This window comes from Pseudomonas sp. DCB_AW (assembly GCF_026240895.1).
GTDB classification, from domain to species: Bacteria; Pseudomonadota; Gammaproteobacteria; order Pseudomonadales; family Pseudomonadaceae; genus Aquipseudomonas; species Aquipseudomonas kermanshahensis.
This window is the reverse complement of sequence record NZ_JAPFCE010000004.1, coordinates 1-54,685: the sequence shown is the minus strand read 5'-3', so window position 1 is coordinate 54,685 and position 54,685 is coordinate 1. Positions and strand designations below refer to the sequence as shown.

55 protein-coding genes and 2 tRNA genes (1 of these 57 cut by a window edge) are annotated in these 54,685 nt (G+C 62.8%); 25 read left to right on the top strand and 32 right to left on the bottom strand.

Annotated elements, in window-relative coordinates; genetic code table 11:
* The 8 genes from OO306_RS04655 to OO306_RS04620 all read left to right on the top strand — a co-directional run.
* A protein-coding gene (locus OO306_RS04655) for a cytochrome c (protein WP_186681141.1) crosses the window boundary here: on the top strand, positions 1-548 show its 3' portion. 103 nt of this gene lie to the left of the window's left edge; the window shows 548 of its 651 coding nt (coding positions 104-651); the start codon falls outside the window, past its left edge; its stop codon occupies positions 546-548.
* The gene (locus tag OO306_RS04650) at positions 545-1,459 is read left to right on the top strand and encodes a c-type cytochrome (RefSeq protein ID WP_265967879.1); all 915 of its coding nucleotides are present in this window, start codon (positions 545-547) and stop codon (positions 1,457-1,459) included. The genes OO306_RS04655 and OO306_RS04650 overlap by 4 nt, the downstream gene beginning before the upstream one ends.
* Before the next feature lie 142 nt (positions 1,460-1,601).
* A complete protein-coding gene (locus tag OO306_RS04645; RefSeq protein WP_265967878.1) occupies positions 1,602-2,963 on the top strand; it encodes a UDP-glucose/GDP-mannose dehydrogenase family protein in 1,362 nt (453 codons plus the stop codon).
* A 47-nt stretch (positions 2,964-3,010) separates the two neighbouring features.
* Positions 3,011-3,850, top strand: a complete 840-nt coding sequence (gene galU / locus OO306_RS04640) for a UTP--glucose-1-phosphate uridylyltransferase GalU (protein ID WP_027592671.1) — start codon at positions 3,011-3,013, stop codon at positions 3,848-3,850.
* A gap of 97 nt (positions 3,851-3,947) precedes the next feature.
* The gene (gene gorA / locus OO306_RS04635; protein WP_265967877.1) at positions 3,948-5,303 is read left to right on the top strand and encodes a glutathione-disulfide reductase; all 1,356 of its coding nucleotides are present in this window, start codon (positions 3,948-3,950) and stop codon (positions 5,301-5,303) included.
* A gap of 284 nt (positions 5,304-5,587) precedes the next feature.
* Positions 5,588-6,151 carry an alkyl hydroperoxide reductase subunit C gene (gene ahpC, locus OO306_RS04630; protein WP_027592669.1) on the top strand — a complete coding sequence of 188 codons (564 nt, stop codon included), beginning with the start codon at positions 5,588-5,590 and terminating at the stop codon, positions 6,149-6,151.
* Between the two features lie 124 nt (positions 6,152-6,275).
* A complete protein-coding gene (gene ahpF, locus OO306_RS04625) occupies positions 6,276-7,838 on the top strand; it encodes an alkyl hydroperoxide reductase subunit F (protein ID WP_265967876.1) in 1,563 nt (520 codons plus the stop codon).
* A 59-nt stretch (positions 7,839-7,897) separates the two neighbouring features.
* Positions 7,898-8,086: a hypothetical protein gene (locus OO306_RS04620; RefSeq protein ID WP_027592667.1), complete on the top strand. Its 189-nt coding sequence runs from the start codon at positions 7,898-7,900 to the stop codon at positions 8,084-8,086.
* 5 nt (positions 8,087-8,091) lie between these two features.
* Here the strand turns inward: OO306_RS04620 and OO306_RS04615 are convergent, their stop codons facing one another.
* The 3 genes from OO306_RS04615 to nhaR all read right to left on the bottom strand — a co-directional run bounded on the left by OO306_RS04615 (position 8,092) and on the right by nhaR (position 11,061).
* Entirely contained in the window at positions 8,092-8,739 is a 648-nt protein-coding gene (locus OO306_RS04615; protein ID WP_265967875.1) for a YceH family protein, read from the bottom strand.
* Between the two features lie 134 nt (positions 8,740-8,873).
* On the bottom strand, positions 8,874-10,085 hold the full coding sequence (sstT, locus tag OO306_RS04610; RefSeq protein ID WP_265967874.1) for a serine/threonine transporter SstT: 1,212 nt from the start codon (positions 10,083-10,085) through the stop codon (positions 8,874-8,876).
* Between the two features lie 82 nt (positions 10,086-10,167).
* On the bottom strand, positions 10,168-11,061 hold the full coding sequence (gene nhaR, locus OO306_RS04605) for a transcriptional activator NhaR (RefSeq protein WP_085273080.1): 894 nt from the start codon (positions 11,059-11,061) through the stop codon (positions 10,168-10,170).
* 134 nt (positions 11,062-11,195) lie between these two features.
* Here nhaR and OO306_RS04600 point away from each other — a divergent pair, with 134 nt between their 5' ends.
* Positions 11,196-11,435, top strand: coding sequence for a hypothetical protein (locus OO306_RS04600; RefSeq protein ID WP_027592663.1), 240 nt, complete (start codon positions 11,196-11,198; stop codon positions 11,433-11,435).
* A 28-nt stretch (positions 11,436-11,463) separates the two neighbouring features.
* Positions 11,464-12,216 carry a TerC family protein gene (locus tag OO306_RS04595; protein ID WP_027592662.1) on the top strand — a complete coding sequence of 251 codons (753 nt, stop codon included), beginning with the start codon at positions 11,464-11,466 and terminating at the stop codon, positions 12,214-12,216.
* Between the two features lie 128 nt (positions 12,217-12,344).
* Here OO306_RS04595 and OO306_RS04590 read toward each other — a convergent pair whose 3' ends face one another.
* Complete coding sequence (locus OO306_RS04590) at positions 12,345-12,521, bottom strand: hypothetical protein (protein ID WP_177323871.1); 177 nt, start codon at positions 12,519-12,521, stop codon at positions 12,345-12,347.
* A gap of 166 nt (positions 12,522-12,687) precedes the next feature.
* Here OO306_RS04590 and OO306_RS04585 point away from each other — a divergent pair, with 166 nt between their 5' ends.
* Positions 12,688-13,431, top strand: a complete 744-nt coding sequence (locus OO306_RS04585; RefSeq protein ID WP_265967873.1) for a peptidase C39 family protein — start codon at positions 12,688-12,690, stop codon at positions 13,429-13,431.
* 62 nt (positions 13,432-13,493) lie between these two features.
* Here OO306_RS04585 and OO306_RS04580 read toward each other — a convergent pair whose 3' ends face one another.
* Positions 13,494-14,777, bottom strand: a complete 1,284-nt coding sequence (locus OO306_RS04580; protein ID WP_027592660.1) for an FAD-binding oxidoreductase — start codon at positions 14,775-14,777, stop codon at positions 13,494-13,496.
* A 201-nt stretch (positions 14,778-14,978) separates the two neighbouring features.
* Between OO306_RS04580 and OO306_RS04575 the strand changes: the two genes are divergently transcribed.
* A tRNA-Val gene (locus OO306_RS04575) sits at positions 14,979-15,055 on the top strand.
* A gap of 248 nt (positions 15,056-15,303) precedes the next feature.
* A tRNA-Val gene (locus OO306_RS04570) sits at positions 15,304-15,380 on the top strand.
* Positions 15,381-15,426: 46 nt separating this feature from the next.
* Here OO306_RS04570 and OO306_RS04565 read toward each other — a convergent pair.
* Genes OO306_RS04565 through OO306_RS04550 form a run of 4 tightly spaced genes read right to left on the bottom strand, consistent with a single transcriptional unit; the run spans position 15,427 to position 19,116 of the window.
* Positions 15,427-16,707 carry a TRAP transporter large permease gene (locus tag OO306_RS04565; RefSeq protein WP_265967872.1) on the bottom strand — a complete coding sequence of 427 codons (1,281 nt, stop codon included), beginning with the start codon at positions 16,705-16,707 and terminating at the stop codon, positions 15,427-15,429.
* The gene (locus OO306_RS04560) at positions 16,701-17,336 is read right to left on the bottom strand and encodes a TRAP transporter small permease subunit (RefSeq protein WP_265967871.1); all 636 of its coding nucleotides are present in this window, start codon (positions 17,334-17,336) and stop codon (positions 16,701-16,703) included. Before OO306_RS04560 ends, OO306_RS04565 begins: the two co-directional genes overlap by 7 nt.
* Positions 17,333-18,400: a TRAP transporter substrate-binding protein gene (locus tag OO306_RS04555; RefSeq protein WP_225876695.1), complete on the bottom strand. Its 1,068-nt coding sequence runs from the start codon at positions 18,398-18,400 to the stop codon at positions 17,333-17,335. Before OO306_RS04555 ends, OO306_RS04560 begins: the two co-directional genes overlap by 4 nt.
* Positions 18,401-18,447: 47 nt before the next feature.
* Complete coding sequence (locus tag OO306_RS04550) at positions 18,448-19,116, bottom strand: RraA family protein (RefSeq protein WP_027596100.1); 669 nt, start codon at positions 19,114-19,116, stop codon at positions 18,448-18,450.
* A gap of 112 nt (positions 19,117-19,228) precedes the next feature.
* On the opposite strand from OO306_RS04550, the gene OO306_RS04545 reads away from it, so the two are divergent.
* On the top strand, positions 19,229-20,128 hold the full coding sequence (locus tag OO306_RS04545; RefSeq protein WP_099428862.1) for a LysR family transcriptional regulator: 900 nt from the start codon (positions 19,229-19,231) through the stop codon (positions 20,126-20,128).
* Between the two features lie 248 nt (positions 20,129-20,376).
* Here OO306_RS04545 and OO306_RS04540 read toward each other — a convergent pair whose 3' ends face one another.
* The 5 genes from OO306_RS04540 to OO306_RS04520 are packed head-to-tail and all read right to left on the bottom strand — an operon-like array spanning position 20,377 to position 24,881.
* Positions 20,377-21,177, bottom strand: coding sequence for an HpcH/HpaI aldolase/citrate lyase family protein (locus OO306_RS04540; RefSeq protein WP_265967870.1), 801 nt, complete (start codon positions 21,175-21,177; stop codon positions 20,377-20,379).
* A 25-nt stretch (positions 21,178-21,202) separates the two neighbouring features.
* On the bottom strand, positions 21,203-22,006 hold the full coding sequence (locus OO306_RS04535) for a carbon-nitrogen hydrolase family protein (protein WP_238210824.1): 804 nt from the start codon (positions 22,004-22,006) through the stop codon (positions 21,203-21,205).
* A gap of 50 nt (positions 22,007-22,056) precedes the next feature.
* Positions 22,057-23,052, bottom strand: coding sequence for a TRAP transporter substrate-binding protein (locus OO306_RS04530; protein WP_085273087.1), 996 nt, complete (start codon positions 23,050-23,052; stop codon positions 22,057-22,059).
* A gap of 27 nt (positions 23,053-23,079) precedes the next feature.
* Entirely contained in the window at positions 23,080-24,363 is a 1,284-nt protein-coding gene (locus OO306_RS04525; RefSeq protein ID WP_238210826.1) for a TRAP transporter large permease subunit, read from the bottom strand.
* Positions 24,363-24,881 (bottom strand): TRAP transporter small permease, encoded by a 519-nt coding sequence (locus OO306_RS04520; protein ID WP_027596106.1) that lies wholly within the window; start codon positions 24,879-24,881, stop codon positions 24,363-24,365. The genes OO306_RS04525 and OO306_RS04520 overlap by 1 nt, the downstream gene beginning before the upstream one ends.
* Positions 24,882-25,222: 341 nt before the next feature.
* Between OO306_RS04520 and OO306_RS04515 the strand changes: the two genes are divergently transcribed.
* The gene (locus tag OO306_RS04515; protein ID WP_027596107.1) at positions 25,223-25,792 is read left to right on the top strand and encodes an SPOR domain-containing protein; all 570 of its coding nucleotides are present in this window, start codon (positions 25,223-25,225) and stop codon (positions 25,790-25,792) included.
* A gap of 177 nt (positions 25,793-25,969) precedes the next feature.
* Positions 25,970-26,395 (top strand): GTP pyrophosphokinase, encoded by a 426-nt coding sequence (locus OO306_RS04510; RefSeq protein ID WP_027596108.1) that lies wholly within the window; start codon positions 25,970-25,972, stop codon positions 26,393-26,395.
* 3 nt (positions 26,396-26,398) lie between these two features.
* On the opposite strand, the gene OO306_RS04505 is transcribed toward OO306_RS04510, so the two are convergent.
* Both OO306_RS04505 and OO306_RS04500 read right to left on the bottom strand, forming a co-directional pair.
* Positions 26,399-27,091, bottom strand: coding sequence for an endonuclease (locus tag OO306_RS04505; RefSeq protein ID WP_238210828.1), 693 nt, complete (start codon positions 27,089-27,091; stop codon positions 26,399-26,401).
* 6 nt (positions 27,092-27,097) lie between these two features.
* Positions 27,098-27,340: a DUF1654 domain-containing protein gene (locus OO306_RS04500; RefSeq protein ID WP_027596110.1), complete on the bottom strand. Its 243-nt coding sequence runs from the start codon at positions 27,338-27,340 to the stop codon at positions 27,098-27,100.
* A 219-nt stretch (positions 27,341-27,559) separates the two neighbouring features.
* Between OO306_RS04500 and OO306_RS04495 the strand changes: the two genes are divergently transcribed.
* On the top strand, positions 27,560-29,683 hold the full coding sequence (locus OO306_RS04495; protein ID WP_265967869.1) for a TonB-dependent receptor: 2,124 nt from the start codon (positions 27,560-27,562) through the stop codon (positions 29,681-29,683).
* Positions 29,684-29,690: 7 nt separating this feature from the next.
* Here OO306_RS04495 and OO306_RS04490 read toward each other — a convergent pair whose 3' ends face one another.
* The 5 genes from OO306_RS04490 to OO306_RS04470 all read right to left on the bottom strand — a co-directional run bounded on the left by OO306_RS04490 (position 29,691) and on the right by OO306_RS04470 (position 35,879).
* Positions 29,691-30,986, bottom strand: coding sequence for an FAD-binding oxidoreductase (locus tag OO306_RS04490; protein WP_265967868.1), 1,296 nt, complete (start codon positions 30,984-30,986; stop codon positions 29,691-29,693).
* A 55-nt stretch (positions 30,987-31,041) separates the two neighbouring features.
* Complete coding sequence (locus tag OO306_RS04485; RefSeq protein ID WP_027596113.1) at positions 31,042-31,464, bottom strand: RidA family protein; 423 nt, start codon at positions 31,462-31,464, stop codon at positions 31,042-31,044.
* A 29-nt stretch (positions 31,465-31,493) separates the two neighbouring features.
* Positions 31,494-32,633, bottom strand: a complete 1,140-nt coding sequence (locus tag OO306_RS04480; protein ID WP_099454650.1) for a tyramine oxidase subunit B — start codon at positions 32,631-32,633, stop codon at positions 31,494-31,496.
* A gap of 259 nt (positions 32,634-32,892) precedes the next feature.
* Positions 32,893-34,203, bottom strand: coding sequence for a hypothetical protein (locus tag OO306_RS04475; protein WP_265967867.1), 1,311 nt, complete (start codon positions 34,201-34,203; stop codon positions 32,893-32,895).
* 188 nt (positions 34,204-34,391) lie between these two features.
* Positions 34,392-35,879, bottom strand: a complete 1,488-nt coding sequence (locus OO306_RS04470; RefSeq protein ID WP_265967866.1) for an aldehyde dehydrogenase family protein — start codon at positions 35,877-35,879, stop codon at positions 34,392-34,394.
* Between the two features lie 277 nt (positions 35,880-36,156).
* On the opposite strand from OO306_RS04470, the gene OO306_RS04465 reads away from it, so the two are divergent.
* The 3 genes from OO306_RS04465 to feaR all read left to right on the top strand — a co-directional run bounded on the left by OO306_RS04465 (position 36,157) and on the right by feaR (position 39,274).
* Positions 36,157-37,653, top strand: coding sequence for an APC family permease (locus OO306_RS04465; protein ID WP_027596117.1), 1,497 nt, complete (start codon positions 36,157-36,159; stop codon positions 37,651-37,653).
* Complete coding sequence (locus OO306_RS04460) at positions 37,634-38,218, top strand: DUF3156 family protein (protein ID WP_265967865.1); 585 nt, start codon at positions 37,634-37,636, stop codon at positions 38,216-38,218. The genes OO306_RS04465 and OO306_RS04460 overlap by 20 nt, the downstream gene beginning before the upstream one ends.
* A gap of 114 nt (positions 38,219-38,332) precedes the next feature.
* Positions 38,333-39,274: a transcriptional regulator FeaR gene (feaR, locus tag OO306_RS04455; RefSeq protein ID WP_027596119.1), complete on the top strand. Its 942-nt coding sequence runs from the start codon at positions 38,333-38,335 to the stop codon at positions 39,272-39,274.
* 142 nt (positions 39,275-39,416) lie between these two features.
* Here feaR and OO306_RS04450 read toward each other — a convergent pair whose 3' ends face one another.
* Both OO306_RS04450 and OO306_RS04445 read right to left on the bottom strand, forming a co-directional pair.
* Positions 39,417-39,782 (bottom strand): cupin domain-containing protein, encoded by a 366-nt coding sequence (locus OO306_RS04450; RefSeq protein ID WP_027596120.1) that lies wholly within the window; start codon positions 39,780-39,782, stop codon positions 39,417-39,419.
* Between the two features lie 30 nt (positions 39,783-39,812).
* Entirely contained in the window at positions 39,813-41,111 is a 1,299-nt protein-coding gene (locus tag OO306_RS04445) for an FAD-binding oxidoreductase (RefSeq protein ID WP_265967864.1), read from the bottom strand.
* Between the two features lie 240 nt (positions 41,112-41,351).
* On the opposite strand from OO306_RS04445, the gene hpaR (OO306_RS04440) reads away from it, so the two are divergent.
* From hpaR (OO306_RS04440) to OO306_RS04430, 3 genes are all read left to right on the top strand, one after another.
* Positions 41,352-41,774, top strand: a complete 423-nt coding sequence (gene hpaR, locus OO306_RS04440) for a homoprotocatechuate degradation operon regulator HpaR (protein ID WP_085273095.1) — start codon at positions 41,352-41,354, stop codon at positions 41,772-41,774.
* 203 nt (positions 41,775-41,977) lie between these two features.
* The gene (locus OO306_RS04435) at positions 41,978-43,147 is read left to right on the top strand and encodes a p-hydroxyphenylacetate 3-hydroxylase oxygenase component (protein WP_027596123.1); all 1,170 of its coding nucleotides are present in this window, start codon (positions 41,978-41,980) and stop codon (positions 43,145-43,147) included.
* A 75-nt stretch (positions 43,148-43,222) separates the two neighbouring features.
* Entirely contained in the window at positions 43,223-44,161 is a 939-nt protein-coding gene (locus OO306_RS04430; protein WP_027596124.1) for a p-hydroxyphenylacetate 3-hydroxylase reductase component, read from the top strand.
* A 117-nt stretch (positions 44,162-44,278) separates the two neighbouring features.
* Here the strand turns inward: OO306_RS04430 and hpaI are convergent, their stop codons facing one another.
* The 8 genes from hpaI to OO306_RS04390 all read right to left on the bottom strand — a co-directional run bounded on the left by hpaI (position 44,279) and on the right by OO306_RS04390 (position 51,698).
* A complete protein-coding gene (hpaI, locus tag OO306_RS04425; RefSeq protein WP_027596125.1) occupies positions 44,279-45,082 on the bottom strand; it encodes a 4-hydroxy-2-oxoheptanedioate aldolase in 804 nt (267 codons plus the stop codon).
* A 10-nt stretch (positions 45,083-45,092) separates the two neighbouring features.
* A complete protein-coding gene (gene hpaH, locus OO306_RS04420; protein WP_027596126.1) occupies positions 45,093-45,896 on the bottom strand; it encodes a 2-oxo-hept-4-ene-1,7-dioate hydratase in 804 nt (267 codons plus the stop codon).
* 17 nt (positions 45,897-45,913) lie between these two features.
* Positions 45,914-47,221, bottom strand: a complete 1,308-nt coding sequence (locus OO306_RS04415; RefSeq protein WP_027596127.1) for an MFS transporter — start codon at positions 47,219-47,221, stop codon at positions 45,914-45,916.
* Between the two features lie 51 nt (positions 47,222-47,272).
* On the bottom strand, positions 47,273-47,683 hold the full coding sequence (locus OO306_RS04410; RefSeq protein ID WP_265967863.1) for a 5-carboxymethyl-2-hydroxymuconate isomerase: 411 nt from the start codon (positions 47,681-47,683) through the stop codon (positions 47,273-47,275).
* Positions 47,684-47,742: 59 nt separating this feature from the next.
* Complete coding sequence (gene hpaD / locus OO306_RS04405; protein ID WP_265967862.1) at positions 47,743-48,666, bottom strand: 3,4-dihydroxyphenylacetate 2,3-dioxygenase; 924 nt, start codon at positions 48,664-48,666, stop codon at positions 47,743-47,745.
* A gap of 130 nt (positions 48,667-48,796) precedes the next feature.
* Positions 48,797-50,257 (bottom strand): 5-carboxymethyl-2-hydroxymuconate semialdehyde dehydrogenase, encoded by a 1,461-nt coding sequence (gene hpaE, locus OO306_RS04400; RefSeq protein ID WP_265967926.1) that lies wholly within the window; start codon positions 50,255-50,257, stop codon positions 48,797-48,799.
* Positions 50,258-50,262: 5 nt separating this feature from the next.
* Entirely contained in the window at positions 50,263-51,027 is a 765-nt protein-coding gene (locus OO306_RS04395; protein WP_027596131.1) for a fumarylacetoacetate hydrolase family protein, read from the bottom strand.
* A gap of 11 nt (positions 51,028-51,038) precedes the next feature.
* A complete protein-coding gene (locus OO306_RS04390; RefSeq protein ID WP_265967861.1) occupies positions 51,039-51,698 on the bottom strand; it encodes a fumarylacetoacetate hydrolase family protein in 660 nt (219 codons plus the stop codon).
* A 172-nt stretch (positions 51,699-51,870) separates the two neighbouring features.
* Here OO306_RS04390 and hpaA point away from each other — a divergent pair, with 172 nt between their 5' ends.
* Together hpaA and hpaR (OO306_RS04380) are read left to right on the top strand one after the other, a co-directional pair.
* Positions 51,871-52,776, top strand: a complete 906-nt coding sequence (gene hpaA / locus OO306_RS04385) for a 4-hydroxyphenylacetate catabolism regulatory protein HpaA (RefSeq protein WP_027596133.1) — start codon at positions 51,871-51,873, stop codon at positions 52,774-52,776.
* 175 nt (positions 52,777-52,951) lie between these two features.
* Entirely contained in the window at positions 52,952-53,374 is a 423-nt protein-coding gene (hpaR, locus tag OO306_RS04380; RefSeq protein ID WP_265967860.1) for a homoprotocatechuate degradation operon regulator HpaR, read from the top strand.
* 57 nt (positions 53,375-53,431) lie between these two features.
* On the opposite strand, the gene OO306_RS04375 is transcribed toward hpaR (OO306_RS04380), so the two are convergent.
* Positions 53,432-54,520 (bottom strand): asparaginase, encoded by a 1,089-nt coding sequence (locus tag OO306_RS04375; RefSeq protein WP_027596135.1) that lies wholly within the window; start codon positions 54,518-54,520, stop codon positions 53,432-53,434.
* Positions 54,521-54,685: the final 165 nt, after the last annotated feature.

The following is a 54,685-nucleotide window of genomic DNA, read 5'->3' as shown; positions in this document are numbered from 1 at the left end:
ACCCCGCCGCCATGGCCTGTATAGGTTGCCATGGCCCAGACGGCAAGGGCATTGCCGCTGCCGGGTTCCCTCGCTTGGCCGGCCTGCCGGCCGGTTACCTCAGCAAGCAATTGCAGGATTGGCGCAATGGCACCCGCAAGCAGCCGGTCATGGAACCGCTTGCCAAGGCCCTGAGCGACGACGAAATCAAAGCCGTCAGTGCCTACCTGGCCAGCCTCCCGGCTGAGCCAGCAGCCGATCTGCGCCGCCAGCAGATAGCCGATGACCCCACCACGCGCCTGGCACTGTATGGCGACTGGGGGCGGCAGATTCCGGGGTGTGTGCAATGCCACGGCCCAGGCGGCAGCGGCGTGGGTGAGCATTTCCCACCGCTGGCAGGCCAGCCTGCGGCTTACCTGGTAGCCCAACTGAATGCCTGGCGCGACGGCAGCCGCAGCAATGACCCCAACCAACTGATGGTCGGCGTGGCCAAGGCCATGACCGATGACGAGGTCAAGGCGATTGCCGCGTTCTTCGCCCGTCCCGCCCACCCGGAGGTCACGCCATGAAGCCGATGATTCCAGCCGTGCTGCTGCTGGCCATGGGCAGTGCCCAGGCAGCCCCGATCGCCATGGAAGACCAGTCGCAGTTGAAAGTGCCGGGCGTGCAGGCCGCGCCCCAGTTCGTGCCGCCAGCCGAGAGCGAGTTGCCGGACAATGCCTTTGGCAAGATGGTCCGCCAGGGCCATGCGCTGTTTGTCGATACCCGGCGGCTGATGCCCGAAGCCGTGGGCAACGGCATGAACTGCAGCAACTGCCACCTTGATCAGGGGCGCCTGGCCCACTCCGCGCCGATGTGGGGTGCGTATCCGATGTACCCGGCGTATCGCAAGAAAAACGACAAGGTCAACACCTATGCCGAGCGCATTCAGGGGTGTTTCCAGTTCAGCATGAATGGCAAACCACCGGCGGCTGACAGCCCGCAGATGACGGCGTTGTCGGTGTATGCCTACTGGTTGTCGACCAAGGCGCCGACAGGCGTGGAGATCGCCGGGCGCGGCTACCCCGACGTACCGCAACCCCAGGGTGGCTACGACTTCAAGCGTGGCCAGCAGGTCTACCGTGACCAGTGTGCGATTTGCCACGGCGACAATGGCGAAGGGCAGCAGGTGGCCGGCGAGTATGTAATGCCGCCGTTGTGGGGCAAGGATTCCTACAACTGGGGGGCCGGGATGCACCGTATCAACACGGCGGCGTCCTTCATCAAATACAACATGCCGCTGGGCAAGCCTGGCAGCCTGAGCGATGAACAGGCCTGGGATGTGGCGGCATGGATCAACCGCCATGAGCGCCCGCAGGACCCGCGGTTGGTGGACGGGTCTGTGGAGAAGACGCGGCTGAAGTTTCATGCCAATGACGGGGTGAACCTGTATGGGCAGAAGGTCGAGGGGGTGCTGATCGGGCAGGGAACCGGTAGCTGATAGGGTTGCTGTGCTGGCCTCTTCGCGGGCTTTCCCACGAGGAGGCCAGCACAGGCAGCAACCGTTTTTGTCATCTACCCGTCACCGCCCTGCAACCACTGCCGGGTTGCAATGGCCGCCATCATCCTCAAGGAGCGCGGCCATGGAACTCTGTGTGATCGGGGCGGGGTATGTTGGTTTGGTGACGGCGGCCTGTTTTGCCGAAATGGGCAATCGCGTGGTCTGCCTGGAACGCGACCCGCAGCGCCTGATGCAACTGCGCCAAGGCCACTGCCCGATCCACGAGCCAGGCCTGCAGGCGCTGTTGCACAGCGCCATGCAGGCGGGCCGGCTGGCCTTCAGCGATGACTGGCAGCAAGCCCTGGCCGCCGCCGAGGTGGTGTTCATCGCAGTGGGCACACCGAGCCAGGAAGACGGCTCAGCCGACCTGCAGCATGTGCTGGCCGTGGCCGACAGCCTGGGGCGGCACCTGACCCACCCGTGCCTGGTGGTGAACAAGTCGACTGTTCCCGTAGGCACCGCGGAACGCGTAGCCCGGCACATTGCGCTTGGCCTGCGCGAGCGTGGCGCAGGCTTTGTTGTCGAGGTGGCGAGCAACCCCGAGTTTCTCAAGGAGGGTAGCGCCCTCGAAGACTTCATGCGCCCGGACCGCATCCTCATCGGCACCGACAGCGCAGCCGCCAGCCAGTGCCTGCAGCGGCTGTATGCGCCGTTTGTGCGTAACCGTGAACGCATCCTGTTGATGGCGCCGCGCGCCGCCGAATTCAGCAAATACGCCGCCAATGCCTTTCTGGCCACCAAGATCTCCTTCATCAACGAGCTGGCCGGGCTTTGCGCGCAGCTGGACGTGGATATCGAGCAGGTGCGACGAGGCATTGGCAGCGACCGGCGCATCGGCAGCCATTTCATCTATGCCGGGTGTGGCTATGGCGGCTCATGCTTCCCCAAGGATGTCCGGGCGCTGATCCGCACCGCCGAGCAGCTTGGCTACCCGGCGGGTATCCTGCAGGCAGTGCAAGCCCGTAACGAAGCGCAGAAGACCTTGCTGTTCAAGGCGCTGCACCAGCATTTTGGCGGCTTCATGCGTGGGCGTAGCGTGGCGCTGTGGGGGTTGGCCTTCAAACCCGGTACCGACGACCTGCGCGAGGCGCCCAGCCTGGTACTGATCGACGCCTTGCTGGCGGCCGGTGCGCGGGTACAGGCCTGCGACCCGGTGGCGCTGGGCGGCATGGCAGGGCGCTACCCGCACGCCTTGGCCACTGGCCAACTGCGCCTGAGCGAAGACCCTTACGCCTGCGTCGAAGGCGCGGACGCCCTGGTACTGGTGACCGAATGGAAGCAATTCAGGCAGCCGGATTTCCTACGGGTGCGGGGGCTTATGCGCATGCCAGTGGTATTCGATGGTCGCAATATTTACGATGCTCAGGAACTATCTACACTGGGTTATCTCTATCATGGCATCGGTCGGCCTCAGGTGGGGCATTGTAAGGTGACTGCCGCCTGATTAGACTGCGCCGAATTCCACAGGCCTAGCCTTCGTTAAGGACGTATATGATCAAAAAATGCTTGTTCCCGGCCGCCGGCTACGGCACCCGCTTCCTGCCCGCTACCAAAGCCATGCCCAAGGAAATGCTGCCGGTGGTCAACAAGCCGCTGATCCAGTATGGCGTTGAAGAAGCGCTGGATGCCGGGCTGAACGAGATCTCCATCGTGACTGGCCGTGGCAAGCGTGCCTTGGAAGACCACTTCGACATCAGCTACGAGCTGGAAAACCAGATCAAGGGCACCGACAAGGAAAAATACCTGGTCGGCATCCGTCGTCTGCTCAACGAGTGTTCTTTCTCCTACACCCGTCAGACCGAAATGAAGGGCCTGGGCCACGCGATCCTCACCGGCCGCCCGCTGATCGGCGACGAACCGTTCGCCGTCGTCCTGGCCGACGACCTGTGCGTCAACCCGGAAGGTGACGGTGTTCTGACCCAGATGGTCAAACTGTACAAGCAGTACCGCTGCTCGATCGTTGCCATCCAGGAAGTCGACCCGCAGGAAACCAACAAGTACGGTGTGATCGCCGGCGAGATGATCCGCGACGACATCTTCCGCGTCACCGACATGGTCGAAAAACCGGCCCCTGAAGACGCGCCATCGAACCTGGCGATCATTGGTCGCTACATCCTGACCCCGGATATCTTCGATATCATCGCCAACACCAAGCCGGGCAAAGGCGGTGAAATCCAGATCACCGACGCCCTGCTGCAGCAGGCCAAAGATGGCTGCGTGATCGCCTACAAGTTCAAGGGCAAGCGTTTCGACTGCGGTGGCGCCGAAGGCTACATCGACGCGACCAACTTCTGCTTCGAGAACTACTACAAGACGGGCAAGGCTTACTGATAAGCCTGGCAGGTCTGAGAGCCACCCTTCGGGGTGGCTTTTTTGTTTGCGGCGGCCAACGGCGGTATGCTGGGCGCCAGCCTAGGAGACTGAATAAATGGCCTACGATTTTGATCTGTTCGTGATTGGTGCCGGGTCCGGCGGTGTGCGCGCCGCGCGCTTTGCCGCGGGCTTTGGCGCGAAAGTGGCAGTGGCCGAGAGCCGCTACCTGGGCGGTACCTGCGTAAACGTCGGCTGCGTGCCGAAAAAACTGCTGGTGTATGGCGCGCACGTCGCTGACGAGCTGGAACAAGCCGCAGGCTTCGGCTGGACCCTGGAAGAAGGGCATTTCGACTGGGGCACCTTGATTGCCAACAAGAACCGGGAAATCGAGCGCCTCAACGGCATCTACCGTAACCTGCTGGTCAACAGCGGGGTGACCTTGTTGCAAGGCCATGCACGGCTGACCGGCGCCAACGAAGTGGACGTCGACGGCCAGCGCTACACGGCCGAGCACATCCTCATCGCCACTGGTGGCTGGCCGCAGGTGCCAGACATCCCAGGCAAGGAACTGGCCATCACCTCCAACGAGGCGTTCTACCTCAAGGCACTGCCACGCCGTGTGCTGGTGGTGGGCGGTGGCTACATTGCCGTCGAATTTGCCGGCATCTTCCAGGGTCTGGGTGCCGCCACCACCTTGCTGTACCGCGGCGACCTGTTCCTGCGTGGCTTCGACGGCTCGGTGCGCACGCACCTGAAAGAAGAGCTGGAAAAACGCGGCCTCGATCTGCAGTTCAACGCGGACATCCAGCGTATCGACAAGCTGGATGACGGCAGCCTCAAGGCCACCCTCAAGGACGGCCGCGAGCTGGTTGCCGACTGCGTGTTCTACGCCACCGGTCGCCGGCCGATGCTGGACAACCTGGGCCTGGAAAACACCGGCGTCGAGCTGGATGCCCGCGGCTACATTCGCGTTGACGACCAGTACCAGACCACCGCGCCATCGATCCTCGCCATCGGCGATGTGATCGGCCGGGTGCAGCTTACCCCCGTGGCGCTGGCCGAGGGCATGGCCGTTGCACGGCGGTTGTTCAAGCCCGAGCAGTACCGCCCGGTGGACTACCAGAACATCCCCACCGCAGTGTTCAGCCAGCCGCCGATCGGTACCGTCGGCCTGACCGAAGAGCAGGCGCTGGAAGCCGGGCATAAGGTGCAGATCTTCGAGAGCCGTTTCCGGGCCATGAAGCTGACCCTTACCGACATCCAGGAAAAGACCCTGATGAAGCTGGTGGTCGATGCCGAGACCGACAAGGTCCTGGGTTGCCACATGGTCGGGCCGGATGCCGGTGAGATCGTCCAGGGCCTGGGGATTGCGCTGAAGGCCGGGGCGACCAAGCAGCAGTTTGACGAGACCATCGGTGTGCACCCGACGGCGGCCGAAGAGTTCGTGACCATGCGTACCGTTACCCGCTGATAATTGCGTGTGACGACACCACCCTGTGGGAGCGGGTTTACCCGCGAAGAATACAACGCGGTGTATGGCACCGGCTTTGCCGGTGTTCGCGGGTAAACCCGCTCCCACAGGGTTCTGCTACACAAGCAGCAGCTGCGTTGTTCAGCGCAATCTCTTCTATTAATAAACCTTGGTTATAGCCAAAACCAATCAGCAGCATCAGCTTTGCCAATGAGCCTTCAATGGGATGAACGGTTAGGATTCTCTCCATCAACTGATTCCAACCCCATGAAGGAGCGTCTCTCATGCCTATCATCAACAGCCAAGTCAAACCGTTCAACGCCACTGCCTACCACAAAGGCGAGTTCGTCCAGGTCAGCGAAGCCGACCTGAAAGGCAAGTGGTCTGTCGTGTTCTTCTACCCGGCCGACTTCACCTTCGTCTGCCCAACCGAACTGGGTGACCTCGCTGACAACTACGCCGAGTTCCAGAAGCTGGGCGTCGAGATCTACGGCGTGTCCACCGACACCCACTTCACCCACAAAGCCTGGCACGACACTTCGGACACCATCGGCAAGATCGAATACCCGCTGATCGGTGACCCGACTCACATCATCTCGCGCAACTTCGACGTACTGATCGAAGAAGCCGGCCTGGCCGATCGCGGTACCTTCGTGATCAACCCAGAAGGCCAGATCAAGATCGTCGAACTCAACGACGGTGGTGTAGGCCGTGACGCCAGCGAGCTGCTGCGCAAGGTCAAGGCTGCCCAGTACGTTGCCGCTCACCCAGGCGAAGTCTGCCCGGCCAAGTGGAAAGAAGGCGAAGCCACCCTGGCACCGTCGCTGGACCTGGTTGGCAAGATCTAAGGTCGTGCGCCAGTCGCGGGCGGTAAGCAGCCGCCAAAGCTGAAGTACCTACCGCCCCGCCAAACGCCCGGGCGCTGCTGCCTGGGCGTTTTTGTATCTGAAGATTGAAAAAGGAATCGCCCGTATGTTGGACGCCACGCTTAAATCGCAACTGAAAACCTACCTGGAGCGGGTCACCCAGCCGATCGAGATCGTTGCCTCCCTCGACGACGGCGCGAAGTCCCGCGAATTGCACGACCTGCTGGTGGAAATCGCCGGCCTGTCGAACCTGATTACCCTGCGCGCGGACGGAAGCGACGCCCGTCGTCCTTCGTTCTCGCTCAACCGCCCGGGGGCTGACATCAGCCTGCGTTTCGCCGGCATCCCCATGGGCCACGAATTCACCTCCCTGGTGCTGGCGCTGCTGCAAGTCGGCGGCCACCCGTCCAAGGCCAGCGCCGACGTGATCGAGCAGATCCAAGGGCTGCAAGGCGAATTCACCTTCGAAACCTACTTCTCGCTGTCGTGCCAGAACTGCCCGGACGTGGTCCAGGCGCTGAACCTGATGGCGGTGCTCAACCCCAACGTGCGCCATGTGGCCATTGATGGCGCGCTGTTCCAGGACGAAGTCGAAGCGCGCAAGATCATGGCGGTGCCGAGCGTTTACCTGAACGGCGAAGTGTTTGGCCAGGGCCGCATGGGCCTGGAAGAGATTCTGGGCAAGATCGACACCAGCGCCGGCACCCGCCAGGCCGAGAAGATCAATGTCAAGGACGCATTCGACGTATTGGTGGTCGGTGGTGGCCCAGCCGGCGCCGCGGCGGCGATCTATGCCGCGCGTAAAGGCATCCGCACCGGTGTTGCCGCCGAGCGCTTTGGTGGGCAGGTGCTCGACACCCTGGCCATCGAAAACTTCATTTCAGTGCAGGAAACCGAAGGGCCGAAGCTGGCCACCGCGCTGGAAGAACACGTCAAGCAGTACGACGTCGACATCATGAACCTGCAGCGCGGCGAGGCGTTGATCCCTGCCACCGACGGCGGCCTGCACGAAGTACGCCTGGCCGGTGGTGCCTCGCTCAAGGCCAAGACCGTGATCCTGGCCACCGGTGCCCGCTGGCGCGAAATGAACGTGCCGGGTGAACAGGAATACCGCGGTCGCGGCGTGGCCTACTGCCCGCACTGTGACGGCCCGCTGTTCAAGGGCAAGCGCGTGGCGGTGATCGGCGGCGGCAACTCTGGTGTGGAAGCGGCCATCGACCTGGCCGGCATTGTCGCCCAGGTGACGCTGATCGAGTTCGACAGCCAACTGCGTGCTGACGCCGTGCTGCAACGCAAGCTGCACAGCTTGCCGAACGTGAAGGTGATCACCAGTGCGCTGACCACCGAAGTGCTGGGCAATGGTGAGAAAGTGTCCGGTTTGCGCTACAAGGATCGCACCACCGATGAGCTGCATGACCTGGCGCTGGAGGGCATCTTCGTACAGATCGGTCTGCTGCCGAACACTGACTGGCTGAAAGGTACGGTCGAGCTGTCGCCGCGTGGCGAGATCATTGTCGATGCCAAGGGCGCGACCAACATCCCAGGCGTGTTTGCCGCCGGTGACGTGACCACAGTGCCGTACAAGCAGATCGTCATCGCCGTAGGCGAGGGCGCCAAGGCTTCGCTGGCAGCCTTCGATCACCTGATCCGCACCTCGGCGCCGGCGTAAGCCAAGCGCAAGCCTGAGGGTGTCTATGATTACCCCAGACACCCTCAGGAATCTCACCCATGACCCTGATCAGCCGCGAACCCTGGTGGCTAGTGCCACCCAAGCCCGGGCAAAAGGAGCAGGACCTGCACTGGGGCTATCTGGAAATCTACGCCGACGGCCGCACTGTGTTCGTCGACCAGCGCCCCAGCGATAAAGAACTGGCCGAGCGCAAAAGCTGCCGCAACTTCCCCGACCCCGAGCACTGAAGGGCTTAGCCTTCGAGCTCGGCCAGGCGCGCCTCCAGCGCTGCAATCCGGGCTTCCAAGGCCTCCATGCGCTCCTCCGAAACACTGCCGCCACTGCTGCGGGCGCCCCCCTCCTGCTGGCGCGCAGCCAAAATCGCCTCGATTTCTGCCGGGTCACCCAGCGCATGGGTATAGCGGTCTTCGCGTTGGCCTGCCTGGCGCGGCAGGTGCAAAGCCAAATTCCGTGAAATCAGGCGCTCCAGCTGGTGCTGGATTTGTTCAGTGTCGTCGAAGTCGTGCAGGCGGTTGCTGCGGCTGAGCAGCTCGTTGAGGGTTTGCGGCCCCCGCAGGAACATCAGGCCCATCAGCACCAGCTGCGCCGGCACCAGCTCCAGGGCCTTGTCCACGCGTTGCTCCCAGCGGTCGGCGCGGCTGCCCATCTGCAAGCGTGTCATGCCCTGGCCTTCGAGTGCGCGCAAGGCCTGGCCGACCTGGCCTTGGGTGAGGTTCATCACCGGCTCGCGGCTGGTCTTCTGGTTACAGGCCAGGACCAGGGCATTGAGAGTCAGTGGGTAGCTTTCCGGGCTGGTGGCCTGTTTTTCGATCAGCGAGCCGAGAATGCGGATCTCGGTGCTGTTGAAACGGCCTTCACCTGCGGTTTCGTGTTCTGACATGGCCCAGTCTCATTGCGAGGAAAAGGCCACTAGCGTAGGTAAAGCCGCTGCATTAGGCAATTGGCAGCGCTTGTTGAACGGCCTTGCCGGGGCTCCGGGCTGGTCGAAAGGGCCGCAAAGCGGCCCCAACACGCTTAAGCCCCGCGTCGCTCTTCAGCCTGGCACGCCGCTGCCGTGAACAGCACGTCGGTCGAAGAATTCAGCGCAGTCTCGGCCGAGTCCTGCAGTACGCCGATGATGAAGCCCACGGCAACCACCTGCATGGCGATCTCGCTGGGGATGCCAAACAGGCTGCAAGCCAGCGGAATCAACAGCAGCGAACCACCAGCCACGCCCGAAGCGCCGCACGCGCAGACCGCTGCCACCACACTCAGCAACACCGCAGTCGGCAAGTCGACCGGGATACCCAGGGTGTGCACGGCCGCCAGGGTCAGCACGGTGATGGTGATCGCGGCGCCGGCCATATTGATGGTCGCGCCCAGGGGGATCGACACCGAATAGGTGTCTTCATGCAGGCCAAGGCGCTCCGAAAGTGCCAGGTTGACCGGAATGTTGGCGGCCGAGCTGCGGGTGAAGAACGCCGTGATACCGCTTTCGCGCAGGCACAACAACGTCAGTGGGTACGGGTTGCGGCGAATCTTCCAGAACACGATCAGCGGGTTCATCACCAGGGCCACGAACAGCATGCAGCCAATCAGCACGGCCAGCAGGTGCAAGTAGCCGAGCAGGGCGCTCAAGCCCGACTGTGCCAGGGTCGCGCTGACCAGGCCGAAGATGCCCAGCGGGGCGAAGCGGATGACCACGCGCACGATCAGGGTCACGCCGTTGGACAGGTCCTCGACCACAGTGCGGGTGGTTTCGCCGGCATGGCGCAGCGCCACGCCCAGGCCGATCGCCCAGGTCAGCACGCCGATGAAGTTAGCGTTGAGCAAGGCATTGACCGGGTTGTCGACGGCGCTCAGCAGCAGGTTCTGCAGCACTTCCGTGATGCCGCCCGGCGCACTCAGGGCGGCGTCGCCGGCGCTCAGTGCCAGGTGCGACGGGAACAGCATGCTGGCGACCACGGCCACCACGGCTGCGGTAAAGGTACCCAGCAGGTACAGCCACAGGATCGGGCGGATGTGGGTTTCCTGGCCATGGCGGTGGTTGGCGATCGAGGCCATGACCAGGATGAACACCAGGATCGGCGCCACGGCCTTGAGGGCGCTGACGAACACCTTGCCGAGGAAGGCCAGGTTGCGGGCGACGTCGGGCGCCAGCAGTGCCAGGGCGATGCCCGCGAGCAGGCCGATGACGATCTGCGTCACCAGGCTGGTGCGGTTGAGGAGGCGGAAGACAGGGGTCATGTGCAGCGCAGTCTCGGTTTTTGAAAGGGCGGGACTTTACCACAGACCGCTGTAGGGCTTGCCGGCAATGAAGTGGGAAAAATTACCAGTGGAACAGCTCCCGCCGCGCCCCTTCGGTAATGGCCACGATGCCCGGGTGCTTGACCTTGCGCTCCACTGAGATGGCATAGAACGACTCATGCACCGCCTCGGTCTGCCCGATCAACTGCACGCCATACTGGCGGCACACCTCCTCGGCGATGACGCTGGGCGCGACGAAAATGCCGCTGCCCGATTGCCCGAATGCCTGCATCAAGGCGCTGTCGTCGAACTCGCCAACGATGCGCGGCTGCACCTGTTGCTCGCCCAGCCAACGGAGCAAGCGGCTGCGCACCACGGTTTCCTGGCCTGGAATCAACAGCGGCGCATCTTGCAGGCAGGCCGGGAAGGGGCCGGCATGGCGTTGTGCCAAGGCCTGGGTGGCGAAGAAACTCAGGCCGCACTCGCCCAGCTTCTGGCTGTAGCCCTTGATGTCTAGGTGGCTGGGCATCGGGCTGTCGGAGATGACCAGGTCCAGGCGCTGGATCGCCAGGTCTGCCAGCAGCCGCTCGAGCTTGTCTTCGCGGCAGTTGATGCGCAGCACTTCGTCCAGCTCCATGGTCGGCGCCAGCAGGCGGTAGACGATGGATTTGGGGACCACGTCGGCCACGCCCACACGGAACAGGATCTGTTCCTGTGGGCCGGCACGCAGCAGGGCTTCGAGCTCGCCGCCGATCTGGAACATCTGCTCGGCATACACCAGCGTCTGGCGGCCGGTCTCGGTCAACTCCAGTTGCCGCCCGACCCGTTGAAATAGCTCCAGGCCATAGGTCTGCTCGAACAGGCTGATCTGCCCGCTGATGGTCTGGGGGGTCAGGTTCAATTGCTCACTGGCCCGCGCAATGCTGCCGGTCTTGGCCACGGCCCAGAAGTAGTGCAATTGGCGGTAGTTGAGCATCGGGTTTTTCTCGATTCGTAAAAACCGAAGTATAACCGCTGAAAATACGAATTTTCCTGATGTATTGGCCTCTTTAGAATGCGACTCCATCAGGCGCTGCGTGCGCCGCCGGAATATCGACAAGCGAGGAACCCATGTTGCAGCTTAAATCCATTGGCACGCCTTTGGTGTTGGCCCTGGCCCTGTTCACCCTGGCCGGCTGCGATCAGGCCGAGAAATCCGCCCAGCAGATGCTCGACCAGGCGGCCCAGTCGGCCAAGCAGGCCATCGACAAGACCAACGAAGCGGCGCAGCAGGCCCTGAGCGATGCCATCGGCAGCGAAGGCCAGCCGCCAAAAGACGTTGAAAAGCAAGAAAAGACCCAGGACATCTGACCCCAAGACCCGATGCAGGATTGATTAAATGGAATATTTGCTGGAACTCGCCGCAAGCCCGACCGCCTGGGTCGCCCTCGCCACGCTGGTGGCCATGGAGATCGTGCTGGGTATCGACAACCTGATCTTCATCTCCATCCTCACCAACAAACTGCCCCTGGAGTACCGCTCCAAGGCGCGGCGCATTGGTATCAGCATGGCCTTGGTCATGCGCCTGGCGCTGCTCAGCACCGTGGCCTGGATCGTCCAGCTGACCGAACCTGTGGTCGATGTGTTCGGCCATAGCTTCTCGTGGAAGGACATGATCCTGATCGCCGGTGGCCTGTTCCTGCTGTGGAAGGCGACCAAGGAAATTCACGAAAACGTCGACCCGCACGGCGCCAAGGAAGAATCCAAGGCCGGTTCCACCATCACCTTGGGCTTCGCTGCGGCCATCGGCCAGATCCTGTTGCTGGATATCGTCTTCTCGATCGACAGCATCATTACCGCCGTGGGCATGACCGAACACCTGCCGATCATGATCATTGCCGTGATCGCTGCTGTGATCGTGATGTTGGTGGCGGCCGACCCGCTGGCCAAGTTCATCAATGACAACCCGACCGTGGTGATGCTGGCCCTGGGCTTCCTGATCATGATCGGCATGACCCTGATTGCCGAAGGCATGGGCGCTCACGTGCCGAAAGGGTATGTGTATGCGGCGATGGCGTTCTCGACCTTGATCGAGATCCTCAACATCATGGCCCGTCGGGCGCGGATGAAGCGCGAAGCGGCTGAGGGTTGATCTAGAAAAAGAGGGGCCATGTGGGAGCGGGCTTGCCCCGCGAACACCGGCGAAGCCGGTGCCAACCACCGCGTGGCCCCATTCGCGGGTCAAGCCCGCTCCCACAGGTATACATCAAATACGTGCGTTTAATGTGCCTCTACCTGCCGCCGCGCCCCGCGCACAGCCTGAGGTTCGGCCACACCCTGCGGTGGCAGGTGATGATGGGAATGACGCCGTACGATACGCAGTACACCCCACAGCATGGCGGCTGCGACGCTCAGCCACATACCTACCAGCATGAGGATTGCCAGGGTCAGGCTCATGTGTGCCTCCTTCTCTCGGGCCAGCGCGCTGTCAGCCAGGGCTCGCCTTACAGACACTTCATTAGTCTAGCCTGCCCCTTGTGACGTTCCATTGACCTTAGGTCTATTGCTGAGGCCGATTCGCTACAAGCCGGTGTCGGACTATACCCGCGCACCTGTGGGCCCTATGATCGGTGGCCAGAGCCGGGCGCTGCCTGCCTGGCATAGGAACAAGCGAGTGCCCATGGAGCAAGTTTCCTTCAAATCGCTGGCTTCAGCCCCACGCCGGTTGCTGCTGGCTGGCTTGGTGGCAGTCAGCCTGGCCGGTTGCGCCAGCGCACCGCCCGCCAGCCTCAAAGGCCTGCCGCAGCGGGTCGAAATCAGCAGCGTGCCGTTCTACCGGGGTAACGCCAACCACAGCGGGGCCATGGCCCTGGCGGCGCTGCTTTCGCAACAGGGTGCGCCGATCACCCCCGGGCTGCTGGATAAACCTTTGAACCTGCCCCAAGGCGCCGAAACGCTGGATACCAGTATCCCCCGTGTCGCACGGGACTACGGCATGGTGGTGTATACGCTGGACAAACAACTGGACGCCTTGCTCACACAAGTGGCGGCGGGCAACCCGGTGTTGCTGCGTTACGAGGAGGGTTCGGCCTGGTGGAGCGAGCCACGCTACGCCGTGCTAATCGGTTATGACCGCTACAAGCAACGGGTGCTGTTGCGCTCAGGCATGCACCGTCGGCAACTGATGGCCTTTGATGACTTTGCCTCGGCCTGGGCCAAGCAGGGGAGTTGGGCGGTGCTGCTGCAACCGCCGCGGCAACTGCCCGCCCAGGTTGACCGGCAACGTTGGTTGCAGGCTGCCGATGAGCTGGCCCGCGCAGGGCAGGAAGTCGCCGCGAAGCAGGCGGTGAACAGCCTGGGGCGGTAAGCCGCGCACCGGCCGCTTCGCGAGCTTACCCGCAAAGCGGCCGGTGCGATGTTACAGAGGGATCAGAAGCCCAGGCGGTCGCGCAGGCTGTAGTACCAGGCACCAATGGCGCTGAACGGTACACGCAGCATCTGGCCACCCGGGAACGGGTAGTGCGGCAGGCCGGCGAACGCGTCGAAACGTTCGGCCTGACCACGCAGCGCCTCGGCCAGCACCTTGCCTGCCAGGTGCGTGTAGGTCACACCGTGGCCCGAGCAGCCCTGGGAGTAATAGATGTTGTCGCCAATGCGGCCGACCTGAGGCAGGCGCGACAGGGTCAGCAGGAAGTTGCCGGTCCAGGCGTAGTCGATCTTCACGTTCTGCAGCTGCGGGAAGGCCTTGAGCATCTTCGGACGGATGATCGCCTCGATGTTTGCTGGGTCGCGTGCGCCGTAGACCACGCCACCGCCGAAGATCAGGCGCTTGTCGCTGGTCAGGCGGTAGTAGTCGAGCAGGTAGTTGCAGTCTTCGACACAGTAGTCCTGCGGCAGCAGGGTACGTGCCAGGTCTGCGTCCAAGGGCTCGGTGGTGATCACCTGAGTACCGCACGGCATGGACTTGGAGGCCAGTTCTGGCACCAGGTTGCCCAGGTAGGCGTTACCGGCGACGATGATGAACTTGGCGCGCACTTTACCCTGTGGGGTATGAACGACCGGGTTGGCGCCACGCTCGATGCGAACGGCCGGGGTCTGCTCATAAATGATGCCGCCCAGCGATTCGACCGCGGCAGCTTCGCCCAGGGCCAGGTTCAGCGGGTGGATGTGGCCGCCGCTCATGTCCAGCATGCCGCCGATGTAGCTGTCGCAGGCGACGACTTCACGGATGCGCTTCTGGTCCATCAGCTCCAGCTGATTGTGGCCGAAACGTTCCCACAGGCGCTTTTGCGATTCCAGGTGGCCCATCTGCTTGGAGGTGAGGGCAGCGAATACGCCACCGTCTTTAAGGTCGCACTGGATGTTGTACTTGGCGACGCGCTCACGAATGATGCGGCCACCTTCGAACGCCATCTGGCCCAGCAGTTGTGCCTGCTTGGGGCCGACGGTGCGTTCGATCACGTCGATGTCACGGCTATAGCTGTTGACGATCTGGCCACCGTTGCGGCCGGATGCGCCGAAGCCGACCTTGGCCGCTTCGACGATGCTGACCTTGAAGCCGTTTTCCAGCAGGAACAGGGCGCTGGACAGGCCGGTGTAGCCGGCGCCGATGATGCACACATCGGTTTCCACCTCACCCTGCAGCGCCGGACGTGGCGGCACCGGGTTAGCCGAGGCGGCGTAGTAGGACTGGGGGTAGGGGGTGTTGGCCATGCTCGAGGAACCTCGTGTTTTATATTTTTAACGAATGTAGCGATGCTATCAATAATAATAAACACCCGCTAGTCGTCCGTTAAAAATCCTTTACCCGGCTGTCGCCGAAGCCTTTCTATAAAGAGGTTAAGATTCAGTGAGTTAGCGCGAAAAAAAGTGTTGACAGGGTTTTTGGATTGCGTAGAATGCGCACCACACGACAGGCACATAGCTCAGTTGGTTAGAGCACCACCTTGACATGGTGGGGGTCGTTGGTTCGAGTCCAATTGTGCCTACCAAATCGAAAAGGGGTGATCCGCAAGGGTCACCCTTTTTTATTGCGCACGCGTTTTACTGTAGGCGCAGCCTTGTGCTGCGAAGAGGCCAATCCCGCTGACATTGATCTGCGGTGACCACTCGGGCCCTTTCGCAGCACAAGGCTGCTCCTACAAAACCCGGTAGCGCAGCAAAGCTGAAAGTTTTTGATTTTTCTGAAAAAAACGCTTTACAGGTACGCATTCGATGTCTAATATGCGCACCACACGACAGGCACATAGCTCAGTTGGTTAGAGCACCACCTTGACATGGTGGGGGTCGTTGGTTCGAGTCCAATTGTGCCTACCAAATCGAAAAAGGGCGATCTACACAGATCGCCCTTTTTTATTGCTTGCTAGAAAGCCGCCGGCAACCACAGCGCCAGTTGCGGGAAAGCGATCAACAGCGCGATCAGCACCAGCAACGCCAGGCAAAACGGCAGCGCGCCGTACACCACGTCCATGAAGTTGCCCCGCCCACGAATGCTCTGCACCACAAACAGGTTCATGCCGAACGGCGGCGTAATCTGGCCCATCTCGCACAACACGATCAACACCACTCCAAACCATAGCGGATCGAAGCCCAAGGCGACGACAATCGGCACGATCAGTGGCGCGGTGGTGATCAGCATGGCCAGTGTGTCCATGAAACAGCCCAGTACGATGTAGAAGAGGATGATCGCCAGCAGTGTGGCCATCGGCGACAGGTTCAGGTCGGTGACAAAATTGACCAGTGTGGTGGTCAGTCCGATGGACGCCAGCACAAAGTTGAGAAAGAACGCCGACAGGGTGATGAAAATAATCATGCCGGTGGTGCGCAGGGTAGCCTCGAACGCCTGGCCCAGGCTTTGCCAGGTGAATGCCCGGCGCCACAGGCCCAGGCCAAAGGCACTGAGCACCCCCAGCGCGGCTGATTCGCTGGCCGTGGCGAAACCGCTGTAGATCGAACCAATCACCAGGACGAAGATGGCCAGCGGCGGCAGCAGGTCAGGCAGGCAGGCCAGGCGCTCGGCCCAGCGGGTAGTCTCTTTGCGGCCGCCCAACTGTGGGCGAATCAGGCACGCCACCACAATCAGTGCGATGAACAGCATGCTCAGGATGATGCTGGGAAGCGTCGCGGCCAGGTACAGCTTGGGCACTGACACATTGGCGATCAAGGCAAACAGGATCATGTTGATCGAGGGCGGAATCAGGATGCCCAGCGTGCCGCCGGCGGCAATCGAGCCGAGAAACAGCGGCGCGTTGTAGCCTTTGCGTTCCTGTTCAGGGATGGCCAGGGTCGAAATGGTAGCGGCGGTCGCCACGCTGGAGCCGCTGGTGGTGGCGAACAGTGCGCTGGCGCCGATGTTCGAATTCATCAGGCCACCCGGCAACCACGATAGCCACTTCTCGACGGCCTGGTACATGCGCCCGGCGACGCCTGAACACACCAGCAGCTCACCCATCAGGATGTACAAAGGGATCGCCACCAGCAGGAATTCGCTGCTGGTATTCCAGGCGATCTCGCCCATGGCGCTACTCAACGGCAGCGTCGAGAACAGCTGCGACAGCGACATCCCCAGGAGGCCGACACTGACGGCGGCGGCAACGCTCAACGCCAATAGCGCCAGCAGCATGAACAGGGTAAGGCTCAGCATGGCGTGCGCTCCTTGCCCGGGGTGCTGTCTGGATAAAGTTCTGCCTGGATGTCCTGTTCCACCGAGTTGATGCCGATCAGTGTGCTGATAGCGTGCCAGCGGCCCTTCAGCAAGTGGCCCAGGCAGATGATCGCCAGGCTCGCCAGGGTCAGGGCAAAGAACAGGTAGCCGGCGAACCACAGCGATTGGGGTATCCATTGTGGTACCTGCAAGGGCGTGTTCGATACCGAGCGGTATTCGATGGAGTCCCACAGCACGTTCCCTGCGTGGTAGGCCAAGGTGCTGACCAGCAGCGCCATGCAGGTGAGGGCGAACAGGTCGAGTGCCACCCTGGGCCGTAGGCCTAGGCGCGTGTAGAGAATGTCCACGCGTATGTGCGCGCGTTTCAGCAAGGTGACCGGAAACGCCCAGGCGCTGGTGATCGCCAGCACGTACCCGGCCATTTCATCGGCGCCGCCCAGGGATACACCCAGGGCCTTGCGCAAGATCAAGTCGATGCTGATCAGCAACGCACAGGCGAGCAGGGCGAAGCCGCCGACCCAGGTGCTGGCTTTGGCAATGGTGTTGATGACACCCATGCCTGAGCGGGCGGTGTGCATGTCGGTAGTCTCCGGGGCAAGGTAGCTCATGGGGCGAGGCGCATGCCGATGGCATCGCCCACGGTGGCATTCCAGCGCGCCACGCAAGGGCCGCCGCAGCGTTTGCCCCAGTCATTGGCGATGTGCAGCGCAGCCTGGCGCAGCGCCTGTTTTTCGCTGGCGGTCGGGGCCGAGGCGGTCATGTGCGCGGGGTGGTGAATCTGGCAATCAGGGCTGCCGACATTGCAGGCTTCGGCATAGCGGTTTTCATTGGCGGTCTCGCGCCACAAGGCGTCTTCCAGCACCTGCGATTGCGCCTGCAGCAATTGCTGCACCTCGGGCGGCAGTTGCTGCCAGCGCTTCAGGCCGATGCCATAAAAGCCGATCGACCAGTCCACAGGCAGGTTGTAGAGGTAGCCTGCAACGTCGTACCACTTGGCGGCATTGCCAGAGCCAATACCGGTGATGGCGCAGTCGATGACGCCGGTCTGCATGGCGGTCACCACTTCGGCAAAGGGCAGGGTGACCGGCGCGGCGCCGATGGCCTTGACCAGTTCGGCCATGTTGCGCCCGCGTGTGCGGATTTTACGGCCCTGCAGGTCGGCCAGCGCGTGCACGGCGTCGCGGCAGAAGAACACCTGCGCGGTATACGGCACGGTGGCCAGCAGCTTGATGCCGTGGCGCTCGGCCATGCGTTGTTCCAGCACCGGCTTGTAGGCGTCGGCGATGGTGTGGGCGGTGTCGATGGTATCGGCCAGGCCGGGCAGGTCCACGCCCTCGAAGGTGGCATCGTCGCCGGCCACGAAGGCGAACACGCCCATGCCGATATCGACTGCGCCAAAACGCATCAGGCGAATGATCTCCGGGCCCTTCAGGCCGCTCTCCGACAACCCCAGCAACTGCGCGGTGACCTTGCCTTGCGATTGTGCTGGCAACGTCTGGTTCCAGAACGGCTGTTCAACCGCGCGGAACGTGTAGTTGTGGCTGCCACCGCCGACCACGTTGAAGCGGATCACAGGCGGCGCTTGTTGCGGCGCAGGTGCGTCCGCAAACGCAGGCAAGTTACTGAGCAGCGCGCCGAGCGCCAGAGGGATGAGCAGGGGGCTGAACTTCACGGTAGTCCTCTTGTTCTTGTTCGGGAGCTACTTCAGGCGATGTTGAGTCAGCGTGGGCGGGACGCAGCCTCGATGGTCGACCGCGAGCCGACGATATCAGGGAACTTCTCACCCTTGGCCAACCGCGCCAGTGTGTGCTTTTCGTTGCGCTGGAAGTCGATGGCACGCTGAGCCAGTTCGATGACCTGGCCCGGGCGCAGAAACACCATGCCGTTTTCGTCGGCCACCACCGCATCGCCGGGGTGGACAATCACCCCGCCACATTGGATGGCCGTGCAGAACTCGCCCTCCTGGCCGATCACGCGGGTGGTGATCGCGCTGGCGCCGCGGGACCACACAGGCACGCCATGCTCGCGGATTTCGCCCAGGTCGGTGACATAGCCATCGACGATGATCCCGGCCACGCCAGCCTGCTTGGCGGCGTACGCCATGGCGCCGCCCAGTGCGGCGGTTATGCGCTCGCCGCAGCGGTCTACCACCAGGAAGTCGCCTGGGCGCACGCAGCCCATGGCGTAGTGCAAAATCCCGCCATCGTTGCCGGGCATCCTCACGGTGACCGCAGTACCGACGGCCCGCACATTCTGAAAGTGGGCCTTGATGTGGGGGTTGGCAATACCGTGGGTAATGAAGTGGCCGATCGTTGCCGGTTCGGCGTTGATCAGTACTTCAAGTTCGGTGGCGCTGATCGGGGCGGGCAGTGCTTCGATAATATACATAGGAAGTTCTTGTTATGCCGGATGCTTTTTCGAAGGGTTTCGGTCATCCTAACAAGCACGCCGAACGGTCGATAATAAAAATCCGTAAGCAGTTACCGGAGCAGTTTTTATCATGCGTATTACGCTGATGCAGATCGAGGCGTTCTACTGGACCGCCCGCCTTGGGGGTGTTCACGCGGCCTCCCGCCATCTTCACCTGACCCAACCTGCGGTGTCGGCGCGGATCAAGGAAATGGAATCGCTGCTCAGCGTCAAGTTGTTCGACCGCAGCAAGCAGCGCATGAGCCTCACCGCAGACGGCCATACCGCCTTGCGCCATGCCGAACTGGTGCTTAACAACAGCACCCAACTCGAGCAATTTGCCGCGCAGCAAAAAAAGCACCGGCGCTTGCGCCTGGGCGCGGACGAGTGCTCGGCCATGGTCGGGCTGACCGCGGTGATCAGCGATATAAAGGCGCACTTCCCGGAGATCACCCTGGAGATTTCCATCGACGTCGGCGCCGTGCTCAACCGCAAGCTGAACGATCACGAACTCGACATCGCGCTGCTGACCAACCCGGCCACGCGTGAGGATGTGACCGATGTGTTTCTCGGCTGGATGACCTTCCAGTGGGTGGCCGCGCGGCACCTGGACGTGGCCCAGGGGCCTTTTTTGGCGGAGCATGCCCGGCACTATTCGATCGTGACCCACAGTGCGCCCTCGACACTGTATTCAGTGGTGGACCGCTGGCTGAAAGAAAGTGGCTCGGTCAGCCATGCCTTTCATTCAAGCAATTCGCTGGCCTTTATTGCCAAGATGGTCTCGGCGGGGCATGCCATTGGTATTTTGCCGGTGCCATTGATTCGCGACATGTTGGCCGTGGATATGTTGAAGACCTTGCCGTGCGATCCGCCGATTCCGCCAGCCAAGTTCTGCCTGTCGTATTTGACCGAACGCCCGGATATGCAACTCGACACCTTGGTGTCGATTATTCGCGCGACCTTGGTCAAACAGAATTTTCTGGTTGATTAGGCTCTGTACGAAAAGTTTTGTGGGAGCGGGCTTGCCCCGCGATGGAGTGCGAAGCGCTCCCATACCCGATATCGACTAGCGTCAAAGTCGCCGCGAATTCAGGCTTTGCTGCCGCGTTGCGGCAGATCGCGGGGCAAGCCCGCTCCCACAATGATGGATGACCATACTTTTCGTATAAAACCTTGTTAGTCGCTTTTATAAGGCAGCAATAGGGCCGGCCGGGCACATGCACCCTGGCCGGCCGGCATTTAAGCCAATGCGTGTTTCACGGCCGCTATCTGTTGCCCGGCCTGGTTCAGCCAGGACAGGTCACTGCCCATCAACAGCATGTCGCTGCCCATTTCGATCAAGCGTTGCGCCGTGGCCTGGTCTGCGGGGAAGCACGGCACCATCACCTGGATCGAGCGGGCGTGGCATTTCTCGATCAGCAATTGCAAGCGTTGCAGCACTTCCGGGTTGCCCAGGCGATAGTCGACCGGCAGTTGTCGCGACAGGGAGTAGTCGGCAGGGCCGAAGTGAACGGCGTCGATCCCCTCCACATCGAGTATTTCATCGATGTTGTCAAAGAACTCGTAGCTCTCGGCCATCGGCACGATCACGCTGCGGGTGTTCTCTGCCTGGGTATACGTGGCCCAGTCGAAGCCAGGCCCGGCGTAGCCTGCCGAGCGCACCGAGCTGTCACCGCCGCGGCGCCCCAGCGGGGGGAACTTGCTGTAGCGGATGATCTCGCGCATCTGCGCCGCGGTATGCACCTGCGGCACGATCACGCCCGCCGCGCCCATTTCCAGCGCCTTGCGAATGTCCCACTCCAGCGTGCCACGCACCCGCACCAGGCCGGGGATGGCCGCGCTGGAGGCGGCCAGCAAGAGTTTTTCCATATGGCTGTCGACACCCAGCGCAGTGTGCTCGGCGTCGATGAAGACAAAGTCCAGCCCCCAGTTGCCCGCCACTTCGATGGCCATGCAGGCTGTGCTGTAGATGTTCATGCCAAAGGTGGTACCGCGTGCCATGCGGGCCTTCAGCGATGTGTGTGGGGTGTTTGGGTTCATGCTTGAGGTCTGCCTTTGGCGGGTATCAGATGCGGTAGGTTTCGGGCAGCCGGTCGCGGAACGGGTGCACTTCGAACACGCCAGGGTCGCGGATCAGCGATTTGTTGCGGGCCTTGGCCAGGTCGATCTCGACGCTGTACACACCGTCTTCGAGCCCTGCGCGTACCAAGGTCTTGCCGGAGGGTTCGATGATGTGGCTGGTGCCGATGAACTGCATGCCTTCATCCATGTCGTTGCGGTTGGGGGCGACGAAATAGACCATGTTCTCTGCCGCGCGGACGGTGCTGAAAATGTCCGGCAGCATGCGCGCCTGCTCGGGCCATGCGGCGGGCAGCACGACAATGTCGGCGCCTTCGAGCGCCAGCGTGCGCACTACCTCGGGGAAGCGGATTTCATAGCAGATGGCCAAGCCGATACGACCGATCTCGGTGTCGAATACCGGCGGTGTCCACTCGCTGGGGCGGTCGGTGAAGCGGTCGCCGATCATGAATGGCAGATGGCGCTTGCGGTGCAGGCCGATGATGCCCTGTGGGCCGATCAGCGCGGCGGTGTTGTAGACCGAGGCCTCATGCCGTTCGTAAAACCCGACCACGATCAGGATGCCGCTCTGTTCCGATACCTGCAGCAATGGCGCCAGGGCGTCGAGGGTGATGGCGCCGCGTTCGAGGTCTTCGCGGCTGTCGAAGGCGCCACCGGTGATCAGGCATTCTGCGAAGGCGATCAGGCGTGAACCTTCGGCGGCAGTCTGGCGTGCCAGTTCGGCGACTTTTTCAAGGGTGCGCGCCGGGTTGCCGGCCACCGGGTGAATCTGGGCGACGGAGATTTTCATGCTGTTCCTTATTGGCAATAAAGGGCGCCGCGGGGGCGGCGCGGGTAGCGTCACTGCGCCTGGTAGCCCATGGCCTGGTAGACCTTGCTGACCAATTCGGGGTTGATCTGGGCGGCGTACTTGTCGACCACAGGGCGGATCTTGGCCTGGATGCGTGCGAGCTCTTCGGCCGGCAGGTCGTTGACCTGCATGCCATCGCTGCGCAGGTCGGCGATGGCCTTGATATCGGCCTCGCGAGAGATCCGGCGCTGCTCCAGGCGCACTTCCTGGGCGACCTCGGTGAGCAGTTGCTGCTCGTCGCGGTTGAGGGTGTCCCAGAAGGTTTTGCTGATCAGCACGATCTGCGGGTTGTAGTTGTGCCGGGTCAGGCTCAGGTACTTTTGCACCTCGTTGAAGCGTGAGGCGAGGATCAGCGCCGCCGGGTTTTCCTGGCCATCCACGGTGCCGGTTTCCAGCGCCGTGTGCACCTCGGTGAAGGGCAGCGGGGTGGGGTTGGCGCCCAACGCCGCCCACACGTCGAGGAACAATGGCGATTGCTGGGCGCGGATCTTCAGGCCCGCGATGTCTTCAAGGTTTTGCACCGGGCGCACGTTGTTGGTCAGGTTGCGCACGCCCAGCTCCCAGAACGCTAGGCCTACCAGGTTTTTCTCCGGCAGCTGGTCGGTGAGCATCTTGCCCACTTCGCCATCGAGCATGGCATCCACCTTGGCGGTGTCGGTGTACAGGAACGGGAAATCGAGGATGCCGAAGTCGGTGACGTGGTTGATCATCAGCCCGGCGTTCCAGGTCATCATTTCCACCACGCCACCTTGTAGCGACGACAGCACCTGCACGTCGCCACCCAGCACGCCATTGGGGAAGGTGCGCACCTTGATCTTGCCATCGCTGCGCTCTTGCACTTTCTTGGCGAACAGCTCCATGCCGATGGCCGGTGGCGTACCTTTGGGGCTGGTGGCGGCGAATTTGATCACGCGCGCGTTGTAGTCGGCGGCCATGCTCAGGCTGCTGGAAAGCAACAGGGCGGCGATGACGGCGAGCTTCTTCATGCTGTGTACCTTTTATTGTTGTGGGGATCAGTGGCCGAACCACTGGGCAGGGACGGTGACCAGTTCGGGGAAGATGACCAGCAGGGACAGCACGATGACTTCGGCGATCAGGAACGGGATCGTGCCCTTGAGCAGCGCTTCGTAGCGCATCCTGCCGATGCCGCAGACCACGTTGAGTACTGTGCCCACGGGCGGGGTAATCAGGCCGATTGAGCAATTGATCATGAACAGCACGCCGAAGTAGATCGGGTCGATGTTCGCCGCGGTCACCACCGGTACCAGGATGGGGGCGAGCAGCAGCACGGTCGGGGTCAGGTCCATGACCATCGAGATCACCAGGATCAACAGCATCAGCACCACGATCAGCAGGCGCGGGTTGTCCATCACCGGCTGGATCAGGTCGATGATCTGCCCGGGGATATCGGCGATGGTGATCATCCAGGCCGGTATCGAGGCGGCGGCGACCAGGAACATCACGGCGGCGGTGGTCTTGCCGGCGCGCAGCAGCAGGTCATTGAGCGACTTGAGGCTCAGTTCGCGGTAGATGCACGACGACACCAGCAGTGCATAGACGCTGGCCACAGCACCGGCCTCGGTGGGGGTGACCACGCCAAAGCGCAGGCCGACCACGATGATCACCGGCAGCATCAGTGCCCAGAAGCTGTCGACCAAAGCCTTGAGGCGCTCTTTGCCGCTGGCCTTCGGGCTCAGTTCGACGTCAGTGTTGCGCCGTGACATCAGCCACCAGGCCACGACCAGGGCGGCGGCGATCATCAGCCCAGGGGCGATGCCGGCCAGGAACAGCTTAGTGATCGACAGGCCGGACGCGACGCCCAGCACGACGAACCCGATACTGGGCGGGATGATCGAGCCAAGCACTGATACCGAGGCGATCAGGCCGCCGGAGCGGTCGCGGTTGTAGCCGGCGAGGACCATCATCGGCAGCAGCAGGGCGGTTAACGAGGCGGCGTCGGCCAGTGCCGAACCGGACAGGCTGGACAGCAGCACGCCGGCGAAGATGGTGACGTACCCGAGCCCGCCGCGCAGGTGGCCGACCAGGGTGATGGCCAGCTTGATGATGCGCTTGGACAGGCCACCGCTGTTCATGACCTCGCCAGCGATGATGAACAACGGAATGGCCAGCAGGGGGAAGCTGCCTGCCGAATTGATGATGTTCTGCGCGATGATCTGGCCATCGAACAAGCCCAGCAGCCACATCAGGGCCACGCCGCAGAGGATCAGGGCGTAGGCGATGGGTGCGCCGATCAGGATGGCGGCCATCAGCACGCCGACGAAGACTGACAGGGCCATTATTCGACTGCTCCGTGTTCTGCTGCCGAGGGTTCGGCCGGGGTGTGCGCGGGAAGGGTGCCCATCAGGTTTCTGACCAGTTGGGTGAAGATCAGCAGCCCGCTGAGGATGCAAAAGACCAGGCCCGCCCCATGGAACAAGGCCATGGAAATGCCGGTGGAGGGGGCGCCGACATGCAGGTTGATCACGGTCTGCTTCCAGCTGCCGTCAAGGAACAGCCAGGTCACGTAGAGCATGAGTAGTTGCGTCAGTGCCAACAGGCACCTGGCCACACCAGGCGAAACCCGGCGGGTGACGATGTCGACACCGATGTGGCCGTTTTCGTGAAGCATCAATTGGGCGCCGGCAAACACCAGCCAGACGAATGCCAGGCGGGAGATCTCTTCGCTGAAGAACAGGCCCGAGTTGAAGCCATAGCGCAGCACGACATTGGTGAAAATCAGGCAGGTGATGGCCACAAGGCAGGCGATCACCAGCGTTTTCAGAACCAGAAAGTAACTATCGATCAGTGTTTTCATGGCGCCTCCTGGAGCAGAGCTGCCCAGGGAGCGCCGAAAGCGCTTGGTGCGAGAGCGCGGACAGCAACATCCACCTGTAGGTGTAAGCGGGGCATGGGGTCACCTTTTTATTATTGGACATACGTCGTCGTACGACTGCCTGGATTGTTGTCTGAAACGCCCGGTTTCGGCTGCCTCAAGTTTTTTATCAGGGGGATAAGAAATGGCGATCAGTGCGCGGGCCGTGGCTGCGCAGGGGCCCGTGGTCGGCGCATCGCGGTAGCAGGGTGTAACGTATGGTCGCGGTCCTTGCCCGGGGGCGGCATGCTAGAATCCGCCCCTTCGAATCTGGAGGTACACGCGTGCGCAAACTGGCTGTGGTAATGGCAGTGCTCGCCCTGGCGGGCTGTGAGAACGAAGTCGAAGGCGTGCACAAACAGGTGGCCGAGCACCTGCACAACCCCAAGACTGCCAAGTTCGGCAACGTGCGGATCGACACCCACGGCACCATCTGCGGTCAGGTTCGCGGCAAGGACGACGCCGGGCAGTACGAAGCCTACCGCAGCTACGTGGCGATCAAGCGTGATGGCCAATACGAGATCATCGTCGACGACAGCGGCAACAACCTGCGTATCCGCGAGCTGTGCGGTGGTGCCGACCTGCAGCGCCGCGCCGAGGCGCTGGCCGGTGAGCCGGCCCCAGAAGGTTGGGATGTCGAAGTGGTGCAGGGGGCGAACATGGGCGCTTTGAGCGACATGACGGCGCGCCTGATCGAGAAGGGCATCCCGTCTTCGGTCGAATACCGCAACGGCAAGCCGGTGGTGCTGATGGGGCCATTCCCGACCAAGGAAGAAGCCGAGGCGCGCAAGGCCGAGGTGATGGCCAAGCTGGGCACCGACTCGGTGGTCATCCAGCATGGCGCCCAGCGCTAACCCCGCAACCCACACCGTGTAGGCGCAGCCTTGTGCTGTGAAGCGGCCGGTGCAGCCACCTGAATACAGGGCGTCTGCACCGGCCTCTTCGCAGCACAAGGCTGCGCCTACAAAGGCTGGGCGTATATGCCCGTGCGGGCTATGCTTGCACTGGGAGAGCTGAACGGGGAGGGCCTCATGTCTACACTGGAGCGGGCCATTGCCGTGGCTGCCAGGGCGCATGAAGGGCAATACGACAAGGGTGGGGCGGCCTATATCCTGCACCCGCTACGCGTGATGATGCGGGTTTCCACGCCCGAGCAGCGGATCGTCGCGGTGCTTCATGATGTAATCGAAGACACGCCGATGACCCTGTCCGACTTGGCGCGTGAAGGCTTTGCACTGAAAATTCTTGCCGCGCTGCTGGCGCTGAGCCGGCGTGATGGCGAATCTTACCAAGACTTCGTCCAGCGCCTTGGTGGCGACCCGTTGGCGCGCACCGTCAAACTGGCCGACCTGGCCGATAACAGCGACCTCTCGCGCATCCCAGTTCCTGGCCCCGCCGACCTGGCGCGGCTGGCCCGTTACCGGGAGGCCAGCGCCTACCTGCAGACACTGGCTTGAGCCTCAGCCGCAGGCCTTGAGGTTCACCGGCCCAACAAACGCATTACCGCGCCCCATCACGCAGGCCACCTGCTGGTTGCGCTGCAGCTCCCATACCTGCGGCGGGTACGTTTTGTTCCACGCTTCGAACAGCTGCCGGTCCTGCTTCGACAAGCGCAGGTTGTACTGCTTGCTCATGTAGAAGTACGTGCGTGCGATCATGCCGCGGATCGAAGGGCGTGGCATGACCTTCTTGGCCTTGAAGTCGACTTGGGTCAGGCAACTGCCGTACTGGCCCTGCTGCTCAGGCAGCCAACCGAAACTGAAGTTGCTGCGGTCGCCATTGACCTCACCGATACTGGGCACCAGGTTGTGCAGGTCGGCCTCGGCGCGCTTATACACCTCATCGTGCTGCGAGCACTGTTTGCGCCCACCGTCCTGCCAACACTGGCGCTGGTGGCCGATCTGCCAAGCCGGCACGATGTGCTCCCATTCGATGCGCGAAGCCCGTTGGGCATTCTTGCGCGGTGTATAGCCGCAAGAGGCCAGGTCAACCTTGTTGCCTTTGTACTTGCAGCCGCAATAAAACTCCGTCGATTGTGGCGCGTATAGCTTCCAGGCGACCTTCTTGGCCTCCTGGAACGTGCGTGGGGCATCGGCATGGGCGAACGGAGTAGACAACAGCAGGCAGGCTGCAGCGAAAAGCGAAACTCTCATGCGCAGTCAGTCTTCCTTGGGCACGGTCCAGAAAATCTGCACGCCGCCATCGTCGCGATGGGCGAGGGTGACGTTGTCGTTCTCGGCGATTTCTTCGAGCAGGGTCTCCCAGTCATCCGGGGACTCTTGCTCCAGGCGGAAGATCAGCGCTGCACGGCTGCGTTGGGCGGTGGGGCTGTTGATGATCTTCTGGATACGTACGCCCAGTTGTTCATAGCTGCTCGGTGTTGCTGAGGAGGTGCTGGCCACAGGCATTTCCTTGTTTTTGCTGTATGTGCGTACAGTATTTCACCGTAAGTAAATTCGCAACTGCCTGTGAGGCAAAAGTGTGTGTGGCCGAGGTGAAGGATTGGTACCATCTGTGCCATCACCTCTCCGCTATCATTCGCGCGCTCTGTGCCTGGACACAGCAGTGACGCCTTGGGCATGACGCGAAATCGGTCAGGCCCAAGCTTCAGGAAGCTTCACATGTACCCATTCCGTTTGCATCGACCTGCCCCTTTGCGCACAGGCCTGACCCTGTTGCTGACCGGCAGCATCAGCCCGTTGAGCCATGCCAGCAGCGAGGCAGTCGATGTGCTGATCACCGACCCGGTGGTGGTCACTGGCGCCTACGCGCCAACCGGCAGTTTCGACCTGCCTTTTTCGATCGATACCGTGGACCTTTCCCACGGGACCGACGGCCAGTTGGGCGTCAATCTTTCAGAAGTGCTGACCAAGGTGCCCGGCCTGGTGGTGCAAAACCGGCAGAACTATGCGCAAGACCTGCAAGTGTCATCGCGGGGTTACGGCGCACGTTCGGCCTTTGGTATTCGCGGCCTCAAGCTGCTGAGCGATGGTATCCCGGCCAGTACGCCAGACGGCCAGGGGCAGGCGGCCTCGCTCAACCTGGATGTGGCCGATCGCATCGAAGTGTTGCGCGGCCCCGCAGCGACCCTGTACGGGAGCAACGCCGGCGGCGTTATCCAGATGTTCAGCCGGGACGGGCAGGGGCCTGCAAGGGTAGGGGCCGAAACCACTTTTGGCAGCGACGGTTTCAACAAGAATCACCTGTCGGCCGAGGGTGGCAACGAAACCGCCGGCTTCGTGCTCGATGCATCGCGCATGGACACCGACGGTTACCGTGACCACAGCGCCGCCCGACGCGACCAGACCTTCGCCAAGGTGCACGTAAGGCCCGACGCTGACTCGCGCCTGGCGCTGATCTACAGCAGCCTAGAACAGAACAACACGCAAGACCCGCTGGGGCAAACCTGGGACGCCTATAAACATGACCCTCGCTCCACCGCAGCGGTGGCGGACCTCTACAACACCCGCAAGAGCATCGACCATCAGCAGTTGGGCATGAACTACGAGCGCTATTTCGGCGATGCCACGTTGCAGTTCAACCTCTACGCGGGGCAGCGTAGCGTCGTGCAGTACCTGTCCATTCCGAAAACAGTGGCCTCCAACAGCCAGCGTGGCGGTGGGGTAGTGGACTTCGACCGTGCGTTTCACGGCGGCACCTTGCGCTGGATACAGCCGGTTGTAGCCGCCCCCGGCAACCTCACGGTCACGGTTGGCGCCGACTATGACCAGAGCAAGGATGACCGCCGCGGCTACCAGAATTTCAGCGGCGACACGCTGGGCGTCAAAGGTGAGCTGCGGCGTGACGAGCAAGACACCGCCACCAGCCTGGACCCCTATATCCAGGCGCATTGGGAGCTCGGCAACTGGACCACTGACCTTGGCCTGCGCCACAGCTCGATGCAAATGCGCGTCGATGACCACTACCTGGCCAATGGCGATTCCAGTGGCAAGAAGACGTACCAGCAGAACACGCCATCGCTGTCGGTGATGTATGCGTTTACGCCGGATGTGCGTGGTTACGTGAGTGTCGGCAAGGGTTTCGAGACCCCGACCCAGGCTGAAATGGCGTACGCCCCTGGCCAGGTTGAACGCTTTAACTTCGGGCTCAAGCCAGCCTCCAGCACCCAGTATGAAGTGGGCGTCAAATACCGGCTCGGCGAACGTACCCGGCTCAACGCCGCGGTTTACGAAATCCATACGGATGACGAAATCGTGGTGGCCAGCGCCACCGACGGCCGTACCAGTTACCGAAACGCCGGGAAGACCTTGCGCCGCGGGTTTGAGGCGAGCCTGCACAGTGACCTCAGCGATCAGTGGCAGACGACCGTGGTGTACACACGCACCGATGCCCGCTACGCCGAAGATTTCGCCCAAGGCACGCAGACCATCGAGGATGGCAACCGCCTGCCGGGCGTGCCGCTCGACAACCTGTTCGGCGAGCTCGTGTGGAACCCAGCGACGTTTGTCAGCATGGGGGTTGAAGGGCAGTACCGCAGCAAGGTGTATGTGGAGGACAGCAATACCGCAAAACCGGCGCCGGCCTATACCGTCTTCAACTGGCGGACGCGCTTCGAACAGCACGCTGGGCCGTGGACGTTCCACCAGCTGATCCGCTTGGACAACCTGTTTGATCGGCAGTATGTGGGGTCGGTGATTGTGGGTGACGGCAACGCACGCTACTACGAAGCTGCGCCGGGGCGGTCGTGGTATGCGGGCGCCGGGTTGGAGTATCAGTTCCGCTGAAGCACGACTATGCAAACCGCTCGAACCGATAGGGGCTCGGGTCGATCAACGTGGGGGACTGCGAAACCAGGTCTGCCGCCAATTGGCCCGCTGCCGGTGAGGTGCCGAAGCCATGCCCGGAAAACCCGGTCGCCAAGGTCAGGCCGGGAATGGCCGGCACCGGGCCGATCACGGGGTTTGAGTCAGGGGTGACGTCAATCGTGCCTGCCCAGGCTGAGGCGATCCGGGCCTGCTCGAACACTGGCCAGGCTGCCTTCAGGTTACGCAAGGCTTCATCGTTCAATGCCGTGTTGGCCTGTGGGTCCTGAACCCTGACGCGCTCGAAGGGCGTCACCTGCGACGGGCCCCAGCGCCGGGCCAGGGCCAGGTCCTTGAAGAAGTACTTGCCGAAGCTGATGCGCAAAAAGTCACGCTGTGCCCGCAGTTGCGGCAGGTAACGCCTGCCCAGCAGCAGGTGATCCAGGGTCAGGAACGCATCGAGGGCCCCGCGCTGGGTAATGATGTAGCCGCCATCCTTGTGTTTGCGGAAGGAAAAGTCCGGTGCGCCCACGGCAATGTCGGTCGGGCCGTCCAGCGGGTGGGTGCGCAGTACTGAACAGGTCAGCGGCAGGGTGGGCAGGTCGATATTGAGGTTGCCGAGAAACTTGCGAGACCACAAGCCGCCGGCCAGCAATACCTGGTCGCAGCGAATCTCGCCTTGCTCGGTGACAACGCCGCTGACCCTGCCAGCGGCGGTGACCAGCGTGCGCACCGCGCAGTTTTCCACGAGCACCGCGCCTTTGGCGATCGCTGCACGGGCGATGGCGCTGGCGGCCAGGGTCGGCTCGGCGCGCGCGTCCGAGGCGGTATAGATGCCCCCGGCCCAGTCGGCACGGCCGCCGGGCACCTTGTTGGCAATCTCCTTGCTGCTGAGCAGCCGTGAGTCCAGGCCAAGGTGCTCGACGCTCTTGAGCCAGCTTTCGTGCATGCCCATCTGCGTGTCGTTGCGGCCGATGAACATGATGCCTGCTTGCCGGTAGCCGACATCGCTGCCGACCCGTTCCGGCATTTTCGCCCACAGTTGGTCGGCGGCCAGGGCCAACGGAATATCGTGCGCATGGCGGTTGGTCTTGCGCACCCAGCCCAGGTTGCGCGACGACTGCTCACCCGCAAGGCGCCCCTTCTCCAGCAGCACCACGGGGATGTTGCGTTCGGCCAGGGTAAGGGCCGCGGTCAGGCCGATGATGCCTCCCCCGATGATCACCACGCTCGTGGCCTGAGGGTGGGTGGTAGGGGTGTGCACAGGGTCGATGACGGGGGACATGGCTTCACTCGGCGGCAGTGTGAACGGAATGTTGCGGTTCAAGGCTGGCGGCGCATTACTCGCCCAGGCGGATCAGCGTGACCTGCGCGCGCGAAGCCCCCCGGTACGCCGTCACTTCCAGCTCGACTTTGTAGACGGTCGAGCCCAGAGGCGGGCAGGTGACGGTGGTGGCCGGGTCGATGCCTCGGAATTTTTCGCCGATCACTTCCATGACCGTTGGCACGTCGGCCGGGTCCTGGATGAACACACGCGAGCTGATCACATCGCCCAGCCCTGAATCGACTGCCGCCAGGGCGGTTTCGATGTTGGCGAATACCTGGTGGGTCTGTTCGATCACGTCTTCAGGGATGACCTGGGTCTGCGGGTTGCGCCCAGCGGTGTTGGAAACGTGGATCCAGTTGTCCACCGCCACCAGGCGGGAATAGCTGGCCAGGTCTTCGAATTTCGAGCCGGTTTTCAGTTTGGTGATCTGCGTCATGGGGGAGCCTTTTTTGAGTGGTTGAGGAGTCAGCTAAGGACAGGTTTTTCCCAGAGATTGAGCTTCACGCCGATGCCTTTCTCGAGCGCGTTGCGGTACACGACGGTGCCCCAGGCAACGTCTTCCACAGGCATGCCACCCACCGACATGAGGATGATTTCTTCGTCGTTCAGACGGCCTGGCGCATCACCCCTGATGATCTTGCCGATGTCCTCGACCTGCGCGGCGTCCAGCTTGCCTTCGGCGATCATGTCCATGAAGCGCACGCCTACCAGCGGCACATGGTTGTGCGCAGGCTTGGGCAGTTCTTCGAACCAGGCTTGGTACAGCCCTGTGTTGTCCACCACCTTGCGCACGTCCGCACGCTCCATGCCGTCATCGATGCTGCACGGGGCAGGCATGGCCAAGAACGCACCGGGCTTGACCCACTCGCGCCGCACCAGCGGGTAAGTGCTGGGGTCGCCGACTTCACCCGAGCTGCAGTAACTGACCAGGTCGGCGTCACGTACCACCTCTTCCAGGGTCTGCACGACCTGGATGTGGGTGATTTGCGGGAAGGTCGCCTGGACCCAGGCAACGAAGTCATCCAGGTTCTTCTGGCCTCGGCCCTTGATCTTGATCGTGTCGATCAGCGGGCACACCGCCATGAACGCGGCAACCGTGGTCTTGCCCATCACGCCCGGCCCGGCCAGGCCGATGACCTTGGCGTCCTTGCGGGCCAGGTGGCGCGCACCAACCCCGGGGATGGCGCCGGTGCGGTACGCCGACAGCAGGTTGGCCGACATGTGTGCCAGTGGGGCGCCGGTGTCGGCGTCGTTGAGGGTGAACATCAGGATCGAGCGTGGCAGGCCCTTTTCGCGGTTGGCGATGTTGGAGCCGTACCATTTGGCGCCCGCGGTGCGGAAGTTGCCGCCCAGGTACGCCGGCATGGCCATCATGCGACGGTCTGCGGTCGGCTTTGGCATGTGCGGAAACGGCGATTGCTCGGGGAAGGTGATCATCGCGCCGTGGGAGTCGTTGTTCGGGCCGGCCATGCGGTAGTCGCCTTGGTAGAGCAGGTCGAACATTTCTTCCATGGTATCGACACAGGCGGGCATGTCGGTCACGCCGGCGCGGATCATGTCCTGTTCGGACAGGTAGATGAAGTCAATGCGGGTATCGAGGGTCATGGCGGGTCTCGCAAGGCGGCCGTTGTCAGGTTTTGTTTTTGTGGGCGGGGGCTGTCATTTGTGGTGTCAGTTTCGCTAACGAGCGGCAGGCCGTCTTGCGTCAGCGTGCCAGGCGACTTGACCTGCCGTGCCACGGCTGCGCTTCGTGTAGGAGCAGCCTTGTGCTGCGAAGAGGCCGGCGAAGGCAGCGGAGATCTACTGTGTTTTCACTGGCCTCTTCGCAGCACAAGGCTGCTCCTACAGTGGCTCATGTGCTGATCTAGAACGGCACCGCAACAGTCAGCTGGCTGTAGACGTTGGTGCCGTTGCCGCCCACCTGATTGCCGCCGTTGCGCTCGTCCTTGCGGGGCTGATACAGGCCCACCAGCGGGCTGATGATCAGGTGGTCGTTGACCGCCCATTCCAGGTAAAGGTCGAGCTCCCGGGCATCGAGGTTGAGGCTGTCGCGGGTACGCACCGTGTCGAAGTCGAAATACAGCGCACCGACCGTGAGGTTTTCCAGCGGGGTCGCCTTCACGCCGACATGGTGGATGCCGGTGTTGCTGTTGAAGGGCCCGGCATAGTTGGCGGCGACTTCACCCTGGAACCAGGTGCCATAGCCACTGGACAGGCCACTGAACAGCGCGTCCCAGCCTGCCGAGTAGCGGGTGTAGCGGTAGGTCACCTGGGGTGCCCAAGGCAGGTCGGCGAAGGTATAGCCGGCCTGCAGGTACCAGGCTTTTTCCGGGCCGCCTTGCTTGTCTTGCCACGCGTATTCGAAGGCGAAACTGGCATTGTCGATGCCGGCGTTGCCTTCGCCACGCAGGCTGTAGACGTCCATGCCCTCACGCGCTTTCTGAAACGCGCTGGCCCATTGGTCGGTGACGTCGATACCGTGCACCCAGGTCAGCCCCAAGGTGCCCAGAGCATGGGTGTAGTCCAGGGTGCCGGCGGCCAGTTCGGTCTCGGCCTGCGCGCGGTTATCGGACTTCAGCCACAGCAGGCTGCCATGCAGGCCATCCTGCCCGCCCAGGCGCAGTACTGCAGTGCGGTCGAAGGCGTGACGCGCCGCCAAGTAGTAGGCGCCGCCGCGGTCCAGGTGGCCGTCGGCCACGCCGTTGCCCAGGTTCGGGCCGTCGTCGTTGATCAGGAAGCCGCTGCCCAGGCGGACCACCTGCCGCCCTCCAGAAAGGTCTACGCCATCCTTGCCCAGCCAGGGCAGCAGGTCGCCTGAACGCCAGCCCAGGTAGGCGTCCTCGATCTTGGTGGTGCGCTCGGAGCCATCGGTGTTGCCGGCAGCATCCCCATCGCCCCAGGTGGCGGAGCTCACCCAGTTCAAGGCGCCATAGAGGCTGCCGTTGCCTGCCAGGCCCTGGTCACCGCTCAGGCCATACTTGATGAAGCCCTCGCGCCAGGTCGAGCCACCGGCCGTGCCGTCATAATTCTTGCGGCTGTTGAACATGCCCCACACCGCGAGCATGTCGGCATTCACGTGGCTGTCTTCGTCGGCGTAGAGTTCGTAGGCCGGCGCGGCCTGGCTGGCCAGCAGCGTGGCCAGGGCCAGGGTGGACAGCCGTTGCGGTTTGAACATTGCACTTCCCTCGATTGTTCTCGGCACCTCGCAAGGCGGCCTTTGTTGTTCGGGGGCAGCCTCGTGGAGGCGAGGCGCCGTCGCGGTTGGCTGCGACGGCCTATTAGTGCGTGGATGGCTGGGTGGGGTCTTGTTCGTGGCTGCCAAGGCGCTTGCCCGCCTTGGCCAGGTGCATGCAGCAGGGCGCTTCAGTAACGGATCATCACCGACTTGAGCTCGGTGAAGTCATCGATGAACGCCGAGCCGAACTCGCGGCCGATGCCGGAGGCCTTGATACCGCCGAAAGGCACGGCGGGGTCGAGCAGGGTGTGCATGTTGACCCACAGCGTACCGGCCTGGATTTGCGGGACCATCCGCATGGCTTTGCCCAGGTCGTTGGTCCACAGGCTGGCGCTGAGGCCGTAGGGCGTTGCGTTCATCAGGTGCAACAGTTCGTCTTCGTCGTCGTACGGCAAGAAGGTCGCCACCGGGCCGAAGGTTTCCTGGTTGAGCAGGGTGTCGCTGGCGCCCTTGGCGAGAATCACCGTCGGCTCGACAAAGCAGCCTGGGCCATCGCCAATGTGCCCACCATGAATGATCTGGCTGCCTTCGGCGCGTGCGGTGGCGAACAATTCGGCCAGCTTCTGCTGGTGTGGCTTGTTGGCTACCGGGCCGAACTGGGTCGACTCATCCAGCGGCGAACCGACCTTCAGCTGGCCCAGGCGTTGGCACAGTGCGTCAAGCAGTGGGTCGATGCGCGAGCGGTGGACGAAGAAGCGCTCACCGGCGGCGCAGATCTGCCCGGAATGCAGAAAGCCAGCTTCAATGATGCCGTCGACGGCTTTGTCGAGCGCTACATCGGGCAGGAACGCTACCGAGTTCTTGCCGCCCAGTTCCAGTGTCGCACGGGTCAGCTTGGCGCCCATGGCGGCTTGGCCGACGGCGATGCCGGTGGGCACGGAGCCGGTGAACGAGACCTTGTCGGTACCGGGGTGCTCGACCAGCGCCTTGCCCACCAGGCCGCCGCCGGTCAGCACGTTGAGGGCGCCTGGCGGTAGGCCGGCCTCGCTGGCCAGTTCGGCGATGCGCAGCAGCGTCAGGGGCGTGAACTCGCTGGGTTTGAGAATGATGCTGCAGCCGGTGGTCAGCGCCGAGGCCAGCTTCCAGATGGCGATCATGGTGGCGAAGTTCCACGGCACGATGCCCACCACCACGCCGATCGGTTCGCGCAGGGTGAAGGCGCTGTAGCGCTCACCGGCGAACGAGGGCAGGGACGGGGTGATGGTTTGGCCGGTGATCTTGGTGGCCCAGCCTGCGTAGTAGCGCAAGAAATGCGCGGCCTGCTCTACCTCGAACGCGCGCGCGATGCCGATCAGCTTGCCCGACTGCAAGGTCTCTAGCTGGGCCAATTCTTCGCGGTTGGCTTCCAGTAGGTCGGCCAGCTTGAACAGCACGCCGGCGCGGGCGGCCGGGCTGGTGCGCGACCAGGTGCTGAAGCCTTGGCGCGCCGAGCTCACGGCATGGTCAATGTCGGCCTGGTTGGCATCGGCGATGCGCGCGAGGGTTTCGCCATTGGCCGGGTTGACCACGGCAAGGGTCGAGGAAGATTGGCTGGCGATGGAGTGGCCGTGAATGAACACGCCATGTTGGCGGGCCAAGAATGCCGTGACCGCGGGAAGAAGGGTAATGTCGCTCATGCTGGCTCCTGAGGCAGAGGAACGCGGCCTGACCGGCCGCCAAAGCGTCGAGCATAGTGAACGGGCCCGGTGCTGATCTTGCATCTCCCTGACGGCGGCATGACGCTGCCTGCCAGGCATGCAGGTGCTGGCAGGCAGCAACAAGGGCCACGGCAGCCATGGGCAAGACGCCCCGCCGGCTGCGGCGCACAGTGATGACGCAGGGAGGCAAACAACAGCCGTGCGTGCAGGTTCACTTGCCGCGTTCAACGCCACAAAAACAAGCCGGGGCATAACGATGTCACTCAACAATAAGCTCACCGAGCATCTCAACCGGGGCAGTGTCGGTTTTCCTACGGCGCTGGCCAGCACCGTCGGGCTGATCATGGCCAGCCCGGTGATCCTCACCGCGACCATGGGGTTTGGCATTGGCGGCAGTGCCTTCGCCTTGGCCATGGTCATCGCGGCATTGATGATGCTGGCGCAGTCGACCACCTTTGCCGAAGCGGCCTCGATCTTGCCAACCACAGGGTCGGTCTACGACTACATCAACTGCGGCATGGGCCGCTTCTTCGCCATCACCGGCACGTTGTCGGCCTACCTGATCGTGCACGTGTTCGCCGGTACTGCCGAAACCATCCTGTCTGGGGTCATGGCGCTGGTGAACTTCGAGCACCTCAACACCCTGGCTGAGTCGGCGGGCGGTTCGTGGCTGCTGGGTGTCTGCTTCGTGTTGGCGTTCGCCGTGCTCAATGCCTTTGGGGTCAGTGCGTTCAGCCGGGCCGAAGTGATCCTCACCTTCGGCATGTGGACCACGCTGATGGTGTTCGGCGTGCTGGGCCTGATCGCCGCACCGGCGGTGGAGCTGGAAGGGCCGTTCGGGGCGTCGCTGGTCGGCACCGACCTGATGACCATCCTCTCGCTGATCGGCATGGCCATGTTCATGTTCGTCGGCTGTGAGTTTGTCACGCCGCTGGCGCCGGAGCTGCGCCGTTCGGCCTGGGTGTTGCCGCGGGCCATGGCCTTGGGCCTGTTTGGCGTGGCCAGCTGCATGTTCATCTATGGCGCAGCCATGAAGCGCCAGGTGGAAAACGTCGTGCTCGATGCTGCCAGCGGCGTGCACTTGCTCGACACGCCCATGGCTATCCCGCGTTTCGCTGAACAGGTGATGGGCGATATCGGCCCGGTGTGGCTGGGTATCGGCTTTTTGTTTGCCGGCGCCGCCACCATCAACACCTTGATGGCCGGGGTGCCTCGCATCCTGTACGGCATGGCGGTGGACGGCGCGCTGCCCAAGGCTTTCGCCTACCTTCACCCGCGGTTCAAGACGCCCTTGCTGTGCATTCTTGTGGTTGCCCTGATCCCTTGCCTGCACGCCTGGTACCTGGGCGGCAACCCGGACAACATCCTGCACCTGGTGCTGGCGGCAGTGTGTGCCTGGAGCACGGCATACCTGCTGGTGACGCTGTCGGTGGTGATCCTGCGCATCCGCCGGCCCGACCTGCCACGGGCCTACCGCTCGCCACTGTTCCCGCTGCCGCAGATCATTTCCAGTGGCGGTATCGTCATTGGCATGGCGTTCATCACCCCACCAGGCATGAACCCGGCCGACATCTATGTGCCGTTCGCCATCATGCTGGCCGGCACCGCCACCTATGCGCTGTTCTGGACGCTGTGCGTGCAGAAGGTCAACCCGTTCAAGCCGGCGCGGGTCGAGGATGTGCTGGAAAAAGAATTTGCGGCAGAGCCGGGCCATGCAGTGGAGCACCTGCACCATGATCAGACGTTTGCGTGATCGCCTGCTGGCGCCGCGTGCCCCGGCCGGCTACCGGCCCGGGGCCACGCTGGGGCTGCTGTCGCGTAACCTGGGGCAGGTGCACATGCAGTTGCTTGAACCCGCCCGCGGGGTGATCGACAACCCGGCGCTGGGCTGGCGTGCCGAGGTACGTGAGTGTGTCGAGGCGCACTTGCTGATGCATGTGGTCACCTGCGAATTCTGCCTGTGCCTGCCTGCCCTGCAAGGGGGCGGGGTAATGCTCGAAATGCGTCATGCGGGTGCAATCCGTCGTACCGGCCTGGCGTGCGTGTACCGCAGCGGCGACAAGGCGCGTTTCACCCAGGTACGTGAGCAACTGCTGAACAATGCGCAACTGACCGCCGCCCTGATGCCGCTGGATTTCAAGCGCCTGACCCTGGAATGCCGCGATGGCCACTGGTGGCTGACCTTGGAACACATGGGCGGCAGCGAAGTGGTCAACCGCATGCCAGCGTTTCGTCGCTACATTCAGATCAGCCCGCCGCAACGCGCGCACCTGATGGCCTGCCTCGGCCTGTTCGGGCAATCGCTACCCCGTCTCTAAGCCTTTTTTGGCACGTGCCTTGCTCAAGCTTCAGACGAGAGATCACAGTTGTGCGGTCATTGATAACATGTTAACAATGGCTGCATAACAACAAATTCTGCGTCGAGGGCATCCATGCACACTCAACAACCCAACCGTCAGGGTCTGGAACGCTGGACCACGGACATGCAGCAGATCTGCGGCCGTTTCGAGACCGAGCTGGCCTCCAACCCGGCGTTGTTCATCGGCGAAGTGTCGACGTTTTCCCGTGCGGGGTTACCACTGGCCAATCTGCGCACCAATGCCGGCAACATCCGCCGCCTGGGCGAAAACCCGACCCTCGACGACGACCAGCATTGCTTTCTGGTCAGCCAGCGCATGGGCTACTCGACGGTGGCGCAGGGCGGCATGCAGGTCAGCCTGGCGCCGGGCGAGTTGCTGCTGATGGACTCTGTCGGGCGTTGCGAGATCACCCCCAGCGGGCTGATCGAGCATGTTTCGCTGGCCCTTTCCCGCGAGCAGGTGCGCAAGCATGTGCAAGGCAGCGGTGCGATGTTCGGCAAGATTTCCTCATCCAATGCCTGCGGGCGCATGCTGCATGTTTTGATGGACCAACTGTGCAAGGACGACCATGCCAGTGGCGATGGTGCGCAAGGCGATGCGTTGCAGACGGCATTCATTGCATTGCTGGAGCCCGGTTTCGAGCGCAATGGCGACTCACCGCACACCCTTGGCCCGCTCAGTGGGGCCAACCTGCGTAGCTATGTGCAGCAGGTGATCGACGAATCCCTGTCACAGCCCGGGCTGACACCGGCCAACCTGGCCGGCCGGCTGAACATTTCGGTTCGGCATTTGTACCGCCTGTTCGAGGAGGAGGGTGACAGCGTCTGCCGCTACATCCAGCGTGCGCGCCTGAAGCGCAGCGCGGACGACCTGGCCAACCCGTTCTTCAAGCGCGAGTCGATCACCTCGATCGCCTACAAGTGGGGCTTTACCGACTCGGCGCATTTCAGCCGCTCGTTCAAAAAGCAGTTCGAGCAATCGCCCAAGGACTTCCGCGCCCAGGCCATGGCCTGACACGCGCTCCAGCGACCCAGGTAGGAGCAGCCTTGTGCTGCGAAGAGGCCGGTGACAGCAGTGAAGATTCACTGTGTTTTCACCGGCCTCTTCGCAGCACAAGGCTGCTCCTACCCAGGTCGTGTCAATCCGGGGGCAAGCCTCAGGCCACTGCCAGGTAATGCTTGACGAACGATTCGCTCAGCACCTCCCACAGCACCGGCGTACCTTTGCTGACGAACCAGGCATCACCGGCCTTGAAGCGGGTGACTTGCCCCGTGGATTCATCGGTCAGCTGGATTTCGCCGGTGACGATCACCGCCTGCTCGTCGAACGGGTAGACCATGCGGAACTTGCCACGCGTGGTGCCGAAGTAGGCGCTGCTGACCGGGTCAGTCGGCGCGCCGTGGGTCATCTTGCCGAAGGCGTTGACGTCGCCTTCGAGAATCTCCGAGCCCAAGTCAGCAACGCTGCCCCACGGGTCGAGTTCGGACAGTTGGACGCCTTGTTTGGCGGCGGTGAGGGTCATGGCAGTGCTCCAGTGATGAGAGGGAAAGGTTCAACGGCGGCCGTTGAAATAGCCCGACAGCTGGTGCGCGGCCTTGCCGGCGGTGAGCAGCAGCGGGCGGAAATGGTCCTTGCCGAGGATTCGCGCATGCTTGACCGAGCTGAGCAGGCCATAGCGTGCGGACCCTTCGTGCATGCCTTCGGCGAGGATCTTGCAAATGATGTGGCTAGGCGTCACGCCAAAGCCTGAATAGCCCTGCACATAGAACGCATTGGGGCGGTTGCTCAGCGTGCCGATCTGCGGGAACAGGTTGGCGCTGGTGGCCATCGGGCCGCCCCAGGCCAGGTCGATGCGCACGTCCTTGAGGTACGGAAAGATCTTCAGCATCAGTGCACGGTTCCACGCCTTGAGGTCCAGCGGGATATGTTCGATGCAGGATGTGGCAGCGCCGAACAGCAGGCGGTTCTCGCGGGTGACCCGGTAGTAGTCGATCACCGGGCGGATATCGCTGTAGGCACCGCGGATCGGGCTGATGCGGTCGATCAGCGCCTCCGGCAGCGGCTCGGTCATCATCTGAAAGGCGTAGGTGTTGATGGTGCGGCTGTGCAGTTCGGGCTCCAGCTTGTTGAGGAAGCTGTCGCAGGCCCACAGCAGCTTGCTGGCGCGCACCGATCCGCGCCCGGTACGCACTTTGATGCGCTCACCGTAGGTCACTTCCAGTGCCGGGCTGTGCTCGAAAATGCGTGCACCGTGGCCGACCAGGGCCTGGGCTTCGCCGAGCAGCAGGTTGAGCGAATGCACGTGGCCACCGCCCATGTGCAGCAGGGCGCTGCTGTAGGCGTCGCTGCCGATGATCTGCCGCACTTCCGAGCCGCCCAGAAAACGGATCTCGTCACGTGCGTTGATAGCCTTGAATTGCTTTTCCCAGGCGCGCAGGGTCTTTTCCTGGCGGCTGTTGAAGCCCATGTAGCCATAGCCGTGGCAGAAGTCGGCGTCGATGTCGTAGCGGGCGATACGTGCCTTGATGATGCCGGCGCCCAGTTCGCTGATCGCGAAGATCTCCTGCAGGCCCTTGTCGCCGACACTGCGCCGGATCTTCTCAAGGTCATGGCCGATGCCCGCCATGATCTGCCCGCCGTTGCGCCCGGTGCCGCCGTAACCCAGGTAGCGCGCTTCGAGCACGACGATGTTGGTCACGCCTTTTTCCGCCAGCTCCAGCGCGGTGTTGATGCCGGAAAAGCCGCCCCCGATGACCACGACATCGGCGTCGATGTCACGTTCCAGCGTGGGGAAGTTCAGGTTGTACTTTTTGGTCGCGGAGTAATAGGTCGGGCTCTCGAGGGTGATCATGACGCCGCCTGCTGAATAGAAGTGTGATAGGGCCGTTTGGCAAGCGCTCTGGCACATGAGGCCATTGAGCGCCTGACCACCGGCGGGTGTCTTGTCCTTGCCTGCCAGCGAGTGTAACCAGCCTGCCAGTGCCACTGGCAGCGGTTGAACAGGGCTGCCAGCGGCTGATTGGTTAATGTATTAATGAGCCCGTGCTGGCATACTGGCCTGCTCGCCACTTTCCATGATGCTCGGGCACGCATGACCACACCAAGACCCTCTCTGACCCTTACCCTGTTGCAGGCTCGCGAAGCCACGATGGCGTTCTTTCGGCCGGCATTGAATGCCCATGACCTGACCGAACAGCAGTGGCGGGTGATTCGTATCCTGCACCAGCAAGGCGAGCTGGAAAGCCATCAGCTTGCCGAGCTTGCCTGCATCCTCAAGCCCAGCATGAGCGGTGTGCTCAAGCGGCTCGAGCGCGATGGGGTCGTCGCCCGGCGCAAGTCGCCAGAAGATCAGCGCCGGGTGTTCATCAGCCTGACCGACAAGGGGCAGCAGGCGTTCATGGCCATGAGCGAGGAAATGGCCCGCAACTATGAACGGATCCTCAGCCAGTTCGGCGAAGACAAACTGCAGCAACTGATGCAGCTGCTCAACGAAATGAAAAAGATCAAACCGTGACCCGCCAGAGCCCACCGCACCTCGGTTGATCAACACCATGGAAAGTGCAATTTTCCCGCCGTAACGTGCATTTCGAGGCGCACTCGCACCTCACATACTGAACGCGTCTTTACCGACTTGCCGGCTGTGCCACAGCACCGTAACGCCTGCGCCACAGGGCGTGCGCAGCCGCAGCTGACTCTCCAATAATAAAGAGACCGTTCATGAAAAAGCCAAATCCCCTACTGGAAGACCTCAAGTCGATCCTGCCGACAATTGCTGCGAATGCGGTGCGTGCAGAGCAAGATCGCAGTGTCCCGGCAGAGAATATCGCGCTGCTCAAGAGCATCGGCATGCACCGTGCCTTTTTGCCTAAACACTATGGCGGCATGGAGATCTCGCTGCCGCAGTTTGCCCAGTGCATCGCCTTGCTGGCAGGCGCCTGCGCCAGCACCGCGTGGGCCATGAGCCTGCTGTGCACCCACAGCCATCAGATGGCGATGTTCTCGCCCACGCTGCAGCAGGAAGTCTGGCAAACCAACCCGGATGCCACGGCCAGCAGCAGCATCGCGCCCTTTGGCCGTACCGAGGAAGTCGAAGGCGGCGTGACCTTCAGCGGCGAAATGGGCTGGAGTTCCGGCTGTGACCATGCCGAGTGGGCGATCATGGGGTTCCGCCGCAAGAATGCCGAAGGTACGCAGGACTACTGCTTTGCCGTTCTGCCGCGCAGCGACTACGAAATCCGTGATGACTGGTATGCCGTGGGCATGCGCGGCAGCGGCAGCAAGACCTTGATCGTGCGTGATGCCTTCGTGCCGGAGCACCGCATCCAGAAGGCCAAGGACATGATGGAAGGCAAGTCGGCAGGCTTTGGTCTGTACCCAGACAGCAAGATCTTCTTCGCCCCGTACCGCCCGTATTTCGCCAGTGGTTTTTCCACCGTCAGCCTCGGTGTCGCCGAGCGCATGCTGGAGGTGTTCCGCGAGAAAACCCGCAACCGCGTACGTGCCTACACCGGCGCCGCAGTGGGGGCTGCAACCCCTGCGCTGATGCGCCTGGCCGAGTCCACCCATCAAGTGGCCGCCGCCCGTGCCCTGCTGGAAAAAAGCTGGGATGAAATCGCCGAGTACAGCGAGCGCCACGAATACCCCACACGCGCCACGCTGGCGTTCTGGCGGACCAACCAGGGTTATGCCGTGAAGATGTGTATCCAGGCGGTAGACCGGCTGATGGAAGCGTCCGGCGGCGGCGCCTGGTTTGAAAGCAACGAGATGCAGCGGCTGTTCCGTGATGCGCACCTGACCGGTGCCCACGCCTACACCGACTATGACGTATGCGCGCAGATCCTCGGCCGCGAACTGATGGGCCTGGAGCCTGATCCGGCGATGGTCTGACCCGCGCGCGGGTCAATTCCCCTTACAACCACAACAACAAACAGGGCGGGCCCTTGGCCTGCCCGGGAGTCTTGCATGTCCACTGAAAACACCACGGCCTTCGATAGCCGAGCCTTCCGCCGCGCGCTGGGCAACTTCGCCACCGGCGTCACCGTAGTCACCGCCGCTGGCGCCAGCGGGCGTAAGGTTGGCGTCACCGCCAACAGCTTCAACTCGGTCTCGCTGGAGCCTGCGTTGATCCTGTGGAGCATCGACAAACGTTCTACCAGCCATGAAGTATTCGAAGAAGCGTCGCACTTCGCCGTGAACATTCTGGCGGCGGACCAGATCGAGCTGTCCAACAACTTCGCGCGGCCCAAGGACGATCGGTTCGCAGGCATCGATTACCAGCAAGGGGCGGGTGGCGCACCGCTGTTGGCTGACTGCTCGGCGCGCTTCCAGTGTGAGAAGTTTCAGCAATTGGACGGCGGCGACCACTGGATTCTGGTGGGCAAGGTGGTGGCGTTCGATGACTTCGGCCGCTCGCCGTTGCTGTACCACCAAGGCGCCTATTCGATGGTGCTGCCCCACACGCGCATGACCCAGCGTGCAGAGGGCCAGGCGCCGAGCAGCCACTTCCAGGGCCGCCTGCAGCACAACCTGTACTACCTGATGACCCAGGCGTTGCGTGCCTACCAGGGTGATTACCAGCCACGTCAACTGAGCACCGGGTTGCGTACCAGTGAGGCGCGCATGTTGATGGTGCTGGAGAACGATGCCGGGCTCAGCCTCAACGACCTGCAGCGCGAAGTGGCGATGCCTGCGCGTGAGATCGAGGAAGCGGTTGCCAACCTCAAGCGCAAGGGCCTGATTGCTGACGATGAGGGGCGGGTGCGGCTTTCGGTGAAAGGTGTGGATGAGACCGAGGCGCTGTGGACCATTGCCAGGGAGCAGCAGGACAAGGTGTTTGGGCAGTTCAGTGAAGAGCAGTTGGATACCTTCAAGACGGTGTTGAAGGCGATCATTCAGATGTGAGCTGTTGATAACCAGGGGCCGCTTTGCGGCCCATCGCCCCAGGGATCAAGCGGTCCCTGTAGGAGCGAGCTTGCTCGCGAAAGGGCTGCAAAGCATGCAAAGCAGCCCCATTGCTGTTCAGTAAACCCCGCCCCCGTCACTCACCGACGCCGACGTACCTTTGAACTTCCCCGCCAGATCCTGCAGCCCACGCATCAGCACCGTGGTATCCACCCCCACCGCCACAAACGCCGCGCCCAAGGCGATGTAGCGCCGCGCCAGCGTCTCGTCCGCACTGAGAATACCCGCCGCTTTGCCTGCCTTGCCGATGCGCACGATCGCGTCCTCGATGGCTGCCTGCACCTCAGGGTGCCCAGGGTTGCCGCGGTGGCCCATGGCGGCGCTCAGGTCGGCCGGGCCGATGAACACGCCATCGACGCCCTCGACCGCAACGATCTCATCCAGGTTGGCCAGCCCTTGTTTGTTCTCGATCTGCACCAGCAAGCACATCTGCGCGTCGGCTTGGTCGAGGTAACCCGGGATGCTGTTCCAGCGCGACGCTCGCGCCAGAGCGCTGCCCACGCCGCGTATACCCTTGGGCGGGTACTGCATGGCCTGCACCAGCTGGCGTGCTTGGGCGGCGGTTTCCACCATGGGTACCAGCAGGGTCTGCGCGCCGATATCCAGAACTTGCTTGATCAACGCTGTGTCACCAATGACCGGGCGAATTACCGCCTGGCTCGGGTAGGGCGCCACCGCCTGCAACTGCGCGAGCATGCCGCGCAGGTCGTTCGGCGCGTGCTCGCCGTCAATCAGCAACCAGTCGAAGCCGGCATTGGCCGCCAGCTCCGCGCAGTATGCATCGGCCAGGCCGAGCCACAGGCCAATCTGCGGCTCGCCACTGCGCAGGCGTTGTTTGAAGCGGTTGACGGGCATGTCCATGGGCAAGTCCTCAAACGAAACGGCAGGCAATCGAGCCGAGCAGGTCATAGTCGACGTGGAAGGTGTCGCCAGGCCGTGCGGCTACTGGGCGAGTGAAGGAGCCACCGAGGATGATCTGGCCCGGCTGCAGGGTGACGTCGTACGCGGCCAGCTTGTTGGCCAGCCACGCGACACCCTTGGCCGGGTGGTTGAGCACCGCGGCGCTGACCCCGGACTCTTCGATCACACCGTTGCGGTAAAGCACGGCCGGCACCTTGCGCAGGTCGATCTCGGTGGGGCGTACTGCGCGCCCGCCCATGACGACGCCGGCGTTGGCGGCGTTGTCGGAAATGGTGTCGAACACTTTGCGCGTGGCCTGGGTCTGCGGGTCGACCTGTTGAATGCGCGCGTCGATGATTTCCAGCGCCGGGATGACCCACTCGGTGGCGTCCAACACGTCGAACACCGTCACATTCGGGCCCTTGAGCGGCTTGCCGAGAATGAAGGCCAGCTCGACCTCGACGCGCGGCACGATGAAACGCTCAAACGGAATGTCGCTGCCTTCATCGAACAGCATGTCGTCCAGCAGCGCGCCGTAGTCAGGCTCGGTAATGTTCGACGAGACCTGCATGGCGCGTGAGGTCAGGCCGATCTTGTGGCCGACCAGCTTGCGCCCGGCGGCGAGCTTCTTGGCCACCCAGGCACGCTGGATGGCGTAGGCATCTTCGATAGTGATGGCAGGCTGGTCGAGCGAGAACTGGCGCACCTGTTCGCGCGAGCGCTCGGCCTGGTCGAGCCGCTCGGCGGCCTGTTGGATGAATGCGTTATCGAGCATGGTTGAAGTCTCAAGGTTCAAGGGTTGACGATGGCGGCGCGGGTACGCAGCACCAGCAGGCCGCCGAGGGTGATGAACGCAGCCAGCACATACAGCGCGAGGCTGGCGCTTTGCGTGGTGTCGCGGACCCAGCCGATGAAATAGGGCGTGGCAAACGAGGCGATGCTGCCCAGCGAGCTGATCAGGGCGATGCCGGCAGCCTGGGTGCGGTCATTGAGAAACGCCGTAGGCAGTTGCCAGAACATCGGCAGGGCGGCGCTCGCCCCCATGCCTGCCAGCACCAGGCCGGCCAATACGGGCAGTGCCTGGTTGGGCGCGAGGGCAGCGATCGCGATACCGGCCGCGGCCATCAGCAGGGGGATGGACAGGTGCCAACGGCGCTCGCGGTGGCGGTCGGACGAGCGTCCGCAGGCCAGCATGAACACGCAGCCGGCCAGGTACGGCACGGCGCTGAGCAGGCCGACACTGGCGTCGCTGCCGATGCCGGCGGTGTGGATCAGGCTGGGCATCCAGAACGCCAGCGTGTTCACCGCCAGCATGACTGCGCAGTACACCGCCACCAGCAGCCATACGGCAGGGCTGGCGAGGATGCCGGCGAACGAGGTGACCGGCTTGCGCTGTTCTTCCTGGCCGAACTGGGCGCGCAGGGCGGCTTTTTGCTGCGCGTCGAGCCAGGCCACCTGCTCGAAACGCTCGGGCAGGACCGCCAGTACCACCAGGCCGAGCAGGATCACCGGGGCGCCTTCGATCAGGAACATCCACTGCCAGCCACGCAGGCCCGCAGCGTCATGCATGAACGCCAGAATGCTGCCCGACAGCGGCCCGCCGACCACGCCTGCCAGCGGCACGGCAATGGCGAACAATGCCGTGACCTGGGCACGGCGGCCCGCGGGGTACCAGCGGTTGAGGTACACCAGAATGCCTGGGAAAAACCCGGCTTCCGCCGCGCCAAGGGCAAACCGCAGCAGGTAGAACGCGCTGCTGCTCTCGATCAGCAGCATGCAGGTCGACAGTGTGCCCCACACCACCATCAGGCTGGCGATCCAGCGGCGCGGGCCGACGCGGTCGAGCATCAGGTTGCTGGGTACGCCAAACAACGCATAGGCGATGAAAAACAGCCCGGCACCCAGCCCGTAGACCGTGTCGGACAGGTGCAGGTCCTGGCTCATCTGCATCTTGGCGAAGCCGATGTTGATGCGGTCCAGGTGGGCGAACAGGTAACACACCAGCAGCAACGGCATCAGCCGCCAGGTGACGGCCCGGTGTGTACTGTCCATGAGTGTGGCTTGCGCCGTACTGCGCGAAGCGTGCTCGAGTGTGCTCATATTTGTTGTACTTGTTGTGTGATGAGACGGTGAAAGGTGTCGGCCGTTGGCTCAGGCCGGTTTGTTGAACAGCGGGTGCAGGGTGCTGTGCTTGGCGTCGTAGACCTGCGCGTTGCTCTCGTCGATCTGCAGGGTGATGCCGATGGGGCGTTGCTGGAGCAGCGCGTCCAGGCGCTGTTTGAGCACGTGCAACAGGCTGTCGCCGACCGCTTTGTGAACCTCCGCGGAGCGGCCGTTGGCCATCCGCAGGTTGGCGTACAAAAAGCCATAGTCGCCGTTGCCATCCGCCACTGCGCAGTGCGCGGCGGGGTAGGCCAGCACGCGGGTACCGCCGGTGGGGAATACGGCCTTGCCGGCGGCATCGCGCTGTTCGAGCATGGTGTTGGCCAGGGCACGGCACAGGCCCGGGATGTCGGCGTCTGTTTCCAGGTCGGGGGTGTAGAGCAGAACCAGGTGTGGCATGAAGGGCATCCTCTTGGCAGAAACGCCTGGCCGCCCGGCAGAGCGGCCAGGCAGCGTAACTACAGGCGGCTGGTGGACACCACCGCGGCCGGGTTGGCGGCCTGCGCGGCGGGGATGGCAGCACCATCCTGCGGGGTGACCGGGAAGATCGCGTTGATCTGGCCGGTGCCCGACGAGCCGAAGTAGGGCGTTACCACGTCGGCCTTGCCGTCGTACTTCGACCAGCCCAGGGCACCGAGCAGCATCGCGGTGTCATGCATGAACCCTTCACCGTGGCCCTTGGCGGCGTATTCGGGGAGCATGCCGCAGAAGTCTTCCCATTCAGCGTTCTCCCACATCTTCACCACGCGGTGGTCCAGGGTTTCGAGGAACGGGCTCCACACCTTGGTGGCGAAATCCGGCGCCTGGCCGTTCTGCGCAAAGCGGTGTGACAGCGAGCCACTGGCCAGGAACGCCACGGTGCCGTCGTAGTGCTCTTCCACGGCCTTGCGCATGGCCCAGCCGAGGCGGGCGCTGTCGGCCAGGTAGTGGGAGGTGCACAGCGCCGAGACCGAAACCACCTTGAAGTGCTGGTCTTGGTTCATGTAGCGCATCGGCACCAGGGTGCCGTACTCAGGGCCCAGGGTGGTGGCGTGGTGGGCCATGGTCTCGACGTTGAAGCGGTTGCATTCGGCTGCCAGCAGTTGGCCGAGTGCAGTGTTGCCCGGGAACTCGTATTCCATGTTGCTGATGAAGTGCGGCAGTTCGTTGCTGGTGTAGACGCCCTTGAAATGCGGGCCGCAGAGCACGTGGTAGTTGGCATTGACCAACCAGTGGGTGTCGAACACGACAATCGTGTCGACCCCGAGCTCACGGCAGCGTCGGCTGATCTCGTAGTGCCCGTCGATGGCGGCTTGCCGAAAGCCCTGACGCGGGCCAGGCAGCTCGGACAGGTACATGGACGGTACATGGGTAATCTTGGCAGCGAGAGCGAGTTTGCCCATGGAAATCTCCGGTAAGAGGATGTTGTTAGGGTGTAGAAGCCTGTGGGAGCGGGCCTGCCCGCGAACACGGGCGCAGCCCGTGCCATGCACCGTGGGCTCCCACAGGGTTACCCGCTTGATCGAGACGGTTTTATACACCCCAGCGCGGGATGTGGTGGCTGCCCATGGAAATGCACACGTTCTTGATCTCGGCGAACACTTCGAAGCTGTATTGCCCACCTTCACGCCCGGTGCCTGAGCCTTTCACGCCGCCGAACGGCTGGCGCAGGTCGCGCACGTTCTGGCTGTTGATGAAGACCATGCCAGCTTCGATGCCACGCGCCAGGCGGTGCGCCTTGCCGATGTCCTGGGTCCAGATGTACGAGGCCAGGCCGTATTCGGTGTCGTTGGCCAGTTGCAGTGCTTCGGCCTCGTCCTTGAACGGGATCAGGCACACCACTGGGCCGAAGATTTCTTCCTGGGCGATGCGCATGCTGTTGTTCACGTCGGCGAACACGGTGGGCTGGATGAACTGCCCCTTGGCCAAGTGCGCCGGTAGGTTGGCCGGGCGCTCCAGGCCGCCGGCAACCAGGCGTGCGCCTTCTTCGATGCCGATGCGGATATACCCGGTGACCTTGTCATAGTGCTGCTGGGTGATCATCGAGCCTACTTGCGTTTTCGGGTCGGTCGGGTCACCCACGATCAGGCGCTGGGCGCGGGCGGCGAACTCGGCGACGAACTGCGGGTAAACGCTTTCCTGGATGAAAATGCGGCTGCCGGCCGTGCAGCGCTCGCCATTGAGCGAGAAGATGGTGAACAGCGCTGCATCCAGGGCGCGTTCCAGGTCGGCGTCTTCGAAGATCACCACCGGCGACTTGCCACCCAGCTCCATCGAGTATTTTTTAAGGCCGGCGGTCTGCATGATCTTCTTGCCGGTGGCGGTGCCGCCGGTAAAGGAAATCGCACGCACATCGGGGTGACGCACCAGCGCATCGCCGGCGGTGGCGCCGTAGCCCTGGATCACGTTGAGCACGCCGTTGGGGATGCCGGCCTCAACGGCCAGGCGGCCGAGTTCGTTGGCAGTCAGCGGCGACAATTCGCTCATTTTCAAGACGGCGGTGTTGCCCAGGGCCAGGCACGGCGCAGTCTTCCAGGTGGCCGTCATGAACGGCACGTTCCAGGGGCTTACCAGGCCGCACACACCCACCGGCTGGTACAGGGTGTAGTTGAGCATCTGGTCGTCGACCGGGTAGGTGTGGCCATCCATGCGGGTGCACACTTCGGCGAAGAAGTCGAAGTTGTGCGAGGCACGCGGGATCAGCACGTTCTTGGTCTGGTGGATCGGCAGGCCGGTATCGAGGGTTTCCAGCTCGGCCAGTTTCGGCACGTTCTGGTCGATCAGTTCGCCCAGCTTGCGCATCAGACGGGCACGTTCCTTGGCTGGGGTGTTGGCCCATTTCGGGAAGGCTTCCTTGGCCGCCGCAACCGCCTGCGCGACCTCTTCGGCACCGCCGCTGGCGACTTCGCAAATCGCGTCACCGGTGGCTGGGTTGTAGTTGACGAAGGTGTCTTTACTCTCGACCTCACGGCCGTTGATCCAGTGCTTGATCATGCTGCTCATGCCTTGTTGTTCTTGAAGAAGTCAGCTTCGCTGACGATGCGGTTGACCAGGCGACCGACGCCTTCCACTTCCACCACCACTTCATCGCCTGGCACTACGTCGGCCAGGCCTTCTGGGGTGCCGGTGGCGATCATGTCGCCCGGTTGCAGGGTCATGAAGCTGGAGAAATATTCGATCAGGTAAGGGATGTCGAAAATCATGTCCGAGGTGCTGCCTTCCTGTTTCAGCTCACCGTTGATCCAGGTGCGCAGCTTCAGGTTGGACGGGTCTGGCACGTCGGCCGCATCGACGATCCACGGGCCGACCGGGGTGGTGGCGTCGCGGTTTTTCACCCGCAGGTTGGGGCGGTAGTAGTTTTCCAGGTAGTCGCGGATGGCGTAGTCGTTGCACACGGTGTAGCCGGCCAGGTACTGCAGGGCGTCTTCGCGCTTGACGTTACGTGCCTGCTTGCCGATCACCGCCACCAGCTCGCACTCGTAGTGCATGTAGGCGACGTTGTCCGGGCGCCAGGTGACCTGCTTGTGGCCGGTGTAGGTGCCCGGCGACTTGATGAACGCCAGCGGCTCGGTGGGCGGCGTGAAGGCGAGTTCCGCGGCGTGGTCGGCGTAGTTCAGGCCCAGGGCGAACATGCTGCCGGTGGCCGGTGGCAGCCAGGTCACCTGGTCTTCATGCACCAGGCGGCCGTCGGCCAGGCGCAGGTGGTCGTCTTCGACGGTGACGTTATGGACCTGGCCGTCGAACTGGATACGGGCGTGTTTCACAGGAGCAATCCTCATTCGGCGACGATGTGGTTGGTGAGCGTGCCCAGGCCATCGATCTCGACATCGACGCGGTCGCCTGGCTGCACATCGACGCGCCCCTCGGGGGTGCCGGTAATGAGGATGTCGCCCGCATGCAGGGTCATGAATTCGCTGATCTCGGCGATCAGCTGGGCAACCGTGCGCACGCAGTTGGCGGTGGTGTTCTGCTGGCGCACTTCACCGTTGACCCGCAGGCGCAGGCCCAGGGCGTCGGGGTTGGCCACCTGTGCTGCCGGTACCAGGGTGGGGCCGACCGGGCAGAAGCCATCGCGGCACTTGGCCTTGACCGCAGGGCGGTAGTAGCTGGTCTCAGGCAGGCTGACTTCGTTGACGATGGTGTAGCCCGCCACGTAGCCCAGCGCGTCTTCGGCGCTGACCCGGCTGGCGTCCTTGCCGATCACCACGCCCAGGGCAGGGCCCGGTTGCAGGCGCTCGACACCGGCCGGAAACACCAGGTTGCCTTCATGGTGGTTGCGGGTGTTGGGCGTCTTGACGAACAGCACCGGCTTGACGGGCGGTTGTGTGTAGGGCGCTTCGTGAAACGCCGCTTCGTGCTGCTGCAGCAGACCCTGGTAGTTCAGCGCAACGCCGAACAGGGTGCCGGTCGCAACGTCATGCAGGGCATGGCTCATGCTTTTCTCCAGGCGGTGCAGGGCGAGGGTCGTCCTGCCGAGATTGTTAATGTGTTAATGTTATAGTTAATATGTTAACGAAGGTCAAGGCTTCACTCAGTGGCATCTGCCAAGCAGCCGGGGCACCATGGGTGATCGTCAATACGGGCAAGCGCTTTGCGGGTAAGCAGTCATGAGTGATCGGCATCCCATTCCGAACATCAACATCGGCCAGGTCTATGACCAGCGCTACAGCGACAGCGAGGTGCACTACGACCGGCTGGGCAACCTTGCCGGGTTTTTCGGGCGCAACATGCCCGTGCACCGGCACGACCGGTTTTTCCAGGTGCATTACGTGAAGTCCGGTACGGTGCGGGTGTACCTGGATGATCAGCAGTACATCGAGGCCGGGCCGATGTTCTTCCTGACGCCGCCGACGGTGGCGCATGCCTTCGTCACCGAGCCAGACAGCGACGGTCATGTGCTGACGGTGCGTCAGCAACTGGTCTGGCAACTGATCGAAGCCGACGCCAGCCTGTTGCCAGCCGGGGTGCAGGTGCGGCCTGCCTGCGTTGCCCTGGCCAAGGTGCCGGCCGCGTACAAGGCCGAGGCGCGCAGGCTCGAACGCTGGCTGGAAGCGCTCAGCGACGAAGTTGCCACGCCTCATCCGGGGCGCGATGCGGCGCTGCAGTCGCTGACCCGGCTGATCATGATCAGCTTGCTGCGGCTGTGCCCCAACTCGCGCGAGGCCACGCCGGCCAGGCACGAAGACCTGAAAATCTTCCACCGCTTCAACGCACTGATCGAAGCGCATTACCTTGAGCACTGGCCCCTGGCGCGCTATGCGCAGCAGATCGGCGTGACCGAGGCGCGGCTGAACGATGTGTGCCGGCGCATCGCCGACTTGCCGTCCAAGCGCCTGGTGCTTGAACGCGTGATGCAGGAAGCCAAGCGCCTGCTGTTGTTCTCCGGCAGCACGGCAAACGAAATCTGCTACCAGCTGGGCTTCAAGGACCCGGCCTATTTCAGCCGGTTCTTTAACCGTTACGCCAAGCTCACGCCCGGCGAATACCGCCAGCGGCAAGCGGAGTTGTTGTGAGAGGGCCATGGCGTACCGCCCGGATCGCGTCGTTGTTGTTTGATCCGGATGGTCGCAGCTTGGCGGGCGGCCTTGAATGGGTTTTCCATGGAAGAGCTTGCACTTTCCAGGCGTCTTGTCCCTTTTTGCCTATGCCCCTAATCTTGCCAGTCGTACCCCAAACACAGGCGCCCACATGACCAAGACGCAACCCTCGCTGACATTGAGCCTGCTGCAGGCCCGGGAAGCCGCAATGGCATTTTTCAGACCGTTGCTGAACGAACACGACCTGACCGAGCAACAGTGGCGAGTCATTCGTATTCTTAGCCAGCAAGGTGAGTTGGAGAGCTACCAGCTCGCCCACCTGGCGTGCATCCTCAAACCGAGCATGACCGGGGTGTTGAGCCGTTTGGAGCGCGATGGCCTGGTGCGCCGGCAGAAGGCCGCGCAGGACGCGCGGCGCGTGTTCGTGACCCTCACCGAACGCGGCGAGGCCTGTTTCGAGTCGATGCGCGAGGGCATGGAGGCCAACTACCGCAAGATCCAGGCGCAGTTCGGCGAAGACAAGTTGGCGCAACTGATGGGGTTGTTGAACGAGCTCAAACGCATCGAGCCGTAGGCCGGGCTGCGGGGGAGGGCCGGTGCAACCCGTGCACCGGCCTTGGCATCACAGCACTCAGTATTCCCAGAAAATCCGCTGCAGCTCTTTGCTGTCCTGGGTCTTGGTCATTGCGACCATGGCCAGGATGCGGGCTTTTTGTGGGTTCAGGTCATGGGCCACGACCCAATCGTTCTTGTCGTCCGGCTGCTCGGCGTTACGCAGCACGAAACCGCCTTGGTTGACGTGGGACGAACGGATGATCTGCACGCCGTTCTTGCGCAGTTCTTGCAGCGCCGGGACTACCCGCGACGACACCGAGCCATTGCCGGTACCGGCATGGATGATCGCCTTGGCGCCATTCTGCGCCAGTGCCTTGTAGGCGGTGTCGGTCACGTTGCCGTAGCCGTAGGCGATGTCCACGGCCGGCAGGCTGCTGATCTGCTTGATGTCGAATTCCGAATTGACCGTATGGCGCTTGGCCGGCAGGCGGAACCAGTAGGATTTACCTTCAACGACCATGCCCATTGGGCCCCAGGCGCTCTTGAACGCTTCGGTCTTGATGTTGACCGACTTGCTGACATCGCGGCCAGACTGGATCTCATCGTTCATGGTCACCAGCACGCCCTTGCCACGCGACTGCTTGTCGCTGGCCACGGCCACGGCGTTGTACAGGTTGAGCATGCCGTCTGCCGACATGGCGGTGCCAGGGCGCATCGAGCCGACCACCACGATTGGCTTGTCGGTTTTTTCCACCAGGTTAAGGAAGAAGGCGGTCTCTTCCAGGGTGTCGGTGCCGTGGGTGATGACGATGCCGTCGACGTCGTTGCTGTCGGCCAATTCGGCGACGCGCTTGCCCAGTTTCAGCAGGTCTTCGTTGGTGATGCTCTCGGAGGCGATCTGCATCACCTGTTCACCGCGCACGTTGGCCAGGTCGGCCAGCTCGGGCACACCGGCGATGAGCTTGTCGACGCCCAGTTTGGCCGCTTGGTAGGTGGCGCTGTTGGCCGCGCTGGCGCCCGCACCGGCAATGGTGCCGCCGGTGGCGAGGATGACCACGTTGGCCAGCTTCTGTTGGGTTTCGGCTTCTTTGGCGGAAACGGCGGTCGGCAGGATCAGCAGCAACGCGAGTGCGCTGGGGGCGAAGGATTTAAGTGCAGCATTCATAGTTATTGTTCTCTCTCTTCCTATTGAGGCGATTGCTGTATCGCACAAGAAACAACGCATATTCCGTACCAGCAGAGATGCGGGTTGTGTAGGAGCGGCCTTGCGTCGCGAAAGGGCTGCGCAGCGGCCCCAGCAATCTATGGGGTTTGCTGAAATCTTGGGGCT

Bases quoted from the DNA above. Each gene is read 5' to 3' on its own strand.
- OO306_RS04620 (WP_027592667.1), top strand. From the start codon at position 7,898: ATGACCCTGATCAGCCGCGAACCCTGGTGGCTAGTGCCACCCAAGCCC.
- ahpF (WP_265967876.1), top strand. From the start codon at position 6,276: ATGTTGGACGCCACGCTTAAATCGCAACTGAAAACCTACCTGGAGCGG.
- OO306_RS04595 (WP_027592662.1), top strand. From the start codon at position 11,464: ATGGAATATTTGCTGGAACTCGCCGCAAGCCCGACCGCCTGGGTCGCC.
- sstT (WP_265967874.1), bottom strand. From the start codon at position 10,085: ATGACCCCTGTCTTCCGCCTCCTCAACCGCACCAGCCTGGTGACGCAG.
- OO306_RS04600 (WP_027592663.1), top strand. From the start codon at position 11,196: ATGTTGCAGCTTAAATCCATTGGCACGCCTTTGGTGTTGGCCCTGGCC.
- OO306_RS04525 (WP_238210826.1), bottom strand. From the start codon at position 24,363: ATGGCCCTGTCAGTCTTCGTCGGCGTGCTGATGGCCGCCATCCTGATC.
- nhaR (WP_085273080.1), bottom strand. From the start codon at position 11,061: ATGCTCAACTACCGCCAATTGCACTACTTCTGGGCCGTGGCCAAGACC.
- OO306_RS04415 (WP_027596127.1), bottom strand. From the start codon at position 47,221: ATGAGCACACTCGAGCACGCTTCGCGCAGTACGGCGCAAGCCACACTC.
- OO306_RS04450 (WP_027596120.1), bottom strand. From the start codon at position 39,782: ATGACCCTCACCGCCGCCAAACAAGGCGTCCAACTGTCCGAACTCGAC.
- OO306_RS04430 (WP_027596124.1), top strand. From the start codon at position 43,223: ATGTCCACTGAAAACACCACGGCCTTCGATAGCCGAGCCTTCCGCCGC.
- OO306_RS04465 (WP_027596117.1), top strand. From the start codon at position 36,157: ATGTCACTCAACAATAAGCTCACCGAGCATCTCAACCGGGGCAGTGTC.
- OO306_RS04530 (WP_085273087.1), bottom strand. From the start codon at position 23,052: ATGAAGAAGCTCGCCGTCATCGCCGCCCTGTTGCTTTCCAGCAGCCTG.
- OO306_RS04590 (WP_177323871.1), bottom strand. From the start codon at position 12,521: ATGAGCCTGACCCTGGCAATCCTCATGCTGGTAGGTATGTGGCTGAGC.
- hpaD (WP_265967862.1), bottom strand. From the start codon at position 48,666: ATGGGCAAACTCGCTCTCGCTGCCAAGATTACCCATGTACCGTCCATG.
- galU (WP_027592671.1), top strand. From the start codon at position 3,011: ATGATCAAAAAATGCTTGTTCCCGGCCGCCGGCTACGGCACCCGCTTC.
- hpaR (WP_265967860.1), top strand. From the start codon at position 52,952: ATGACCAAGACGCAACCCTCGCTGACATTGAGCCTGCTGCAGGCCCGG.
- OO306_RS04585 (WP_265967873.1), top strand. From the start codon at position 12,688: ATGATCGGTGGCCAGAGCCGGGCGCTGCCTGCCTGGCATAGGAACAAG.
- OO306_RS04490 (WP_265967868.1), bottom strand. From the start codon at position 30,986: ATGTCCCCCGTCATCGACCCTGTGCACACCCCTACCACCCACCCTCAG.
- OO306_RS04580 (WP_027592660.1), bottom strand. From the start codon at position 14,777: ATGGCCAACACCCCCTACCCCCAGTCCTACTACGCCGCCTCGGCTAAC.
- OO306_RS04375 (WP_027596135.1), bottom strand. From the start codon at position 54,520: ATGAATGCTGCACTTAAATCCTTCGCCCCCAGCGCACTCGCGTTGCTG.
- OO306_RS04615 (WP_265967875.1), bottom strand. From the start codon at position 8,739: ATGTCAGAACACGAAACCGCAGGTGAAGGCCGTTTCAACAGCACCGAG.
- hpaI (WP_027596125.1), bottom strand. From the start codon at position 45,082: ATGGACATGCCCGTCAACCGCTTCAAACAACGCCTGCGCAGTGGCGAG.
- hpaH (WP_027596126.1), bottom strand. From the start codon at position 45,896: ATGCTCGATAACGCATTCATCCAACAGGCCGCCGAGCGGCTCGACCAG.
- OO306_RS04410 (WP_265967863.1), bottom strand. From the start codon at position 47,683: ATGCCACACCTGGTTCTGCTCTACACCCCCGACCTGGAAACAGACGCC.
- OO306_RS04480 (WP_099454650.1), bottom strand. From the start codon at position 32,633: ATGACCCTCGATACCCGCATTGACTTCATCTACCTGTCCGAACAGGAC.
- OO306_RS04510 (WP_027596108.1), top strand. From the start codon at position 25,970: ATGTCTACACTGGAGCGGGCCATTGCCGTGGCTGCCAGGGCGCATGAA.
- OO306_RS04560 (WP_265967871.1), bottom strand. From the start codon at position 17,336: ATGAGCTACCTTGCCCCGGAGACTACCGACATGCACACCGCCCGCTCA.
- OO306_RS04435 (WP_027596123.1), top strand. From the start codon at position 41,978: ATGAAAAAGCCAAATCCCCTACTGGAAGACCTCAAGTCGATCCTGCCG.
- OO306_RS04565 (WP_265967872.1), bottom strand. From the start codon at position 16,707: ATGCTGAGCCTTACCCTGTTCATGCTGCTGGCGCTATTGGCGTTGAGC.
- hpaE (WP_265967926.1), bottom strand. From the start codon at position 50,257: ATGATCAAGCACTGGATCAACGGCCGTGAGGTCGAGAGTAAAGACACC.
- OO306_RS04520 (WP_027596106.1), bottom strand. From the start codon at position 24,881: ATGAAAACACTGATCGATAGTTACTTTCTGGTTCTGAAAACGCTGGTG.
- OO306_RS04445 (WP_265967864.1), bottom strand. From the start codon at position 41,111: ATGATCACCCTCGAGAGCCCGACCTATTACTCCGCGACCAAAAAGTAC.
- OO306_RS04485 (WP_027596113.1), bottom strand. From the start codon at position 31,464: ATGACGCAGATCACCAAACTGAAAACCGGCTCGAAATTCGAAGACCTG.
- OO306_RS04505 (WP_238210828.1), bottom strand. From the start codon at position 27,091: ATGAGAGTTTCGCTTTTCGCTGCAGCCTGCCTGCTGTTGTCTACTCCG.
- gorA (WP_265967877.1), top strand. From the start codon at position 3,948: ATGGCCTACGATTTTGATCTGTTCGTGATTGGTGCCGGGTCCGGCGGT.
- OO306_RS04545 (WP_099428862.1), top strand. From the start codon at position 19,229: ATGCGTATTACGCTGATGCAGATCGAGGCGTTCTACTGGACCGCCCGC.
- OO306_RS04475 (WP_265967867.1), bottom strand. From the start codon at position 34,203: ATGTTCAAACCGCAACGGCTGTCCACCCTGGCCCTGGCCACGCTGCTG.
- OO306_RS04645 (WP_265967878.1), top strand. From the start codon at position 1,602: ATGGAACTCTGTGTGATCGGGGCGGGGTATGTTGGTTTGGTGACGGCG.
- OO306_RS04540 (WP_265967870.1), bottom strand. From the start codon at position 21,177: ATGAACCCAAACACCCCACACACATCGCTGAAGGCCCGCATGGCACGC.
- OO306_RS04535 (WP_238210824.1), bottom strand. From the start codon at position 22,006: ATGAAAATCTCCGTCGCCCAGATTCACCCGGTGGCCGGCAACCCGGCG.
- OO306_RS04470 (WP_265967866.1), bottom strand. From the start codon at position 35,879: ATGAGCGACATTACCCTTCTTCCCGCGGTCACGGCATTCTTGGCCCGC.
- OO306_RS04460 (WP_265967865.1), top strand. From the start codon at position 37,634: ATGATCAGACGTTTGCGTGATCGCCTGCTGGCGCCGCGTGCCCCGGCC.
- OO306_RS04650 (WP_265967879.1), top strand. From the start codon at position 545: ATGAAGCCGATGATTCCAGCCGTGCTGCTGCTGGCCATGGGCAGTGCC.
- OO306_RS04495 (WP_265967869.1), top strand. From the start codon at position 27,560: ATGTACCCATTCCGTTTGCATCGACCTGCCCCTTTGCGCACAGGCCTG.
- OO306_RS04550 (WP_027596100.1), bottom strand. From the start codon at position 19,116: ATGTATATTATCGAAGCACTGCCCGCCCCGATCAGCGCCACCGAACTT.
- ahpC (WP_027592669.1), top strand. From the start codon at position 5,588: ATGCCTATCATCAACAGCCAAGTCAAACCGTTCAACGCCACTGCCTAC.
- feaR (WP_027596119.1), top strand. From the start codon at position 38,333: ATGCACACTCAACAACCCAACCGTCAGGGTCTGGAACGCTGGACCACG.
- hpaR (WP_085273095.1), top strand. From the start codon at position 41,352: ATGACCACACCAAGACCCTCTCTGACCCTTACCCTGTTGCAGGCTCGC.
- OO306_RS04390 (WP_265967861.1), bottom strand. From the start codon at position 51,698: ATGAGCCATGCCCTGCATGACGTTGCGACCGGCACCCTGTTCGGCGTT.
- hpaA (WP_027596133.1), top strand. From the start codon at position 51,871: ATGAGTGATCGGCATCCCATTCCGAACATCAACATCGGCCAGGTCTAT.